The sequence below is a fragment of the Tissierella praeacuta genome (assembly GCF_040396155.1).
In the GTDB taxonomy this organism is placed as follows: Bacteria; Bacillota; Clostridia; order Tissierellales; family Tissierellaceae; genus Tissierella; species Tissierella praeacuta_A.
The window spans coordinates 1-57,671 of sequence record NZ_JBEBOY010000009.1; the positions used below are offsets into that span (position 1 = coordinate 1).

Here is a 57,671-nt window from a genome sequence, read left to right on the forward strand (position 1 = left end):
TTATTGTATCGTGTTAAACTTTTTGTGTCCATACTTATATACTAACACCAACATAATATTAGTGAGAAAAAATAACAGATAGAGTTTGATAATCTCCCCTTAAGGTAGATAAATGAAATAAAAAGGCGTTTAAACTTAAGGGGAGATTTTTATGTGAAAAAATTTAAGTATACAATATAATTTTCTAATTAGTGTTTTTTATCCTTGACAAATATGAATATTATGCTATAATATCTATAATTAAATATTTGGCGAAGATGGGAAATAGTAAATACGTAGCTTTTTTAGAGAGTCAATGGATGGTGAAAATTGATAAAGTAAAATATTGAATCCGACCCTGAGCTAATAGATTTCGAGTGAGCCTTTTGGCTAACTAGGGTGGCAACGCGGGAATACTCTCGTCCCTATTATTAGGGATTGAGAGTTTTTTTATGACCTAACACAACGAACGCCAAATTCATACGAGCAAAGCGAGTAAATGAATTTGTGCAGTGAGACTACGGAAAATGACCTAACACAACGAACGATAGGTCCTAAGGGACACCACTGAATTATACCCTACGGGGTAGATAGAGGTTGTGAGCTTTAGTAGGTCAAACGCAATTTAATGTGGAATTTATCATTGGGAGTGTCCATTGGGACCAAATCTACGTGAGCAAATAGATTTGTGTTTTGATACTGTGGAAAATTTAAGGAGGTTAAAGATATGTTAGATATTAGAAGAATTAGAGCCAATAAAGATGAAGTAATAAAAGCTTTACAGAAAAGAAAAGGAGATTATCCAATTAGTAAAGTTCTTGAATTAGATGAAAAAAGAAGAGCTATTCTTGTAGAAGTAGAAGAAATGAAAGCAAAACAAAATCTAGCATCAAAGGAAGTGCCAAAACTAAAAAAAGAAGGAAAAGACGCTTCTCATATATTTGCTGAAATGAAAGAACTATCAGAAAAGGTAAAGGGATTAGATGTTGAAGTGAAGGGAATAGATGAAGAATTAAGAAATACTTTACTTCAAATACCAAATACTCCCCATGAATCTGTACCAGAAGGAAAAGATGATGCTGATAATATAGAAATAAGAAAATTTGGAGAGCCAAAGAAATTTGAATTTAAAGCAAAGGCACATTGGGATATAGGTACAGACTTAAATATCTTAGACTTTGAAAATGCTACTAAGATTACAGGAGCCAGATTTACAGTATTTAGAGGATTAGGTGCAAGATTAGAAAGAGCTATCACTCAATTTATGCTTGATTTACACACAGGAGAGCATAATTATACAGAAATGGCAACACCATTTATGGTAAACAGAGATAGTATGATAGGAACAGGACAATTGCCAAAATTTGAAGACGATATGTTCCATTTACCTAGTAAAGACTATTTCCTTGTGCCAACTGCTGAAGTTCCACTTACAAACTTACAAAGAGATAATATATTAAATGGAAAAGATTTACCAATATATTATACGGCTTATACACCTTGTTTTAGACAGGAAGCAGGAGCAGCAGGCAGAGATACAAGAGGACTTATAAGAAATCATCAATTTGATAAAGTAGAATTAGTTAAATTTGTAGCTCCTGAGACTTCATATGATGAGTTAGAAAAATTAACTAATAATGCAGAAGAAGTGCTAAAACGATTGGGATTATCATATAGAGTAGTAGCTCTTTGTGGTGGAGATTTAGGTTTTTCATCTGCAAAAACTTATGATATTGAAGTATGGATGCCATCCTATGGCAGATATGTAGAAATTTCAAGCTGTAGTAATTTTGAAGATTTCCAAGCTAGACGTGCAAATATTAGATATAGAAAAGAGGATACAGGAAAAGTTGAATTTGCCCATACTTTAAATGGTTCAGGTTTAGCAGTAGGAAGAACTTTTGCTGCTATAATCGAAAATTATCAACAGGAAGACGGTACAGTAATCATTCCAGAAGTATTAAGACCATATATGGGTGGATTAGAGAGAATTAAAAAATAAATAGTCAATAGTGAATAGTTAATAGTGAAGAGTGAGAGAATAAAAATAATGGTCACTTTTCACTATTAGTTATTAAAACTGGGAGGTTAGGGATGAAAAATTTTAAAAGATTACCTACAGTACTATTGTTAACTATTATATTAACTTTAGCAGGTTGTAAACAGGGGACACCAATAAATGCAGATTCTATTATAATTAAAAATCTTAATGGAATTAATGAATCTAAGATAAGTGAATATAGGATTGATGTAGATTTAGATACTGAAAACATGACATATAAAGGAAAACAAACAGTATCCTATGTAAATAACACAGATATAGATTTGGATTCTATTTATTTTCATTTATATCCAAATGCTTTTAAATCCTTAGAAACAGCACCAATATTATTTGATATAAGTAATGGAATGGAAGCCTCAAGCTATGAACCTGGCTATATAGAAATTGAAAAAGTAAGCAATGAAGGAAATAACTTAAAATGGAATATAGACGAAGAGAAAGATACGATACTTAATGTTAAACTTGACAAACCATTGGAAAAGGGCAAAAATATACAGTTATATCTGGAATATACAGTAAAGTTACCTACTACTGAGGACAGATTTGGATATCATGATAAAGGTATAAATTGTGGGAACTGGTATCCTATAGTCTGTGTATATGATAAAAAAGGTTGGAATCTAGACCCGTATTATAAAGTGGGAGATCCTTTTTATAGTGATGTTTCCGATTATAAGGTTTCAATAACAACTCCTAAAGAAATTATAGTAGCTACTAGCGGAAGAATCATATCAGAAACAGAAAAGGGAAATAAAAAGACCTATAAAATTGAAGGGCAGCTAATAAGAGATTTTGCTTGGGCAGCTAGTAAGGACTTTGTAGTAAAGGAAAAAAAGGTAGAAGATACAATAATCAAAGTTTATTCTATAAAAGATGATTCTAAACTTATAGATGAAACTTTAAAAGCAGGAGAAAATTCTATTAAAACATTTAATAAGATTTTCGGTAAATATCCTTATGGTTGGTATTCCATAGTAAATACAGAGTTTCCATCTGGTATGGAATATCCTGGTATGGTCCTTATATCCAATGATTATTTTCATAAACATTTAATAGATATATTAGAGAAAGTAATAGTACATGAAACAGCCCATCAATGGTGGTATGGACTTGTAGGGAATAATCAAGTAGATGAGGCCTGGCTCGATGAGGGTTTAGCTACTTATTCAGAAGTAATATATATGAATGAAGTCCATGGAAAAGATGAGGGAGATAAATATTACAATGAAAATATAAGATTAGGGTATGAATATTCAGTCCAGTATTTAAGTGATAACGAAGTTGTCAATAAACCTTTATCAGAATTTGCAGGATGGATTGATTATGGGCCTTTGGTATATTCTAGGGCTGCAATGTTTATAGATAGGATAAAAGAAGACTTTGGTGAAGAAGTATTATATAAAATATTAAGCAGCTACTATGATAAATATAAATTTCATATAGCTACAACAGAAGATTTCATTAAGGTCTGTGAGGAGGTAACTAATACCTCATTTAGTCAATTGGCTAATGAATATTTAAATGGAAATAAATAAAGATGAAAGCAGAGAACTTTTAAGTTCTCTGCTTTTATCTATCTTCCACAGCCGAAGTCAAGACCTCCACAGAATAGAATTACTAAAATTAAAAAGAAGAATAACAAACTTGAATCGTTTCCACAACAACCCCTACGTTCACCCATTCTAATCCTCCTTATAAAAATGTATTAAATATTCCAGCAATATTTTTTGGAATATCTAATACATTATATAAATAAGACAATAAATTTGTTACAATATAATGGGAGGGATCTTGATTGGAAAAAATATTATCTGCATTACTAATGATATTAATTATTATAAACTCTTCAATATCCTATGGTGAAGATATAGTTGGAAATGGAGTTCTTAATATAAAACAGAATTTAAGATCTTATATTTTGGCAGACTTTGAAACAGGTGAAATATTAGAAGGATACAATGTAGACGAGGTAATTGAAATGGCAAGTATTTCAAAGCTAATGTCCTATTTAGTAATCATGGATGAAGTATCAAAAAGAAATATTTCTTTAAATGATATTGTAATTATAGATAATGATACTACTAGAATAAAAGGTTCTAGTTTTAATTTAGAAGTTGGAGAGAAATTCACACTAAAGGAGCTTATAGAAGCCTCTATAGTAGTATCTGGTAATGATGCTACATATGCATTAGCAAAATATATTGCAGGAACTGAAGAAGATTTTGTAAAAATGATGAATCAAAAAGCAAAGGAATTGGGATTTGAAAACGCAAGATTTTATAATTCCACAGGACTTCCAATAAAGGATAGGGATATACAAAACAAAATGAGCACTAGAGAAATATACAGATTAACTCAGCATATAATAAAGAATTATCCAGAGATTCTAGATATATCTAGAATTAGGTCAATAGAAGTAATTAGCAGAGATTATTTTCAACGAAATACAAATCCTTTGCTTAATGAAATCGAAGGAATAGATGGGTTAAAAACAGGTTTTACAAATAAAGCAGGGTATTGTTACGTATCTACTCTCAATATAAAGGGTAAGGACTCAGAAACAAAGGATTTACGACTTATAGCCATAGTAATGGGGGTTAAGTCATTGGAAAAAAGAAACATATTAAGTAAGATTTTAGTTGAATATGGAATTAATAATTATTCCAATAAAATATTTTTAAATGAAGAATTACCTTTAAAGACGTTAAAAATTCCAAATTCAGATATAGAAGAAGTAGGAGCTTTTGCTGAAAAAGGATTTTCCAAACTAATAAAAAATGATGAAGATATTGAGGTTAATCTAGATATAGATGGAGATATAAACTTGCCAATAGCCAAGGATACAAAGATAGGTAAAGCCATAGTGACAAAAGAAGGAGAAGTAATTTTTGAATCAGATATTTTAATCAAGGAAGATGTAAATAAGGCTAAATGGTATATGTTAGTCGGTAGGTTTTTTCATAAAATATTTAATATGATTGGAGGATTTTTTGTTGGAGATCCAGTATCAATTTAATCTCTGAATTACTAAAATTAGAAATCCTTATTTTAGATTGTTTATTTATAATAGGTTGAAAACTACTTTTATGAGATATATTTTAATATTTGGAACTTATAGTGTTATACCACCACTATCTTATGATAGTGGTGGTATAATTTATGGGAATTATCCCTTAGTATATTGAAGATATCAATAGAGATAGATTTATTATAAAATAGTTTAATTGTAATATTTTTATAATAAGTTATATAATGATTTTAGGTTTGAACTTGTGAATTAATTATCATAATCTATTTTATATTTAGGAAGGAGATTTAAGTGAGAAAAGAAAAAATGACACCAAGAGAAAGAATGAATGCTTTTGCCAAGGGGCAAGAAATTGACCGGGTAATCTGCGTTCCAGATATGGGAGCTACTATGGCACCTTTCATTGGTGCAAAGGTAAGTGATTATTATCATTCAGCAGAGCTTATGGCAGAATTAGAAATAGCTTTATTTAAAAGGCTTCGTCATGATAGTGTAGGCATATCTACAAGTCTTAGAGGTGTTGCTGAGGCCATGGGAGCTAAGGTGGCATATCCTGATTACAATATCTCTTATTTATTAGAACCAGCTATTAAATCTGTAGATGAAATAGAATCTCTCAAGATTGCCGATCCATTAAAGGATGGCATTCTACCGATTTTAATTAGGGCTATAAAGCTAACTAGGGATGCGCTTATAGACGAAGTAGATGTTGGTGCTTCCATGTCGGGGCCATTTAGTGTTGCAGCTTCTGTAGTTGGAACAGAGAATCTTTTAAAATGGATGATTAAATATCCTGAAAAAGTGCATATTCTAATGGATATAGTAGCAGAATCTAATAATAGATATATAGAGGAAGTGGCAAAATTAGGTGTATCCATTAGTTTTGCTGATCCAGTTTCATCTACGAGTCTTATAAGTCCAAAACAATTTAGAGAGTTTTCCTTACCAGCTCTTCAAAAAAATGTAAATAAAATAAAAGAAAAAACAGGAAGTGCCCCAGGTATACACATATGTGGGACAAGTAAGGAAATCTGGGGAGATGTGGTGAATGCTGGTATCTCTAATTTCAGCATAGATAATGTAGAAGATCTAGAAGAAGCTAAAGAAATAATGGGAGATAAAGTAATAATTACAGGGAATGTTCCTCCTGTTGACGTAGTTTATGCAGGAACTAAGGAATCTATTTTTAGATCAGTGAAAGAATGTATTAGAAAAGGTTATGACTCCCAAAAAGGTTATATTTTAAGTACAGGCTGTCAAATTCCAATGCATACTGCAATGGAAAATATTGAAATGTTTATGGAGGCAGGTAGTATCTATGGAAAATATCCAATAGATTTAGAATTACTAATGAAAGATTAACTTAAATTAAGGAGGCCATTAAATATGGAAAATCTAAATAAGAAAAGAGGGAATTGCGTAGCTTTATTACCTTTCCTTGTATTTGTATTTGTATATTTGATTTCTGGTATTATACTACAACTTAAAGGAGTTGATATGGCATTTTATCAGTTTCCAGCTCCAATTGCAGCAGGTATAGGAATAATATTTGCTTTTATCTTAACCAAAGGTTCATTAGATGAAAAATTTGATGTATTCATTAAAGGCTGTGGTGATGAAAATATAATAATTATGTGTATTATATATTTATTAGCAGGAGCTTTTTCTACGGTTTCTAGTGCTATGGGTGGTGTGGAATCTGCAGTAAATTTAGGTCTTACTTTAATACCTGCTAAGCTTATTACAGTGGGAATATTTATAATAGCTGCATTTATTTCTATTTCAACAGGAACATCAGTGGGTACTATTTTAGCTATAGGACCTATAGCTGTTCAATTAGCAGAAAAAGCAGGATTAAATTTACCTTTAGTATTAGGTGCATTAGTTGGGGGAGCTATGTTTGGAGATAATTTATCTATTATATCTGATACAACTATAGCTGCGACTAGGACTCAAGGTGTATCTATGAAAGATAAGTTTAGGGCTAATATTGGTTTTGCTTTACCAGCAGCTTTGGTTACAATTGTTCTTTTATTCATATTTGGAAAACCAGTAGCCATACCTCAAAGTGAAAAACATGTATTTAATATAATCAAAATAATACCATATGTATTTGTGTTAATAGCTGCCATAGCAGGAGTAAATGTATTTGTAGTTTTAACTGGGGGAATTATTATATCAGGAGCTATAGGCCTTAGTTATGGAAGTTTTAATGGATTGGAATTTGTTCAACAAATATATTCAGGATTTACAGGAATGATTGATATATTTTTATTATCTTTATTAACTGGCGGTTTGGCCAATATGGTAACAAACGGTGGAGGACTTGATTGGCTATTATATAGAATAAATAGAAGAGTAAAAGGCAAAAAATCTGCTGAATTAGGTATAAGTGCATTAGTATCTCTTGTAGATGCAGCTACTGCTAACAATACAGTTTCTATAATTGTAAGTGGACAATTAGCAAAGGAATTATCTAAAGATCATAATGTGGACCCAAGAAAAACTGCTTCACTTTTAGATGCTTTTTCATGTGTAATGCAAGGGTTAATACCTTATGGTGCCCAATTATTAATAGCAGGAAGTTTTACTAATGGATTAGTAAGCCCTGTTGAAATAGTGCCATATATATGGTATTGCTTCGTATTAGTTGTATTTGCTATATTATCCATATTGACTCCTTTTGGAAATGGATATTTAACAAAGAATCCTTGGGATTTTGCAAAGAATAAACCTGTAAAAGAAATGTAAAGTAAGAGATATAGACAATGAAATTAAGAAAGCTATAACCCATATAGGGTGTAGCTTTCTTGTATATATAAAATCTGATTTGACATTAGTCACAAACTGTTGTAAAATATACTGGTAAACTATGCACTCGTAGCTCAGTAGGATAGAGCGGCGCCCTCCTAAGGCGTAGGCCGGGGGTTCGATTCCTCTCGAGTGCACCAAAAGGATCATGTTGAAGAAGATATGTTACATACCTTCTTCAACATGATTTTTTATGTTATACTGAAAGAATATAATCGTATTAGAAATAGATAAACAAGGATTTGAGAGGAGAGTTAAAAATATGAAGATAAAAAATATATTTTTTGCTATTCTATTGGGGTTAGGAGCAATTGTCATTGGTGCAATTTTACTTTTACATTTTTCCTTTGCTCCAACATCAGATGCTAAGAGAAATTTAAGTTTTGCAGATGTAGAATTATTTGTAGAAATACCAGATGGCTCGCATGTAGACCCGATTATTCGCACTTATGATTTAGACAAATATCAATCCTTTACTGAAAAAGAACAAAGTAAAATAGAAGAAGAGACCATGGGAAAAATAGAGGGAGATATTCCTTGCGTCTATTTAGATGGTGATGAAGAAAGCCTGAAAATTTCTTTTATGAAAGATGGAGTAAAAACAGAACCTGATAATATTCCTGAAATTAAATTGATTGCGTATCCATCTCATTTTGAAGATAAAGATCCTGAGAGAGTGATTAATGATAAGCTTTTAAAGAATGAAAATGGAGAATATTTTTATACTCTTTATCGATATCGGACACAATATGAAAGATATTTTTTAGAAACCAATTCCCTTCAATTGAATTATGAGATAAGTGGGAAAAAATATATTTCTATTTTCTCTTTTCATACTTCAACCTCAGATGCAGATTTTTTTAAAAATGAAACATTACAAGAACCTATTCCTGCGGAAAAATAAAGCTTGATTTAGTATTTAAAAAATCAATTTTATATATTTTTTATGCAGTAAGATTCCCCTGAGTCCTGTATGAATAAGGGACTTAGGGGAATTTTTAGATTTAATCCTTTGTACTAAAGGATATTTGCTTTTAATTATCCTTCACTTTTGATTATAATTTACTCTGCAGTATGGAATTTGTTAATTTTGTTGGGCAGCTGGAACCATGGCTTGAGCGTATTCCAGACCAAGACCATATGCTCCTCCATATTCTGTAACAACAGAAGTAACTGCTTGATAAGTGTCCTTATTTGCCCAGTCACGTTGCATTTCTAGTAAAGCTGCCTGCACAGGCATCTGCAACAACATATACGTCATAGCCGTCTTCCATAGCGCTAAGTGCAAGTAGCGCAACACAGACTTCGGTCCTAAGACCTGCTAAGAGAAGCTTCTTTCTGTTGGTTTGCTCCACAGATTTTTTAAAATTCATATCTTCCCATGCATTTAGTATTGTTCAATCGATTGGAATAATGTCTGGGAAAACTGATTGTATACGGTTAATTAAAGGACTCGAAAATTTTTGAGCTTCTACAGTTGATAGTATGATTGGTATGTTTAATGCTTGAGCTGTCTTTGCAAGCTCTGCTGCTGCATTTAATACTATATTTCGTGAGGTGCTTTCTATACCAAAGAACATCTGTGGTTCATGATCAATCATGCATATCGTAACTTGTTCAGGATCTAATAGAGAATTTTGATATGCTCTCATTGCTTTACTCATTTTTAACTTTTATATTTAGTTGTTCACATAAAATCTTATGTTTATGCAAGAGTTAATTAACTTGGCATGTAACGGAAGGATAAGTATTTTCTTTAACCTAATATCAGATATCAGAAAAACTTACAGAGAGAAATCTATTAGGATTTTTTAGTATTTTATAGTAAAATGTATTTTACATGCTATAGATTTATAATCGTTGTAAATATTAATTAATAAAACTAAAATATTGATATAATTTCGATTGCATGAGTATTTGCGACTAAGGAGGATGGCAACAATGGATGTAAGATCTATTTTCTTAGAGTTACAAAGATTGTTACAGTTAGATTTTGAAGAATACGCTTCTAAGATCAAGAAATATGAGCATATGTTACAAAAAGAAGTTAAAGAGAATCCTCATAATATGAGGGCAGTTTCTTTGCTTTCAATGGTAAAATTTGAACTTAGAAAAAGTATATCAACTTCCCTCAAGTATTTGGAACACTCTTATAATAACTTTAAAGATTTACTTAAGGATATTGATTTTTGTTTGCTTGTAACTAACATGGCTTATTTTTATCTTGAAGAATGTATAAATAAAGAAAAATATGCAAAGGAACTTTTAAATGAAGCTATCAAACGCAATTCACCATTCCCTCAAACTTATTTTGCATTGGCAATGGAATATTACGAAGAAAATCAATTTGAACTGGCTTTGCCATTGTATAAAAAAGCATCTGATATGACTTCATTAGTCCCTTATCACTATAACTATGCTGTTTGTCTCAACAAATGCAATCGGGCATTTGAAAGCATAGAAATACTGAAGAAGATTTCTGAAGGATATAGAAAAAATGAATATAAGGCAAAGGCTTATTATTCTATGGGGATAATATATTCATTTTTAGGTGAAATAGAAAAGGCAAGAAAAATTGCTTTTGATTTACTTGATGTTGATTATTCTACACTTAATATTGAGCATTATATGCTTGCAGATTTAATGTTTTTAGTAGGTGAGTTTCAGCAATGTATAATTCTTTATGATAAAGAAAATTTATGGGAAACTGCTGATTGGCTTAGTCTATATTTTTATAGTCAGAAAGAGATAGACTGTAAGGAAAATGCTCTAAAAAAACTTCAGCATATTGTAAATAAAGGAAATATGGAAATTAAGGATTGTAAACTTGAAGATTTTGATGGAAATGAAAAAGATTTAAATAAGTATATTGACAATGAAAGAGAGCGGGTTGAAAGTATTAGAACTGCATATGATAATGTTTTTAATACTGATATAAAGCCTAAAATTATATCAAATATAGATTTAATTTATGTTTGTTATTATATAGATTGTCCTCGCCATATGGTAGATGATATATAAAATAAGACAATTTAATTATATCTAAAGCGAGGAAATGAAGGTGATCTTAATGGATGTTTTATATATGAGAGAAGCTTTGAAAGAAGCTAAAAATGCTTATGACATTTATGAAGTGCCAGTAGGTGCTGTTATTGTTTATAATGGTGAGATCATAGGAAGAGGATATAATAAAAGAGAAAGTTCAAGGGATCCCATAGCCCATGCTGAAATACTTGCCATAAAAGAGGCAAGTAAATATCTTGATGCTTGGAGACTGCTTGATTGTACTATGTATGTAACCTTAGAGCCTTGTGCCATGTGTGCAGGGGCAATAGTGAATTCAAGGATAGAAAGATTGGTTATCGGTACTAGAGATCCAAAGAGGGGATGCTGTGGCACCGTAGAGAATTTAACAAATCATCCTAAGTTTAACCATAGATTAGAAGTGGAATTCGGAGTATTGGAAGATGAATGTAGTAATATAATTTCAGAATTTTTTAAGGAACTTAGAGAGAATAAATAATTAATTACAATAAAGAACCCAGGCAACGCCATTTATAATTTAAACGGAATAAAAAATGTAAGGTTCTGGGTTCTCCGTAATTAATAGCTATATTGATATACTAAATTCCTCTAATTCTTTTATTCATATTAGAAATTGAAATGGATTTTTTTACCTTTAAACTATTAAGTCCTTCATTTACAACTATTGAAAAAATATGTGGAGTCATTAGAAATATTGTTGAAACTGCATCTGCGAAAACAATTATACCATATTCGTTAATATATACATTGCCAGAGGCACTTGTAGTAGGTCCTGTAGTTATGGATATGTCGTCACCGACAGTAACATAATTATGGATATTTTTAAGTATATCAGTATTACAATTCTTAGGTAATAGTTCAGGTGGACTTAAGTAAGTTATGGAGTCGTCATAAACATTATTAGGAAAATAAATAATTGTTATTTTATCAATGTTAAAAGCAGCAGGTCCACCACCTGATTGAAGAATCAAAAGTGGTATACTAGTATTGGGAGCTTTATAAAGAGAATCAATGGTTCCTGAAACTGTTGGAAGCCTGTTTGAGAAAATGCTAACAGAAGCTCCCTGATATATATTTACTATTTGTTCCAAGACATGTGCAAATTGCTCTAAAGCAAAACAATGATTATTATCAGCTATATTATTGCTTAAATAAACAATTCTCATATTAGCCTTAGATGGTATTATACTTGAGAAAAAAACAGTAGAATTTGATGTATTCACTAATGAGAAGTTAATAGGGGCATTATCAACATTCAAGACAGCTATTCCATTTATATTACCTGTTTTATTTAGTGAATTACTATAGAACTCTTGACCTTTGTCAGAAATCAATTTGAATACAACACTAGGTGAACTGAAAATAGACTGTATGGCTATATCCCAATCCACTAAATATAGACCATTTTCAAAAATGGTAACAACACCTGTTACATTATCATAACTTATATTTCCCATGGTACTAATTGTTTCATCGAATATAACATTACCATTGTTTATAATACTGTTATCATTATTTTTTTGAAGTTGCAACACTATATTATTCATGGCTACACCCTTTTTAAATAATTTTAATTACTTTTCATATAATTATATGCTTTTGATTTTAAATTATTAAATTTAATCGCTTTATAATAAAAAAATCCATTGATATTAACAATGGACTTTAAATATTTTTTGTTATTAGGTTAAAATAGATTCGTTGTAGATGTATCTATGACTTTGTTTGAAGCATTTCTATAAATATTTTGGAGCTGGCGAGAGGAATTGAACCCCCAACCTACTGATTACAAGTCAGTTGCTCTGCCGATTGAGCTACGCCAGCATGATTATTTACTTTTCTCTACGACTAATATATTTCTGGTCCTTAGCAGCCCGACTAAGTGATGTACACGAAATTGAAAACCACAATTTCGGTCCCCTACTTATGCCGATTGAGCTACGCCAGCTTATTTAGTTATCGCAGTTTCGAAACTCAAATCTACTTACTCGCTACACTCGTTAAATTAGGTCATAAAATTGGCGACCTGGAAGGGACTCGAACCCTCGACCTCCAGCGTGACAGGCTGGCATTCTAACCATCTGAACTACCAGGCCAATTAGTTTTTTGATTCTATGGTGGGCACAACAGGGCTCGAACCTGTGACCCCCTGCTTGTAAGGCAGGTGCTCTCCCAACTGAGCTATGCGCCCATATGTTTTTTTAACCAAATTAACTATGGTGACCCCACCGGGATTCGAACCCGGGTTACCGCCGTGAAAGGGCGATGTCTTAACCGCTTGACCATGGGGCCATACTTAAATCAAAAACAATCTTTTTCATTATACTATGTTTTATTAGGTTTGTCAAAGGAAAAATTCAAATATTTTAAAATATAATGGGACAATAAAAATATTAATAAAAGGGTTGGTTTGATTTGTAACTAAAACTATTCCTTTGAATAAAATAATATAAGGGGATAGGAAGTGTTATTTATGAGGAGACACTTTATTAGAAACAAAGATGCAAGAGTATTAATTAGAAGAATTTCTGGAACCATAGGCATTATTGTAATGCTTTGTATAGTCCCTTTTAAGTTCTTGATATTCGCTATAGGATTGATTTGCTTAATTTTTTCCCTAATAATATAAAGATAAAATAAAGCCTTCATGCTAAAAAGTGAAAGCTTTATTTTGTTTTTTCAGATACATTAAACTAGAACAAGATACATATAATTAAAAAGGACAAGTTATAAAACTACTAATTCAATTAAATATTAATTTACTACTGAGGAGGAGTGTTATGATATATTTTAATAGGAGTAGTGCAGAAGTCATAAAGGAGCTTAATTCAGATGAGATAAATGGTTTAAGTGATTTATCTGTCAAAGAATTACAAGAGAGATACGGTCCGAATGAATTTTCCAAGAATAAGAAAGATTTATCTTGGAATGATTTATCAGATCCTTTAATAATTATACTATTAATTGCTGCAGTTATAAGTTTTTTGATCGGAGAATATATAGATGGAATTGGAATAGTTTTAGCTATAACATTAGGTTCTGTAATTGGATATTTAACTGAAGAGAAATCTAAACAAGCCGCAGAAGCATTATCTAAAATAACAGAGAATGTCTTTGTTAAATGTATTAGAAATGGAGAAATAAATCTTGTATTAAAAAATGACTTAGTTCTTGGTGATATTGTACTCCTAGAAACAGGAAATATTGTTCCCGCTGATGGCAGAATATTAGAATCTGTAGGATTAAAAGTAAGAGAAGATATGTTAACTGGTGAATCTGATGATGTTGACAAATATGCAGATGTAATAGTTGATATGGAAAAGATTAAATCCAAAGGAAATACAATAATTCAGGAGCCAGTTCCAGCAAAACAAGTAAATATGCTGTTTAGCGGCACCCTTATTGCCAGTGGAAGAGGAAAAATGATAGTAACTGCAATAGGAGATTCAACTCAAATGGGGAAAATCGCTAAAAGTATAGATGATGTAGATAATGAAACACCACTTCAAATAAGATTAGGCGATTTAGGTAAAAGTATTGCTAAATTATCAGGCTCTATTGCTTTAATATTATTTATATTTATGATATCTAAAATGTTCATTCAAAAATCAATAATTATAAATACATCAGGAGTTATCCCGTTTTTAAATTCAATTAAGCCAATGAAAAATGCTTTTGTTGTTTGTGTTGCTCTAGTAGTTGCCGCTGTACCTGAGGGACTTCCAACAATGATTAATATGACCCTTGCCATTACGATGCAGAAGATGGCGAATATAAATGCATTAGTAACTAAAAAAGAAGCTTGTGAAACAATTGGCTCAATTTCAGTTATTTGCTCCGATAAAACTGGAACATTGACACAAAATAAAATGACAGTGGAAAAGATTTTTATTAATGGAGAGTATAAAGAAAATTATAATTCAAATGATAGCTATTTCATAGATAATTGCATAATAAATTCAACGGCCGATATAAAGTATACAAATAATGAATGGCAGTATATGGGGAGTGCAACAGAATGTGCATTATTGGTATATTTAGAGGACAAGCAGTATTTTGAATATAGAAAAGGTAAAGAGATTATCCATCAAATTCCTTTTACATCAAAGACAAAAAGAATGGATACGATTATTAAAGAAGGAGAAGATTATCTATTCTTGTCTAAGGGGGCACCTGAGATTATTTTAGATTTTTGTGAATATGAACACTTAGATGGTGAAGTTGTTAAACTTACAAATGATAGAAAGCAATATATTCTTGAGCAGATAAAAAACCTTCAAGTTCAAGCAATGAGAGTATTGGGATTTGCTTATAAAAAAACACCTAAGTTAAATATTAACACTTCTAGTTCTACTAACACAGATATTTATAAAAGAAATTTAATATTTACTGGATTTGTAGGTATTAGAGATCCCTTAAGACCAGATGTAAAAGATGCAATCTCTATAGCAGAAAAAGCTGGAGTGAAAACTAAGATGCTAACGGGAGATAATATTAATACGGCAGTGGCTATTGGATATGAACTAGGATTACTGGAAAATAGCAATAGGGCCATAGAGTCAAGCTTTATAGATGTTCTTTCAGATGAAGAATTAAAAGAGGAAATAAAGACAATCTCAATAGTAGCTAGATCAAAACCTGAAACAAAAATGAGAATAGTAGAAGCACTTCAATCTAATGGTGAAGTTGTAGCTGTAACTGGTGATGGAATTAATGATGTTCCTGCATTAGTAAAGGCAGACGTAGGCATAGCTATGGGGATTGCTGGTACGGAAGTAACTAAAAAATCTGCGAGCATAATTTTAACAGATGATAGTTTTAGTACTATAGTAAAAGGGATACAGTGGGGAAGAGGTATATATGAAAATTTTCAAAGATTTATCCAATTTCAATTAACTGTTAATATAGTGGCATTTTTAATAGCAATAATTTCTCAAATTATAGGTAAGGCGATGCCTTTTACAACAATACAGTTATTATGGATTAATATAATAATGGATGGACCGCCGGCATTATCATTAGGGTTAGAACCAGTACGAGGAAATTTATTGAATAGAGAGCCTATTAAGAAAGATAGTAACATTATTACTAAAACAATGTTAAGATCGATTATTATTAATTCAATTTTTATTACTTTAATATTATTTATACAAATGTTCTGGAATCCTTTAGGAGTGTCAACATATAACTATAATGAATTTGGTATGAATGAAATGCAAACATCTTTATTTGCTTTATTAGCTTTTAGTGCTTTATTTAATGCTCTAAATTGTAGAGAATTTGGATTAAATAGTGTAATCCCTAATTTTATAAAAAATAAAATGGCGTTGATAACATTATTTTTAACAGGATTTGCTCAAATAATATTTATGACATATTATAATTATTTCTTTAATACGGTTCCCTTAAGGCTTAATGTTTGGGTAAAGATTATAATTATGTCTTCCGCAGTTGTATGGGGGAATGAGGTTATTAAATATTTTTTGAAGATTTTACGTTCAAAAGTCGCATATTAATATGTGACTTTTTATTTTATAAATAATTATTAGTAATTTTTAAAAACCACAGCATTATTCAGAGAAAATTTTCAGAGGTCGTGTCACATATGTTTGACTTCTCTAGAATGTTAAGATTAGTTGCGAAAGTGATATTAATAGTTTGTGATAGTATGTAGTCTTTCAGTATTGAAAAGTAAAAATAATTTGCACTAAAATACCGCTTCATGATAAAATCGAGAAAAGTTTGACACAAAAGGGTTATGAAAAGAACAATGGTTGTTGAAAAAGAACCGGTAAAGGCATTGATGGAGAGCCAACGACACTACTATCTGGAACTACAGAAAAGATTAAAAGGAGTAAAGAATTCGAGACACCAGATATATTGTTTATAATTGTTCCATCATGCATGGTACAGGAATGGTAAAAAAATTTGTGGAATTTCATCCATGCAGCAATTTCTTTTACCTGTAAATACTGTTATTGGATGTATTTAACGAATTTATTGACATAACTGATATATAGATGAAAACATATATAAATTGATTGATATATAGAAATTATCTATTTGTATATGGGGGGGATAAATGATAAAATTAGCTTGGGAATTGAGGATGTATAAAAAGTGTTTTTTAATAATATAAAGTATTTATTTTACCTAGGACATTATACGTTGGTAAATCTTAAAGAAATCAGACAAGGGTCTATCTGGCAGATTTTACTGTGAATAGAAGGAATGTCAGATTTTTTTTATGTGGAATAGCCATACTGTTCTCTCAGAATGGTTGCATCGCTTATTTTGGAATCAGCATACCGTTTGATTGGAATTTGCATATATCAGCAATTTTTTACAAAAATAAATCTATAAAGTGGAAAATATAACTAAAAATATTAACTTATTATTGAGCGAAATGTAGGAATAAAAGAATGAGCAAGGAGAAGAAAAATGGATTTTGAGTTTATGAGGAGAATTTTTCCACATATTTTTCTGGCGAGCAGACAGACCATCGCAATTTCTTTGTTGTCACTTGTGTTTTCACTTCTAATTGCAGTAATAATTTCCTGTATTATATATCATAATGTTAGAATCGTGACCCCTATATTAAAGATATATGTATCTTTTTTTAGAGGCACTCCTGCGTTATTGCAACTTTATTTAATATATTTTGGATTAGGAAATACAGATATTCCTATTTTGTCTACAATGAACGCATACACTGCGGTAATCGTTGCACTTTCTCTAAACATGTCGGCTTATATGGCGGAATCTTTGAGGGGAGCTCTCTCATCAGTGGATAAAGGACAAAAGGAAGCTGGAATAACGATTGGACTTTCAAATGTTCAGATTTTTACACGTATTGTTTTCCCACAAGCATTTCGAGTAGCTGTTCCATCATTGAGTAACAGCTTTGTGGATCTGGTAAAAGGGTCTTCTATGGCTTTTACAATTGGAGTTGCGGAATTGATGGCAACTGCAAATTTAGAGGGAATTGCGTCGTTCAAATTTTTGGAAACATTTTTTATTGCAACGATGATTTATTGGATGTTGACTTTAATCATCAATTTTTTACAACGGAAATTAGAATTATATTTAGGACGTGCTTATTAATAGAGTGATAGTGAGGAACTATGAGATGCTGAAGATAGAGGAACTTTATAAAAGCTTTGGGAAGTCAGAAATTTTAAAAGGTATTAATCTAGAAGTGAAGAAAGGGGAAACGGTAGCGCTTATTGGACCGTCTGGGACAGGTAAGTCAACGCTTCTTCGATGCATTAATTATTTGGAAATTCCTCAAAAAGGAATCATAACATTAGGAGATGCATCAGTAAATGCAGAGTCTGCACACAAAAGTCAGATAAAAAAAATACGCAGTCAGTCAGCTATGGTATTTCAAAATTATAATTTGTTTAAAAATATGACAATTCTTGAAAATGTTATGGAGCCACTTGTGTATGTTCAGAAACTTTCAAAAGCACAGGCGAGAGAAGAGGCATGTGGCTATTTGGAACAGGTAGGGTTATCTGATAAGAAAGAACAATATCCATCAAGAATTTCTGGTGGTCAGCAGCAACGGGCGGCGATTGCAAGAGCCATGGCAGTGAAACCAAAGATTATGCTGTTCGATGAGCCAACATCAGCACTTGATCCAGAGCTTACAGGAGAGGTTTTGTCGGTAATTAAAAAGTTGGCACAAAATCATAGTACGATGTTAATTGTGACGCATGAGATGAATTTTGCGAGAGAAGCAGCAGACCGTATTGTGTATATGGAGGATGGTTATATTATTGAACAGGGGGTGCCTGAAGATATTTTGAATCACGCGAAAGACGAAAGAACTAGAAGATTTCTTGGACAATCATAAGGTAAGGTTATAAGTGCAGAGGGTTTAAACACTATGGGGAAAAGCTAAGCAGTTATGATAGACACTATTAAATGAAGAGGAGAAAAGAAATGAGAAACAAAAATGTAAGGAAACTGATAGGGCTATTAATGGCAACTGTGTTGGGGTTTGCAGTGCTAACCGGTTGTGGTGCTGAAAGATCAGAGAAAGATATAAAATTGGCATCTGATGACAAAAAAATAGAACAGGAAGCGGATGTTCCTACAAATGTAATTGTTGCTTCAAGCGGAACATATTATCCATTTGGATTTATGGAAGAGGGAAAACCAAAAGGATTTGAAATTGATATTTGGGATGAGATTGGAAAACGTACTGGACTTACAGTAGAGAGAAAATTTGCCGCGTATTCAGGACTTTTTGGAATGTTAGATAAAGGTGAAATTGATACAATTGCCAACCAGGTTTCCAAAACACCGGAGCGAGAAGAAAAATATATATTTTCTGCCCCATATGCGTACAGTCTACCAAAGATTGTTGTGAAAAAAGGAAATCCGGAAAATATTCATACATTAGATGATTTGATTGGAAAGAAAGTAATCGTGGCTACGGGAGCTCGCGAGGGAGATGTTATCAATGAGTTATATCCCAATGGAGAAATTACTGTAGTTCCATATGAGGGCGAAGAGTTACTAGATGTGGAAAACGGTAAAATGCCTGCGGCTATTACAACAGAATCCGCAACAGCAGTAGCAATTAAAGATCAGAATCGTGATGTGGAAATTGTTGGACCTCCGATTTATATAGAGGAAAATGCTTATGTGTTTGCAAAGACAGAGCGTGGAGAATATCTTCAGAAAAAAGTAGATGCTGCTGTTAAAGAAATGCGAGAAGATGGAACACTAAAAAGGCTCTCTGAAAAGTGGTTTGGAATTGATATTACAACACCCCCTGATGTAGAGCCTGTAGCAAAATAGTATGCAGTAACCATAAACAGGGATGTTTTGAAGCCATATGGTTTTGAAATATCCCTAATTTTTAGAGAGAGGTTTTGTAAGATGAAAAAGATAGCAATATATTGAAAAGGTGGCATTGGAAAATCCACCGTGACAAGTAATATGGCTGCAGCATTGGCAGCTACAGGATATCGGGTATTGCAGATCGGATGTGATCCTAAAGCTGATTCGACAGTAAATTTGCTAAATGGAAAGTCTAAGATTTCTGTTTTAGAATATTTCCGGAAGAAGGAGGAAGCGCTAACACTAGAAGATATTGTAGTGGAGGGATTTGCTGGTGTACCGTGTGTAGAAGCAGGAGGACCTACTCATGCTATAGGATGTGCTGGGAGAGGAATTGTTACGGCAATGAATGTTTTGGAGGAGCTGGAAATTTTTGAAAGATATCAACCCGATATAGTGTTTTATGATATTCTTGGTGATGTTGTATGCGGAAGATTTGCAGCGCCGATACGAGATGGATATGCAGATGAAGTGGTAATTGTTACATCAGGAGAAAAGATGTCTTTATTTGCGGCGAAAAATATTTATGAAGCGGTAGAAAACTTTAAAGATTTAGGGTATGCGTCTATAAAAGAGGTTATTCTGAATAGGAGAAATGTGAAAGGGGAAGAAGAAATAGTGAAAAATTTTGCTCGTGAGAGAGGAATTGAGCTTCTGGGTGATATTTCATGAGATGATAATATTCAATTCTGGGAAGAGAAAAATCAGACTGTAATTCAAGGGGATAGCGACCTCCCAATTTCTAAAAAATTTGTAGAAGTTGCACGTGCAGTAATAGGAGAAGAGAGATGAAAAGAGAGGTAAGATCATTTTCTATTGAACAGGTTGGAGAGTTTTTACAACAAGGATTTCCGAAAGATTGGAATCAACAAGGGAGCCTACGCTATATGAGTTCTGGAGGAGGAGCCGGAGATATCAGTCCCGTGAGAACACCGATGGTTGTTCCAGAATCGGCAATTTTAATGGTTTCACCGGCGGCTTGTGCAAGGCATGGTTCCATAGGGAATATTTTGAATGGTAATGGAAAGAGAATGTGGACGCTGCGTCTTGAAGAGACTGAAATCGTTTCTGGCGAGTATCTAAAACGGGTGGAAGAAGCTGCATGGGAGGTGATTAGGAAAAGTGTTCCACCAATCAAAGCACTTTTTATATGCGGTTTTACGAGAATGGAGCCGATTCTGAACAAACATTGGATTTCTGGTGAAAGTAGAACTTTGAAGAGTATTTATGGAATGATTCGCTGTTCTTCCAGCGATAAAAAAGAGCGGGCAATTAATATTATCGGCAGGGAGAAGATTCCTGCGAAAGAAAGTGATTTTTATAGAATTCTGCAATATGTTGGAATAGATCGGGTGAATCACATGAGCTTGTGTAAGACGATGGAAGATATAGACCGCATGGGAAATGCTGTTTTAAATATCGGAATCGAACCTCGAACAGAAGAGGCATGCAAATATATGGAAAAAAATCTGGGAATTCCATATGTAAGACTTAATAACACTTATGACTTAGATGAAATCAAAGAAGGATACATGAAAATAAGTGAAGCTTTGGGGCGAAAACTGGATGATAGTCTTTTTCATAGAAATGCGAAAGAAAAAATAGATAAGTTGGTAGAAAAATGGGGAAATAAGTCTATCGTTGTGGGAGAAAAATTGGATCGAAGACCATTTAAGGCTGCAAAAGATTTGGTGAAATGGGGTCTTTCTGTAAATGCTGTATTTTCACGTTTTATTGTTAAGGAAGATATGGAAACGATATTCAAAATGTTTCTCAATGGGAGGAGAAAAGAAAATGAAAGAACTATTTCATATTCTTCCGGCATTTAGTTCTGATTATGCTGGTGTATATAGCGTATTGACGCAAATGGGTGGATTGATTGTCACATATGATGTCTTGGACATATTTTAGAACTAGATGATTACAGAAACGATGAGATACTACCTGCAATTTTTTCTGTTAATCTTCGGGAAATTGATGCGGCGTTGGGAGATGATGGAAAGTTGCTATTAAAACTGGAGCGGGCAGTTATTTCACTGGAAAGTCCGTGGGTTGCATTAGTAGGAACGCCGGTACCGATGATTTTAGGGAAGGATTACAGAGCCCTTGAGAAAAGAATCGGTAAAGTGCTTGGAATACCGTGTATCTGTTTTTCGACCGATGGAATGAATTTTTATGATTATGGACAGGAATTAGCCTATGTTCGATTGCTTCAAAAATTTGCGGAAGAAGAGTATGAGACAGAAAAAAACCATGGGCAAATGTGATAGGGGCAACTCCTTTAGATATGTGGGAAGATTCTTCTATGTCAGATTTGAGAGATATATTAAGACAGTGCGGTATAGAAAAAGCAATGTGTTGGGGAGATAGTTCCGGCATTCAGAATATAAAAGAAGCCGGTCATGCTGCAGTAACGATTGTATTATCGGTTTCTGGGATTCATGCTGCCCAAATTTTGAAAGAAAGGTTTGGTATACCATATATTACAGGGTTTCCAGTAGGAAGAAAAGCGCTTGAAGAATATACGTTTAAGATAAAGTCTGTGCTTAATCCGGCAATGGAAAAAATAAACTTTTCAATAAATCAAGCAAAAAGAGAGAATACATTTGAAAGGATTTCTCATATTCCTTCCGTTGAACTCAATTTTTATTACTTTAATATTATTTATACAAATGTTCTGGAATTCTCTAGGAGTGTCAACATATAATTATAATGAATTTGGTATGAATGAAATGCAAACATCTTTATTTGCTTTATTAGCTTTTAGTGCTTTATTTAATGCTCTAAATTGTAGAGAATTTGGATTAAATAGTGTAATCCCTAATTTTATAAAAAATAAAATGGCGTTGATAACATTATTTTTAACAGGATTTGCTCAAATAGTATTTATGACATATTATAATTATTTCTTTAATACGGTTCCCTTAAGGCTTACTATTTGGGTAAAGATTATAATTATGTCTTCCGCAGTTGTATAGGGTAATGAAGTCATTAAGCATTTTTTGAAAATTTTACGTTCAAAAGTCGCATATTAATATGTGACTTTTGATTTTTATATAAATAATTATTAATGTTTCTTCAGCTGTTAATTCTAATTTTTTTATGATATAATATTTAACGTGAGTTTGATGGAGAGGTGTCCGAGAGGTTGAAGGTGGCGGTCTCGAAAACCGTTGTGCAGTGTAAGCTGCACCGTGGGTTCAAATCCCACTCTCTCCGCCAAGTTATAAGCTACATTTTTGTTGGTAATAAACCAATGGAAATGTAGTTTTTTTATATCTAAATTAGTATTTGGAGTTTGCAGTACTCATTTAGGCACTGTATTTTTGCGTTAAGGAGGCTTTGAAATGAGTAAACAAATTACTACTATTCCTGCAAGACAAGGTCAATTTGATAAAAGATTAAAGGTTGCTACTTATGCCGTATCAGTACAGAGTTTGAAGTCTACTACACTAAGGAAATCTATGATAACCCTGATTAGGATTTTGCCAGCATTTACGCTGAATAGGAATCAGGCACCAAAATAGAGAATAGAGATGAAGTTCAGAGATTAACTAAAGATTGCCGACATGGGAAAATAGATTTAGTTTTGACGAAATTTCTAACTGTTTTAGACAACTATTGTAAAACTGGAAAATGTTTGTTAAGATTATCATTAACGATGATATTCACGGTTAATATCAACAAAAATCTTTCGTTTTATAACATTATGATGCTGTAATTTTTTTGTTGATTAGGGATTTTAAAGCTTTATTTCAACACAATTCACCAGTAGTGAGCTAAAAACACAATAGTTACAGATTGCTAACTCTGAGATAATCATAATTCAGTCTTAACTCAGAAAAGAATACTTATTTGATTCTAATTTACAATGAGAAGAGGGATGAGAAACATGAGCAATTACTATAGCGAAAAATTAAATTCTCAAAAGCTATTTCATGTGTATGAAACCCAAATTCCACGTATCAAGGAGTATTTACAAGCAGAGATAAATCTTGTCAAAAAAAGTCTATCAAAGACACAAAGAGTTTTAGAACTTGGAGCCGGATATGGTCGAATTGTTAGGGAATTAGCTCCCCACTGTGGCTCTATAGTGGGGATAGATATTTCGGAGGAAAGTGTCGAGTTGGGTAGGGAGTATCTCAAAGACTATCCCAATGCAACCATGGTTGTGATGGATGTTCACAAGATGGAATTTTCCAAGCCTTTTGATAACATTCTTTGTCTGCAAAATGGATTGTCTGCCATGCATGCTGATACCACCATCATTCACAAAGTTCTTGAGACATTAGCACTAGGAGGAACGGCCTATTTTAGCAGTTATAGTGCTAAATTTTGGGATTTCCGTCTTAAATGGTTTGAGGAGCAGGTCGCTAAAGGGCTTTTGGGGGAAATTGACTATGCCAAAACCCAAAACGGCGTGATTATTTGCAAGGATGGTTTCAAGGCGACTATCTATTCACCCGAGGATTTTCAGAAAATCGGTGAGGAGTCGGGATACCCATATGAGGTGCAAGAAGTGGATGAGTCCAGCGTGTTTCTTATTATCCATAAAAACTAACCAATATTTTGACCTAATGACATAGAATATATAGATAACTTAAATGAAAAATATCTATAGGTAGTAAGCTATCTATAGATATTTTTTGTTCATAATTTATAATGATTTATGTCTAGAATCCTCTAAACATAGGGAATTTGGCTTTACTGAGAAAAAAATTTATATTTTTTCCTTATTATATATAGGTAAGGATTATTGACGCTGTATCTTAAAATGCGTTTGACTTATATATGTACCTTAGATACAATCAAATAGAAAAATAATATATTAACAGGGGGAGGAAAATGAGTAAAGATAAGAAATCTGGAATTATAAAATTTGTAGTTTTGATTGTGATTATACTATCATTTATTTTTATTAAGCCACTTAATAATGGTTTAAGAAATATGATTTCTGCATTTAAAGATGTGGAATCTGTGAAGGAATATATTAGGTCATTTGGAGCATGGGCTGTAGCTATTTCATTTATGATGATGATATTACAAGCCATTGCTGCTCCAATACCAGCATTCTTTATAACCTTTGCAAATGCAGCTATTTGGGGATGGTGGAAAGGAGCTATACTTTCCTGGTCTAGTGCTATGGCAGGTGCTGCTGTGTGCTTTGGTATTTCAAGGATTTATGGAAGAAGGGTTGCCGAGAAATTTGCCAGCAAAATGGCTTTAGATGATGTAGAAGTCTTTTTTGAGAAATACGGAAAGAATACTATACTTATAGCAAGGCTCTTACCATTTGTACCTTTTGACCCTATTAGTTATGCAGCGGGGTTAACACCTATGGGATTTTGGGGATTTTTTATAGCCACAGGAATTGGTCAGTTGCCAGCAACTATTGTTTATTCATATGCTTCAGCTAAATCATCTGATCCATCTACATTTGTAAAAGGGTTGTTATTATTATTTGGAATTAGTGCATTAGTATATACTATAAGAAAAATTTGGATTGAAAAGCAGAAAAAAGACGATAAAGCCAATTTATAAAATAAGATGACTTTTCTTTAAATTTAAGGAAGATACACAAAAATAATCTAATTTTAAAATTAGATTATTTTTGTATTAATAATAGCTATTTATTTTCTATATTTTCTTCATTACTTGTACTGTTAAGGTCTTGTTTTAGGATGTTTCTATTTGAACCATTCTCTTGTGTTATTTGCTATTCTTACAAGAGTAAGCATTACTGGAACTTCAACAAGTACACCTACTACAGTTGCTATAGCTGCCCCAGACTTCAATCCAAATAAAGAGATAGCTACTGCTACTGCTAGTTCAAAGAAATTCGATGCTCCAATCATACCCGCCGGTGCAGCTACATCATGAGGTAATTTCCATGCCTTTGCCCATAAATATGCAATGAAAAATATAAGGAATGTTTGGATGATTAGAGGTATTGCAATTAACACTATATTTATGGGATTATCAACTATTGTCTGGCCTTGAAATGAGAAAATAATTATTAAAGTTAATAAAAGCCCTATTATCGTCACATTACTAAACTTTGGAATAAAAATCTTTTCAAAGTATTCTAATCCTTTGTTTTTGGTGATAACTACCCTTGAAAACCAACCAGCAGCTAATGGTATAACTACAAATAATACAACAGATAAAAATAATGTATTCCAAGGAATAGAAATGTTACTCATACCTAATAAGAATGCAACTATAGGAACAAATCCAACTAATATTATAAGGTCGTTTGTAGCTACTTGGACAAGAGTATATGCTGGATCTCCCTTGGTCAAATGACTCCATACGAACACCATTGCAGTACAAGGTGCTGCTCCTAGAAGTACTGCCCCTGCAAGATATTCTTTTGCAAGTTCAGAGGATATAAAGTTTTTAAATACTACATTAAAGAAAAATATTGCTATTCCGTACATTGTAAATGGTTTAATTAACCAGTTTGTAACCCACGTAATTATAAGCCCTTTTGGATTTTCACCAACTCTTTTTATACTACGAAAATCAACTTTTAACATCATTGGATAAATCATTAGCCATATTAATATTGCTACTGGTATAGAAACACTTGCATATTCAAACTTACTTAAAAATTCAGGTATCTGAGGGAGATACACTCCGATGAGTACTCCTACTACCATACATATAGCAACCCATAATGTAAGGTATCTTTCAAAGAAACTAATTCCTGATTGTAGATTTTCTTTTGCCATAGATATTCTCCTTTCATATGAAATTACTAACTTGAATCAAGTAAGCTCTATTTTAAGAGCTTACTTAGATTTTCACCTTTTACTTCTTCTGGAATCCACTTAATTACTGCAAAATTTCCTTCAGATATTTCATTTACCTTATTGATCCATTGCACTTCATTACTTGCTTTTACTTTTAATATTTCATTAGTTGTATTAGTTGCATAGAAGCTTGAGTTAATTACCCACCATTTACTATAGATACCAGCTCTATTCAAGTCTTCCTGTAACCCCATAGCTTCATGAACTGGAGTAGTTTCAGCAAGTGTAACTATTATAACTTCAGTTTGATTACCATCTCTTAACTTAGGCAATAGTTTCTTAACTGATTCAGGAATATCTCCTTGTGTTCGTGCAATTTCTCTATTATAGCTTTGCGTGGACTCTAATAATAGCAAAGTATGACCTGTTGGGGCTGTATCGATGACTACTACTTCATTTTCTGAACGTTCTACTATTTCAGCAAAGGCTCTAAATACTGCAATTTCTTGAGTGCAAGGAGATCTTAAATCTTCTTCAACATAAGCAATATCATCATCAGTCATGGTTTCCCTTGCTTTACTTAGTACTTCTTCTTGATATCTTTTTAGCTCTTTCTTTTCATCTATACTACTTATAGTAATTCCGTAACTTTCATCTATAACAAAGTTTAAATGTGCTGCAGGATCAGTTGTTGTCAAATGAACCTTCTTTCCCCTCTTAGCCAATTCAACTGCAATAGTAGCAGCTATTGTAGTTTTACCAACTCCACCTTTACCCATAGTAAAGATAATCTTTTTATTTTTTCTATATAAATCTTCTATTATAATATTAAGTGAGGGGATATTATCAACGGTTAATTTATCATTATTGTATTTAATATTATCACTTTTGAAAAATGCTCTCAGATTTTCTAAACCAGTCATATTATAAGGTCTTAATGGAATTTTATAAATTTCAATATTCTTAAGTCCTTCTGGCAGTTCTTTTAATGCATTTTGTTGTTTGTCAAAAATAGCATTAGAAAGATAATCATCATGAGCTCTAAGGACTCCATTAATTACTAGGAGTTGATTATTTATGCCGATATCTTTTAACTCATTAGAGGCTCTATCAGCTTCCTTTAAAGCTGATACTTCAGGTCGAGATATTAATATAAGTGTAGTTTTTTCTTTGTCTGCTAGATTCTCTACTGCATTTCTATAGACTTCCTTTTTAGCTTCAAGCCCTGATAATTGCCCTAAGCATGATGCACCATGGGTACTTTCACTAATGAAATTAGTCCATGCTGATGGGAGTTGAAGCATCCTTAGTGTATGACCTGTTGGTGCAGTATCAAATATAATATGGTCATATTCTTCAGCTGCTTTTTCATCAGTTATAAAGCCAGAAAATTCATTGAAGGCAGCTATTTCAACTGTACATGAACCAGAAAGTTGTTCTTCCATATTTTTCAGTACAACTTCTGGTAGCTTACCTCTATATGGTGATAATACAGATTCTCTATATTCAGCAGCAGCATCCTCTGGGTCAAAATTTGCTACTACTAGATTAGGGATATCTTCTATAGATACACCTTTATTATTTAATTCCGTCTCAAATACATCTTGAAGGTTTGAAGCGGGATCAGTACTGATAAGCATAATTCTTTTACCTTCATCAGCTAAAGCAACTGCAATAGCGCAGGCAGTTGAGGTTTTTCCAACGCCACCTTTTCCAGTAAAAAATAAATATTTTGTTAAATCTATATCTTTTAAATCGAAATCTTTAAACACTATATCCCTCCTTAACTATTTAACAACATCCTTTTCCTCCACAACAATTATTGTTTTGTTTTTTAGCTTTTCTGGCTCCTATTTCAGACAGGATATATTCCTTTGGTACCTCTAACATTTTTATAAGCTCCTCATTGGTTGGATATTCCTTTGTTTTTACTACTTCCCCATCAACTATTGTAATAGGAAGAACATCTACACCTTCATCATTTAACATCTTGTTTACTATTTTATTATCTACAAATATTTGAGGATTGTTGGTTAAATTATGTCTTTCAACTAATATCCCCTTTTTTTCTAATCTGTTAATAATAGTTGCAACTCTTAAAAGTTCCTTATCAACAGATGGGCCACATACTCCTGTTGTACAGCACATAGCTGGGTCAAAGATTACCATTTTTTTCATATTTAATTCACTCCCATTATTTATTTGCAATTGCATTTACCTATATCTTTACAAATACAATCTTCTGTATCCGTTATAAGATTCATTAGAAATAAAATAATTTTGTTACATTCAATTAAATTTAAAGAATAATGACTCCATAAACCGTCTTTTCTAATATTTACTAAATTAGATTCCATTAGAACCTTCATATGATGTGAAAGTGTAGGCTGAGAAAAATCGAAATGTTCTAGTATGTCACAAGCACACATTTCACCACAAGATAATATATCAAGTATTTGAAGTCTTTTTGGATCAGATAAAGCTTTAATAATTTTTGAGTTTCCTTCATAATCAATTTTCATTTAATCACTCCTATATAGATATATGTCTATATAGCTATTATATTCATAAGTAATAACGTTGTCAATATAAGGTTTCAATATAATCATAATAATTTTTAATAGATAATAATCTATATGATAAAACAATCTATAAATATAAATAAAATCATTTTTAGTTTATAGATTTATTGACAAATAAAATAATCTGAAGTAATATAACATTATAGACATATACCCATATAGGCATATAAGTATATAATAATCTTTAAGGAGGCATATATTATGGAAAATAAAACAAAGTTATATTTACTTACAGGGTTTTTAGGGGCAGGGAAAACTACTTTCTTAACTAATGTTCTTAATGATTTAGAAGGTAAGAAAGTGGCAGTTATAATGAATGAGTTTGGTAAGGTAGGAATAGATGGAACCATAATTCAAAAAGAAGGTATGGAGCTTGTAGAAATAAATAGAGGTTCAATATTCTGCTCTTGTTTACAGCTTTCTTTTGTATCGGCATTAGTGGAAATGGCAGATAGAAATATGGAATATGTTATTGTTGAAAGTTCAGGTCTCGCTGACCCATCTAATATAGGAGAATTCTTAGAAGCTGTGAAGGTTGCAAAAGGGGATGTATATGATTATAGTGGAGCTATTTGTATAGTAGATGGTTTGAATTTCTTGGAGCAAGTAAAGGATATAGAGACTGTAGAAAGGCAGCTTAAATTTGCTCATCTAGTGATTTTATCTAAGATAGACTTAATAGATGATAATAAGCTTAATGAAGTTAAAGCAAAGATCAGAGAGATAAATGAAAGAGTAGATATTGTAGAATCTATAAATGGAAAGATAAACTATAATTTTTTAGAAAAGGATCTGTTAGAAGAAGATTGGCTTGGTGTAGAAGACACTACTAACACTCCTGAGAACAAGCCAAAGACTTTAACTTTGACCTATGAAGGAGAAGTAACAAAAGAAAAACTTACTCAGTTTTTAGATATTATAAAGAAAGATAGTTATAGAATAAAGGGATTCTTTAAATTAGAAGATGGATGGAATCAAGTAGATGTAGTAAATAAAACTATAGACTATAAGTCAACAGATAAGGGTGAAAATATATCTGAATTAGTAATCATATCTAAAATAGGACCACAGATAATTAGACCAATATTTAATACTTGGGAAGAAGTAGTAGGGGAAGAAATGAAATTAAGATAAGAAAAGGAATGATTTAATGGACCAGTTATTGAATTATTTTAAATTGCTTTCTGATGAAACAAGGCTTAGAATAATGGTACTTTTATTTCATAATGAGTTTTGTGTATGCCAGATTTGCGGCATTACTGGTATATCTCAACCTAATGTATCAAAACATCTTACTAGGCTTAGAGATATGGGATTAGTAAAAGATGAAAGAAAGGAACAGTATACTTTCTATTCTTTAAATATAGAAGATAGATTGTTTGAAGATATACTTAGGATAATAATTGATAATGTGGAGAATTATCCAATTTTAAAATCTGATATTGAAAAAAGTAAAGCAGCAGCAAAATACATTGAACTAGCAAATATGAACAGACAAAAATAAAATTGAGGTATAGATAAAGGAGAATATGAAATGATAATAAAAATCTTAGGATCTGGTTGTTCCAAATGTGATGAAATAGAAAAAAACTTGAATATAGCTATTAAAGAATTAGATATAAATGCTCAAATAGAAAAAGTAGAAGAATTAATAGAGATTGTTAAATATGGTGTTATGACTACACCCACTTTAATAATAGATGGACAAATTAAAGTGATGGGTAAAGTTCCATCAGTAAAGGAAATAAAAAAAATATTAACAAAGTAAAAGAAATAATTGAGCTATATTTAAAGAATTATTATTTTCAATAGACGATTATATAGGTTATTATTATCACAGATATGAATATGAATAAAGATTAAAAGCTGACTTTTATATTGTATAGAAGTCAGCTTTTAGTTTAGACTTTTTTAACTAAGAATCTATCATTCAATAGTAAGAATATTTTATTATATAAATAAATATCCGAATATATTAAAAGCATATCCTATTAAAAGTATTCCCAAAGTAACTAAACCAATAAATATACCTAAAAGTTTTTTCTTAACGACCTTAGAAAGCATGATTATTGAAGGGAGCGAAAGAGCTGTTACGCCCATCATAAAAGATAGAGCGGTTCCTAATCCCACTCCTTTTAATACTAATGCTTCTGCAATAGGCAATGTACCGAATATATCTGCATACATAGGTATACCTACAAAAGTTGCTATTATTACGGAATACCATTTATCTTTACCAAGTATTGTTGATATAAAGGTCTCAGGAATATAGTTGTGAATAGCAGCTCCAACTCCAACACCTATTAAAATATATAACCATACCTTTTTTATAATATCTAATACTTGTTCTTTAGCAAAATTTACTCTATCTTTAATGCTTAATTCTTGTTCTGCAATATCTAAAACTGGATTGTTAAATACAAATGATTCTACATACTTTTCTAGCTTTAATTTACTTATAATAGTTCCACTAACTACAGCAAGGATTACTCCGACTACAACATATGCTATGGCTATTTTCCAATTAAATATACTAGCCAGTAAAATAATGGATGCTAAATCCACTAGTGGCGACGATATTAAAAATGAAAATGTTGTTCCAATAGGAAGCCCTGCACTAGTAAAACCAATAAATAATGGAATAGAAGAGCATGAGCAAAATGGTGTAACTGTACCAAGTAATGCGGCTAAGATACTTCCCGTGATTCCCTTATATCTACCTAGTATCTTTCTAGTCCTTTCTGGTGGGAAGAAAGATTGAATATAAGAGATTGTGAATATTAATACTGAAAGCAATATAAATATTTTAATTACATCATAGATAAAAAAATGAATACTCCCGCCTAGTCTACTTTCAATACTTAGATTAAAGACATTCTCTACAAGAAGTCTAATTAAATTAAAAAGCCATTCCATTTTAAGTAACTGTGCATTTAACCATTTTAAAATAACCATATATATCAACTCCTCTCAATATTATTTAACTTGTTGTCAGATTTTTTCATATGCTCATCTATATCACTAAATAAGTCTTTTAACAATTTCAGTGCATCTTTATTAATAGAGTATTTCATCCATATACCATCCTTTCTTCCATTAACAAGTCCCGATTCGCATAACGTTTTCATATGATAAGAAAGGGTAGGCTGTGTAATATTAAATTCTTCTAATAAATTGCAAGCACATAACTCTCCTTGAGATAGCATATGAAAAATTTTAATCCTAGTTTCATCTCCTAATGCTTTTAAAAGCAATGCATAATCTGAGTAAGATACATTCATATCTTCACATCCTTTCTTTATAATAACATATAGATATTTATCTATATGTTATTATATTACTATATATAGATAAATGTCAATGTGTTGAGAGAATTATTTAAGAATGCTGGTTTAATGGCTATAAAATATATAGATAATATTTATATATAAATAGGAGATATAGACAAACTTAATTTTATTTAAATTATTGCGTATGTTAAAATTTAAGCGATGATTAAAAATAGATATAATATAGAAGGAGTGATTTAGTTGAAAAGATTAAAGTTTATACTGACAATTATTTTAGCTTTAACATTAATAGTTAGTGGATGCTCAAATAAAAAAGATATAAAGGATGAAGGAAATCAGCAACAAACTCCAGTTGAAGAACAAGAAGAACCAGTAAATGAAGAAACGGAAGAAGCTGTTGAATTTGTAGATAATAGTTATGTAGTAAATGCTGATTGGTTAAAAGAAAATATGGGAAAAGAAAATTTCCTAATATTAGATGCTAGGGGAGCAGACACGCATAAAAAAGGACATATACCAGGAGCCATAGCTGTTATGTGGCAGGAGTTTGCAAATATGGAAGGTACACCTGGTAAAGACTCTAACTGGGGAACAGTTCTTGAGCCAAAGGATTTATCTGAAAAACTATCTAAATATGGAATAACTAAAGACAAAGAAATAGTAGTATATACAACTTCACCAGATGGATGGGGAGAAGATGGAAGGATATTATGGATGCTAAGAATGGCAGGATTTAATAATACGAAGATCTTAGATGGAGGATTTGATTTCTGGAAATCAAAGGGCTATGAAGTATCTAAGGATGATGTGGTACCAACTCCTGCAACTGTTACAATAGAATCACTAGATAATAAAACAAATATAGATACTGAAGAATTAGCAAGTAATTTAGATAAATTTGTAATAATTGACGTTAGAGGGAAAGATGAATATAATGGAGCTACTAACTTTGGTGAACCTAAAGGGGGACATTTACCAGGAGCTATTAATATACCTTTTAATGAATTTTTAAACAAAGATGGAACTTTGAAAACAGCAAAGGAAATAAAAGATATACTTGATGCTAATGGAATTAATAAAGATGATGAAATAGTAACATATTGTACTGCAGGTATTCGTTCTGCTCATATGCAAATAGTGTTAACTATGATGGGTTATGATAGAGCAAGGAACTATGATGCTAGTTTTTATAGTTGGTCAGGAAGTTCTGATTTAGAAGTAGTGAAATAAAAAATAAAGTCTATGGATTATAAATAATTTCTGGAGAATAAATATATCTTTTTAGGAAGGTCGTTGATATTTTGAAGAATATGAAAAAGTCCACATGGCTGAAATTAAGTGTGGTATTGGGATTAATAGGGATATATTTTTTTGTTGCTCCAGTTAGGAATACTATAAAGAAGGTTATATTCATATTTAGCATGTTAGATGTAAATACAATAAAGGGATATATACTTTCCTTTGGAATATGGGCACCGATTATATCATTTTTACTTATGGTATTTCAATCAGTAGCTGCACCATTACCAGCTTTTTTAATTACCTTTGCCAACGCAGGATTATTTGGATGGGTTAAGGGAGCGATTCTTTCTTGGATATCCTCCATGGCAGGTGCTATATTATGTTTTTATATAGCTAGAATATATGGAAGAAATACAGTTGAAAAATTAACATCTAAATTTGCTTTAGAAGAAATAGACAGTTTTTTTGATAAATATGGTAATTATGCAATATTAATAGCTAGGCTTTTACCATTTATATCTTTTGATATAGTCAGCTATGCTGCAGGACTGACTTCAATGAGTTTATGGTCATTTTTTTGGGCAACAGGAATTGGGCAGCTTCCTGCAACGGTTATTTATTCCTATGCAGGTGAGAAATTAACAGGTGGTGTAAGGACATTTGTTACTGGTCTATTCATATTATTTGCAGCTGGTGCATTAGGATTTCTAATCAAGAGAATATGGGATGAGAAAAATAAAAGAGACAATTAATTAGAAAGAATGAGAGGGTTGATTCCTATGGAACAAGCCTTTCATTCTTAAATAAAAAAGGGTGTAATAAATGAAAATAGCAGGTAAAACTATTAAAATAATAAATGAAGAAGAAGGAAAATGTATTGGATGCAAGCTTTGTATGGAAGGCTGCCCAATGTTAGATAAGTTCTGCGATTCTCCAAAGAAATTGTTAAATGAACTTAAAGATAGTGGAAATTTTGATCATATTTTGCCATATTCATGTATGCTATGTGGATATTGTACAAAAGTATGTCCAAAGGAAGTAGATTTGAAGAATTTATTTCTAGAACTAAGAAGGGATGTAGTAAAAAATAATAATGGTAAATTGCCTAAAGAACTTAATCTGGGAGGAGTGGAACTACATCAGAAACTTAGTTTTTCTAATCTATTTACATCTGATATCCAAAATCTACAATCAGACACTATATTCTTTCCTGGATGTGGACTTCTTTCTTATAGTCCAAAGATAGTAGAAAATACATATAATTATCTTAGAACGAAAATAGATGGAATCGGAATATATACTAAATGTTGTGGAAAACCAACAGCTTTTATGGGAAAAGATGATAAATTTAAAGAGTATTATTCTATTCTTGAAAGAGAATTTAAAGATAAAAATATAAAAAGAATAATAACAGGATGTCAAAATTGCTATATGACCATAGGAAATAATAGTAAGGAAATAGAAGTAGTTACTTTATGGGAAGCATTAGATAATGTGGGAATTCCAGATAGCAGAAAAGGTATTGGAAAATGTTTAGATCAAAAATTTACTATACACGATCCTTGTCCTACTAGGGACGTAGATACAATACATAATTCAGTTAGAAATATAATCAATGAATTAGGATTTAAAATAGAAGAAATGAAACATAATAAGGGGAAAACTCTTTGCTGTGGTTCTGGGGGCATGGTAGCGGTTACTCAAAATCAACTAGCTAATGATCATACTATGAGAAGGGCTCAAGAAGCAGAAACAGAATGTATAATTACCTACTGTCAAGAATGTGTAGAATCTATGCGTAGAGGTGGTAAGAAGTCTTATCATATACTTGATTTATTATTTAATGAAAGTTTTCAAGATATGGAACAGAAGAATCAAGAGTTAATGACAAAATGGTTTAATAGATATAGAGGAAAGAATATAGGGAAGTGAAATAGTGAAGGATAAACGAGATTTATTAAAGTGGATATTGACAGCTGGATTGATAATAGCTATAGCTTTGTTAATCAATAAATTTAATGTTTTTAAAGGCTATGGTCCAAAAGAGATTAAGGAATTTATTCAGAGTAAGGGGATTATGGCACCAGTTATTTATTTAGCATTATTATCATCATTACCTTTATTATTATTTCCAGACTCAGTATTGGTAATTGCAGGTGGTATGATATTTGGATTATTTTGGGGAACTGTACTTACTACAATAGGCTCAATAATTGGAGCTGCGATATCATTCTATATATCTAGGAAACTAGGGCAGCAAGTAGTAAAGAAGATTATAAAGAAGGACTTAGTTTTATTTGATAAAAAGAACAGTGGATTTTTTTTAATTTTAATGTTAAGATTGATTCCTCTATTCCCATTTAAGATAGTTAGTTATAGTGCAGGATTATCAGATGTAAAATTCAAAGATTTTGCTTTAGCTACAACCATTGGTTCATTGCCAGGTATCATAGTATATACAAATCTTGGAGATAAGACTACAGTATTTGGCAGTAAAGATTTTTACATTTCAATAGGGTTACTAATAGGATTATTTGTAATATCTTTTATAATGAAAAAAATATTTCAAGAAAAAGGAGATAAGGTAAATGAATAAGAGAAGATTATTATTACTTATATTATCAGGACTTTTAATATTTAATTTAGTTGGATGTAGTACAAAGCCAATTGACAAAGATGAAGTTATACAAGGACAAGTTAACGAGGGACAAGTTAGTGAAGAGAACATATTAGATAAAGACTTTGAAGCGATGCTTGAAGCAGCAAGGGGAACTACTGTTACCTTCTATGGTTGGGGTGGTAGTCAACAAACTAACTCATGGATAGATGGTTATTTATCAGAAAACGTTAAAAAGGATTATGATATTACTGTAAAAAGAGTTGGAATGAATATAGATGAAATACTAAACAGCCTTTTAAATGAAAAACAATTAAATGTGGAAAAAGGAAATATAGATGTGGTATGGATTAACGGAGAAAACTTCTTTACTGCTAAGGAGAATAATCTATTATTTGGACCATTCACTGACAAGTTACCAAATTTCAATCAATATGTAGATAAGGATTCACCAGATGTAAAATATGATTTTGGTTATCCAGTTGAAGGATATGAGGCACCTTATGGAAAAGCTCAAATGGTAATGGTATATGATAGTGAAAAGATAGATAAGACTCCAGTTGATCATAAAGAATTATTAGAATGGGCAAAGAAAAACCCAGGTAAATTTACTTATCCAGCATTACCAGACTTTACAGGTTCTGCTTTTGTTAGAAATATAATATGTGATATAGTGGGATATGAACAATTTATGGACATGGAGGCAGATGAAGATACTGTAAGGAAAGCTATAGAACCGGCTATTGAATATCTAAAGGAGTTAAAGCCTTATTTATGGAAGGAAGGAAAGACTTACCCAGGAGATGCTCCGCTTCTTGATAATATGTATGCAGATGGAGAAGTTTGGATGACTATGACTTATAATCCAAATTCAGCATCAGGAAAGGTTGCAACAGGAGAATATAAGGAATCTACTAGAACATTTATATTTGATAGGGGAACCATTGGAAATACTCATTTCCTAGCTATACCATTTAATGCTCAAAATAAAGAAGGGGCTATGGCTTTAATTAATTATATATTAAATGTAGAATCTCAAGCTACAAAGTATGAGCCAGCTACATGGGGAGATCTACCAGTATTAGATAATGATAAATTAAGCCAAGAAGAAAAGAATAGATTAGATTCTATAGAATTAGGAGATGCAACTTTACCTCAAGATATATTATTAGAACATAGAATTCCAGAAATGCCAGCAGATTTAGTTCCAATAATTGAAAAAATTTGGATGGAAGAGATACCGGGTGAAGGTGAGTAATTTGAAAGAAAAGATAAAACCATATTTATTGCTATGTCCCATACTTTTTGTCTTAATTACTATTTTTATTTTGGGAATAATAATGGGACTTATACAAAGCTTAGGGTATTTTAAGGCAGTTGGTTTAACTAAATTTACATTAAGTTATTATAAAGATGTGTTAACTAGTAAGGGATTTTTATCTTCTTTAGGGTTTAGTCTCTATACTTCTCTGACTTCATCTATTGTAGCAATAATATTAGGAGTTTTACTTTCCTATGCAATTCTTCAAGTTAAAGGGAGAAAAGAGATACTAGAATCTCTATATAGGGTGCCTGTAATAGTACCCCATATAGTTTCTGTACTTCTTATCTATAATATTTTATCCCAAACAGGGATAATTCCACGAATTTTATATGGAACTGGCTTGCTTACTGAAAGCAGCCAGTTTCCGTCTATTCTATATGAGAAGAATGGAATAGGTATAATAATAACCTATCTATGGAAGGAAATACCTTTTGTTGCCCTTACAACTTATACAATATTAGGAAAGGTCAGTAATAAATTATCTGATGCAGCAGCGAATCTAGGAGCAAATAAAAGACAGGTATTCTTTTATGTACTTTTACCACTTATTATGCCCTCAGTTTTTTCATCCTTTATTATTATCTTTGCATTTTCCTTTGGGGCATATGAGGTACCATTATTATTAGGACCAACACAACCTAAGGCACTGCCTGTACAAGCCTTTATTGAATATAACAATCCAGTACTTACAAATAGGCCATATGCTATGGTATATAATATGTTGATAACTTTAATATCTTTTCTTCTTACATGGCTTTATTATAAGGCCTTTGAAAAAATACATAGATACGATAGGTGATGAGATGAAGGATAAAACTAAATTAAGATATAAAATAATAATAGGATTATTTCTAAGCTTTTTATTATTGCCTTTGGCGATTATATTCATATGGAGCTTTGCAAAAAATTGGCCATGGCCTAAGATATTTCCAGAAAACTTTGGTTTAAGAGGATGGCTATATTTTTTAAATCCTTCATCTAATAGTATATTGGTTTTATTATTTAGTATGTTCCTGTCTTTCGTAGTTACTGTGATTACTTTGATAATAACTATACCAGCGGCAAAAGCATTGGCTCTTTATAAATTTAAAGGGAAAAAATTAGTAGAGCTGCTAATCTTTGCACCAATTATAGTACCTACTGTAACAGTAGCTATGGGTATACATCTTCAATTTATTAAAATGGGACTGGCTAATACATTTCTGGGAGTAGTCATGATACATTTAATACCATGTATTCCCTATAGTACTAGAATACTTAAGTCTGTTTTTGAAATTATAGGAGAAGATATGGAGCTTCAGGCCAAGGTCTTAGGTGCCAATGCTTTTCAAGTATTCTATCATATAACATTTCCAATGCTCCTTCCCGGAATAATATCAGCAGGAAGTATGGTTTTCATAGTATCCTTTAGTCAATATTTCCTTACATTTTTAATAGGAGGGGGAAGGATAATAACTTTTTCAATGTTGATGTTTCCCTATATTCAAAGTGGAGATAGGATGATGGGATCTGTTTACAGTATAGTATTTATATTCACTACCTTAATATTTCTAATTATGGTGGAAAAGATTACAAATAAGTTTTATAAGGACAGGTTGAAGGAGTATAGATATGTCTAGAATTATATTAAAAAATATAGAAAAATCCTTTAATAAAATAAAGGTATTAAATAATATTAATTTTGAAGTAGAAGAAGGAAAAGTAGTTTCACTCCTAGGACCTTCTGGATGTGGTAAAACCACTACTCTAAAAATAATTGCAGGATTAATTAAGCCTGATAATGGAGAAATATTTCTTGGAGATAAGGCTATAACAGATGTTTCTGTGGAAAAGAGAGGCACTGTAATAGTCTTTCAGGATTATCTATTATTTCCTCATTTAAATATAGAAGAAAATATTGGTTTTGGTCTTAAAATGGCAAGGATACCGAAGAAAAACATAGATATGCAAGTGGAAAGTATGCTGGAATTAGTACAATTAAGGGGATATAATAAAAAATATCCAAGTGAACTTTCTGGAGGACAGCAACAGAGAGTGGCATTGGCAAGAGCCATAGCTATAGAACCAAAAGTACTTTTATTAGATGAACCTTTTTCTAATTTAGATACAAAATTAAGATTAGATATGAGAGAGTTTACACTGGAGATACAAAGAAAGCTAAATATAACAACGATTTTAGTTACCCATGATAAAGAAGAAGCCTTGATGTCATCGGATAAAATAGCTATTATGCTAAATGGAGAAATCAAACAATTTGGCACTCCAAGAGAACTATATGAAAGTCCAAATTCCATGGAAGTAGCAGATTTTTTAGGTGATAAAAACTATATTTCCTGCGATGTAATAGATGGTATATTTACTTCTGCTCTACTTAGTTTTCCCATTGAAAATGAAGATATAAAAAATGCAAGGGCTATGATTAAACCAGAGGATATTAAAATCTGTGAGGAAGAAATAACTGAACTAAAGGGGACAGTATTGTCCAGCAAATATGCAGGGGAAAGAGTTTATTATACAATATTAGTAAAAGGAATAGAATTAAAGGTAATATCTCAAGCCTCTAGGATATATGAAGCAGGACATAAGATATCAATAGGTATAAGCCTTGAAGGCATAAAGATATTTAAAGGGAAGTGAAGCTATGATATCCATAATAGTGCCTGTATTAAATGAAGAAAAGACTATAAAGGAAAGTTTGGAGAATTTAGTTAAAATAGATGGAGATAAAGAGATAATAGTAGTAGATGGAGGTAGCACTGATAAAACTGTGGATATTGCAAACAAATATGCCATAGTTATTAACAGTCCAAAAGGTCGATCAAGACAGATGAATGTAGGTGCAGGGACTGCTAAAGGCGAAATATTATGGTTTATCCATTCTGATTCTAAATTAGATAAAGATAGTATAGAGGAAATAGAAAGAACCATAGAAAATGGATATATCGGAGGATGTTTTAATTTATATTTTTGTGACTTACACACTAGATTTATGAGATATGTAGCCGGCTCTTCCAATAGAAGGGCCAAGTATTTGAAATTAATATTTGGTGACCAAGGGATATTTATGAGAAAAGATATATTTGAGAAGCTAGGTGGATATAAGGATATGGAGCTTATGGAGGATTGGGAGCTTTCTCGTAGAATTCATAAACTTGGTAAGATGAAAGTTTTAGATAAAAAAATAGGAACTTCAGCCAGAAGATTTAAAAAAGGCGGACAACTAAGGACATTATTAATGATGCATAAAATAAAGATATTATATATATTAGGAACTCCAACGGAGAAATTAGCTAAAATATACAAGCAGGTGAGATGATGAATGCACTAATACTTATGACTAGAATTCCCATAGCAGGACAGACTAAAACAAGATTAATGGATATTATGTCAGGTGACGAATGTGTCAATTTACATATGGCCTTTTTAAAGGATTTATTTAATACATTTAAATCATTACAAAAAGATATGGATATATATCTTACATATACTCCTGAAAATTCATTAAGTATTATAGAAGATATAATTCCTAAATACATTAAGGCTTTTCCTCAAAGGGGAGAGGATTTAGGGAATAAAATGTATAATGCAATAAATTATACATTATCATTGGGATATGAAAATGTAATATTAATAGGTTCGGATATACCTCATATTAGATATGGAGATATAATAGATGCCTTTCATATACTTGATAAAAATGATATAGTATTAGGACCATCCTATGATGGGGGCTATTATTTAGTTGGTATGAAAAAACCTAATGAATCTCTATTTAATATAGGGAAAAAGTGGGGAGGAAAATCTGTACTTGAATCTACTATAGATATGGCAAATAATCAAAGCCTATCAGTTGGACTTGCTGCTAAATATATGGATATTGATACTAAGGAAGATTTCTTCACATTTATAAGAAACTATGAGAATCAAGGGATAGTTTTAAATACAATGGAATTTATTAAGGATTGGAGGGAAAAGTTTGTTAAAGGACAAATTGATGGAACAAATAAAACAATATATTAATATTAATAGGAAGACAATTCTAAAGGAACTTAATTTAACTGGGGATTTTCAGGTAAAATTCTTAGCTCAAGGTGAATATAATATTAACTTTGCCATAGAATCTTTTCCCAATAAATATGTGTTTAGAGTTAATACTGGAAGTCAATTGGAAATTGATAATCAAATAAGATATGAGTTTAATGCATTAAAATATTTAGAAAGCTCCTCAGTAACTCCAAAAGTATATTTTGTAGATAGTTCTCTAATGTATTTTGATTATGGTATACTCATTATGGAGTTTTTAGAAGGGATACCTCTTGACTATAGAAAGGATTTAAATAAGGCAGCAAAGATATTTTCTAAGATTCATTCCTTAGATATTAAAAAAGATAATCGTTTTTTAATTGAAGAAAATATATTTAGTGCTCGGATAGACGAAGGGGAAAGACTTCTTGCTAATATATGGGATAGTCCCATAGTAGATAAAAAGGTTAAGTCTTTTTTTTATAAGTTTTTGGATTGGGCAAAGGTCAATAAATATAAAGAAAAATATTTTATAGATAATCCTTGGCATGTAATAAACAATACAGAAGTCAATTCACATAATTTTATAATAGGAGAAGAAAACTCCTATTTAATAGATTGGGAGAAACCAGTAATTAGTGATCCTGCTCAAGATTTAACTCAATTTCTTGCGCCTACTACTACATTATGGAAAACGGATTATATATTAGGTAGTGATGAAAAAGAAGAATTTTTTAGAAACTATACTAATGGATTAAAAGGTGAAGATAGAAATATAAGAGATAGGGTTAATCTTTATACACCATATTTATATTTAAGAGCTTTAGGATGGTGTGCTTATGCCTATGTAGAATATCATGATCCTAAGAAGGAAATAAAAAACATGGATACATTTAAGAAGATAAAGGAGTATTTAGATATGGATTTTATGGAAGGGTTATTGAAACCATATAATATAACTAGAGTAAATAATTCATAAGAATAGAACTATTATAAAGGATTAAGAGTAGTGCTATCCATCATCAGCAGGAGAGTAGTTTTAGATAGTAAGCCTTAGGAGAAAGTTGTAATAGCTACCTCTAGAATGGAAGATATTTATGTCTATTACTTTGGAAATGAGAATTTATTATAAACATTAGAGAATATTTTAATATACTTTACATTATTAAGAAAAACAATAGTAATTGAATTGCTATTGTTTTTCTTAATAATACTTCAATATATTATATTCATAGCTTATTATATGTATATTGTTGACAATATTAGACAATTTTAGATTAAGGATGAAAGGATGGTGATTATGAACAAATGGAAAAATAAATTTCCACTTATTATAAGAATATTAATTATTGTTTTATTTCTTTCTCTCTGGGAGATAGCAGCTAGATTTAAATTTTATAATGCATTTTTTACAAGCTATCCCAGTGAGATTATTTTAGATTTAAAACAATTTTTTTTAAGTGGAGATTTAGTAAAACACACAGCTATAACCTTGAGAGAGGCACTTGCTGGGCTGTTCTATGGTACAATTATAGGAATTTTTGTTGGACTATTATTTGGACAAATACAGTCATTAGGTAAGATTTTTTTACCAATAGTTACTGCCATTCATGGTGTACCTCAACTTACATTAGCACCAGTATATATATATTGTGGTTTGGATTAGGTTTAACATCAAAGATATTTCTTGCAGCATTAATGGTATTTTTCAATGTTTTTTTCTCTACTTATGCAGGTATTCAAAATGTAGAACCTAAGCTCATTGAATCCGCAAACTTATTAGGTGCAGGAACAATACAAACATTATATCATGTTGTGCTGCCGTCTAGTATGCCTTGGATAATAGCAGGTATTCGTAATGGTGTAGGAGCTTCTTTAATTGGTGCAATTATTGGAGAGTTCATGGGGGCTTCGGCTGGATTTGGATGGATGATTGCTTATGCATCGTCATACTTTAAAATAGCTCGTGTTATGTCTTGTATTTTTATTTTATTAATGGTAGGTATTATTCTCAATTTAATTCTTGATAAAGTTGAGTTGTATTTATTACGTTGGAGAGCGGTGACAAAATTGTCATTGCAGCATGAAAAAAACATATAGAATTTATTAAATGAGGAGGCAAAAATGAAAAAGTCAATACTTATAGTACTTATGATTTGTTTAGTTACAGGAATAATTACTGGATGTACATCAAAGGAAGTTTCTAAGGATTCAGACCTTACGAAAGTTGTAATATCTGAAATGAGAGGGGAATCTTGGATTCCTGTATATGCAGCTGAAATGTTAGGATATTTTAAGGATGAAGGATTGGATACTGAATGGGTTGTATTTAAAGATGGTCCAATAGCGTTTCAAGGTATGCATGCAGGAGATTCACAACTTTGCATGTTATCAACTGAGCCAGTACTTCGCGCTTTTGAAGAAGGATTAGAGTCTAAAATTATTCTCTCAACAGTTAAGAATAAACAGTATATATTTGCTGGAAATTCTGAGATAACAAGTGTTGAGCAATTAAAAGGAAAGGCAATTTTTGCTGGGATGCCAGGATCTGCTCCTTATTCATTCGTTCTTTCTGCACTAGAAGAAGCTGGACTTTCTGAAAATGATGTAGAATGGATTAATATGGAGTACGGAGCCGCTTTAGTTGCTCTTGAAAAAGGAAGTATAGCAGCATCATTTTTTGATGGAATTCATATTAATGAACTTAAAAATATAAATGCTAATATTTTAATTAATACATCAGATCCTGTACAACATGAGGCACTTTATGGCTCTAAATATTATGAATCACAAATGGTTACAGTCACTAAAGAATTTGCAGAAAAAAATCCTGAAACAATTCAAAAATTTGTAAATGCCGTTATGAAAGCTATGGATTGGCAAGCAGAACATACTGATGAGGAACTTGCGAAATTAGTTTCTCCTATGTTTGAGGATAGAGATTTAGTGGAAATTGTTGGGATATTAAGAGGCTCACTTTCTAATGATGGTTTCTTTTCTGAAGAAGGATATAATGCGATTGAAAGTTTTTGCTTAGATCAAGGAATTATTAAAGATCCTATTGGATATGAAAATGTTATTGATATGTCTTATGTAAATAATGCAAGAAAAGCATTGGAGAAATAAGACTTAAGTAAATTAAGGAGATAAATATGGCATATATTGTTTTTGAAAATATAGAAAAATACTATGGTGAAAATCATGTCCTTAAAAATACTAATCTTTCAATTCAGAAGGGAGAATTTGTTACATTACTAGGTTCATCAGGTTGTGGGAAAAGTACGCTTCTTAGATGTCTTGCAGGATTAGAAGGGGTAACAAGTGGAAAGATATTTCTAGATGGGGAAGATATCACCTTTAGAAACCCTAAGGAGAGAAATATTGGAATGATATTTCAACAATATAGTCTTTTTCCTAATATGAATGTATATAATAATATTTCATTTGGTCTTAGGATGAAGAAGGTTAAAAAAGATACAATTGATGACCTAGTGGGAAATGCATTAAAAATGGTTGATCTTAAAGGATATGAAAAGAGATATCCATATCAGCTTTCAGGTGGCGAGCAGCAGAGAGTAGCACTGGCAAGATGTATTGTTACTAAACCTAAGGTGTTATTATTAGATGAACCTTTGAGTGCAATAGATGCAAAGCTTCGTAAATCCTTACAATCTAGAATAAAGGAAATACACAAGGAGCTTAATATGACATCAATCTTTGTTACCCACGATCAAGATGAAGCAATGACTATGTCAGATACAATTCATATAATGAGAGATGGAATCATAGAGCAATCAGGAAATCCTCTTGAAATATATAGTAATCCAAAAAGTATTTTTACGGCAAGTTTTGTTGGCAATTATAATATATTGGAAAAAGATCAATTCTCAAAGTTAGTAAACCAAGAATACTCAGTTTATCCAAGAGTCGTAATTAGACCAGAGACCATTGAAGTATCTTCTGTAGACTTAGAAGAATCTAAAGATTCATATGTTATTTCGGGTAATATCATTGATATACTCCCTCAAGGTAATATTATAAGGTATACAGTTGATATTAATTCTATTTCTTTAAAAGTGGACGTGCTATTTAATGATTTGGGACTTTATACCTTTGGACAGAAAGTATATTTAAAATTAAAGAAAAAACATTGTATTGGTCTATAACTATTGAATAGTTAGTTAAGGAGGATATCGATTTGAAAAGAAATAAAAAAATAGTATTAGTTAGTCATTGTATTATTAATTCTAATTCTAAAGTAGAAGGCCTCAGCCAGTATTCAGGAATTTTTAAGGAGTTTATAGATATTATTACTGAGAAAGGTATTGGTATGATTCAACTTCCATGTCCGGAAATGATTGTATATGGAATAAGAAGATGGGGTCATGTAAAGGAGCAATTTGATACCTTGTTTTATAGAGAGCAATGCAGAGAAATGCTTAAACCGATAATCCAGCAGACTAAAAGCTATATAGATGCAGGATATGAAATTATAGGAATTGTAGGAATAGATGGAAGTCCAAGCTGTGGAGTTGACTACACCTGTTCTGGAGATTTTAGAGGAGAAATTTCAAATAATGATGAATTAGAAAATATCCTTGGAACCTTAAAGGAAGTAAAGGGTTCAGGCGTTTTTATAGAAGAATTAAAAGGTTATTTAGATGAATTAGGAATAGAGCTACCTTTTACAGCTATTAATGAAAATGATGTATATAGTTCCATGGATAAAATAATAGAATTTATATAAAAAGAGAAAGAGTTTCTTATAACTTTAAATCTTTGATAGTGTTCTTGTTGTCTTGAAATAAAATGGAGGCAAAGCCTTTAGTCAACTACTGACCTAAAAGCTTTGCCTCAAAAGTTTATCTCAATTATCTTTATATTTTCTTTAATCTATTTTTATTATAGAGTAATTTTTATTATAACCCTAACCTTCTATAGAAGCTTTTCTTATAAGCAGTTATTTATTAATTTCTTCAATAGGAAAAGTTACTTCCCAATTACCTTGTGTAAATAGTCCACTTATAACAAAATTACCATATAAAGAGTATTGTCCAATTTCAGATTGAGGAATATCAAAGATATATTCATCATAATCTATTCTATTTTCATTGGCTATATTTTCTCTAAATCCGATATTATAGTCACATTGAACATTATCTCCATTTTTATCTTTTAGATAAATGAACCCATGATTATCTTTAGTTTCATTATTTTTTGTTGCTGTTTGGACATGAAGCATACCATCTATATATCCTATGGCTGTAACTTCTATGTTATCAATAGAGAAATTAATGGAGTTTGCAGCAGAAAGGACTTCTACTTCATAATTATAATCCATAGTCATAAAATCAGGCATGTATTTATCATAATTGATACCACCACCGCTTACTATTTTTACAAGTTGTGTATTAACATGATTATCTAAAAGAGATAAATCTATATCAATGGAAGTATTATCATAGTGACTTTTACCGCTTAAAAACTCTTTTACTGAAAAAGTAAGCTTTTTACCTGTAATTTTTTCGTTATCAAATTCCGAAATTGTAATTAAAAATGTGGCTGTCTTTGTTTTAGAGTCATACCCAACACGTGTGCAACCAGCTGCGCTGGAAAATGGACGGTTAATAGAATAACTATCAAATAAATCTGTTGTTTCATCGATACGATTTCCTGTAAGATCTTGCATAGTAATATAAATTTCAGCTACATTATCATGAATATATGCAGCTTCTACCTGCATTTTTATTCCATTATCCTCATATGATTTTTGAATAGGTTTAAAAAATTGGGCAGTACTTGGTGAAATTTGATACATGATTTCGTAAATAGCCGGTACTGTAGATGATAATACTGGAATTGCTGTAAATACGCAAATAATCAATAAAGCAGTTATGGCAATTGTCTTGGAAAATATGAACTTCATTTTATGATTGTTTCCTTCATAGATAACATTATTTATAAGTTGGGACGAGGGTTTTATTTGCTCATTCATATGATGATACTTTTCTTTAAACATCATAATCCTCCTTTAATATTTCCTTTAGTTTACGTCTACCACGGGTTAATTGAGTTCTAACTGTAGATGGTTTTTGCTTTAATATATGACTGATTTCTTCTATACTTAAATCTTCGTAGTAAAATAAATGAATAACAGTTCTATATTTAATTGGTAACTTTTTTAGCTCATAATGTAAGTTGTTATCCTCTTCAGTTTCAAAAGCAATTTCATCAGTTAAAGGTTGAGTCTTCTTTATCCAAGATGATGCCCACAGTTTTTTTGCACAATTAATAGTAACTCTTATAAGCCATGCTTTTCGGTGTTCTTCCGTTTCAAACTTTGGTTTATTTTTTATGTATCGTAAAAATACTTCCTGAAAGATATCATCAGCATCACTTTTGTTTCGGGTATGTGAAAATGCTAATCTGTAAACCATATTCGAATAGGTTTTTACAATATTATCTATGCTTTCATCTATGCATAGTGGTTTTATAGACAATTCCTAACCTCCTTTCACTATGAATACCCTCTAGGTATACAAAAAGCTACAATAAATATAAAATTACTATAGAAACTGATTAGAATTCATACAGAAGTAGGATTTCTGTAATATAATAGATTTAATTTACAATACACTAAGGAGTTAAATAATAGACTTTAAATTCGTATTATAGATGGTATATTTTAATGATATATTCATATTTTTAAATTTTGCAGAGGAAAACAAAATCCTAAAAAGAAAATTTCTCGGGAAATAATAGATATCGTAGAAAAGAATATAAAATAGGTAAAAAGATAAATAGACAGTTTCTTAGGCCAAGAAAAAGTTGACGTAGGAGAACTGTCTCTGTATACATGATTACTTATTTTTGTATTGTCTAAAATGTTTTTTCAAGCATTCATAACTTTCATCACTTATATCATGTTCAATTTTACATGCATCTGTCAATGCTGTTTCTTCATTTACTCCTATGGACATCAGAAATTTTGCAAGGAATTTATGTCTATCATACATCTGTGTTGCAATTTCAAGACCAGCATCTAATAATGTAATATATCCATTAGAATCCATTTGGATATATCCATTTTCTCGAAGCCTTTTCATAGCCACACTTACGCTAGGTTTAGAGTATCCCATTTCATTCACTATATCAATAGAACGTACTTGTCCGATACGTTCTTTGAGCATTAAAATCGTTTCCAAATAATCTTCTGCTGACTCTTGTATTTTCATTTTTTATCACCTCTGGAAATTGTTATATATCTATGTTATTATATACTAATTATTTTTTCAAGGATAGTATTCTATTGATTGACAATAATATCTCATAATGTTAAACTAATATTCAAATAAGTTAGCTCATACTAACCTGTTTAATAGAAACAAAATTAGTAGTGGTGAATATAATCCTTAATGGAAAGAATAAAGAAATTTAATAGATTGATTTTATTATATAAAATAATAGTGTAAGAAGGTTGAAAGATGAGTATTTTATCAAAAGATAAAGGTATATATGGTTCTGAAGTAGAGATGATTAAAGAGTCCAAAGACTGTGTTGTCTATAAGATGAAAAGTCATGATGGCGAAGGTGTAATGACTAGTTATCAGGTGTTTCCAGGTATTGAGTTGATTTATAATGATTTTCATATGGGGAACTGTTTTCACAATAAACGATCTCATGCTAATATTATGGAAATTAATCATTGTCGTCAAGGGCGATTTGAATGTGAATTCTTAGATGGAGAGTATGTATACCTAGAGGAGGGAGACCTTGCAGTAAACATGCTAAGTAATAGAACTACAAAGTCATGCTTTCCTCTAGAACATTATCATGGCGTATCTATAGTAATATGTCTTGATGAAGCTCGAAGTTCGATTTCTTGTGCGCTAGATAATATATCTATTAATTTAGATTCTTTGCGAGATAAATTATGTCATAAAGACAGATGCTTTATTATGCGTGCTAAAGATTCAATAGAACATATCTTTTTTGAATTATATACAGTGCCAGATGAAGTAAAGCATGGGTATTTTAAATTGAAGGTATTGGAGCTTTTATTGTTTCTTAGTATTGTAGATATTGAAGAGGAAAGAGAGGAAAGAAAATATTTCCATAAAAGTCAAGTAGACATTATAAAGGCAATTAAGGAATATATGACACAGAACTTAGAGGAGCACAATACTATTGAAGAATTATCCACTCGTTTTAAAATACCTATAACAGCAATGAAACTTTGTTTTAAAGCTGTTTATGGAACATCTATTTATGCTTATATGCGTTCATATAGAATGCAGGTTGCCGCTGTAATGCTTCAACAAGGAAATGACAGTGTAGCTGTTATTGCTGGAAAAGTAGGATATAGCAATTCTAGTAAGTTTGCCTCTGCGTTTAAAGATATTATGGGGATGACCCCATTGGAATATAGGAAAACAAATCGTTTAAACGGAGCATTATCTGGCAATAAATGAATTTTCTACTGTGGATGATAAAGAAAGGGTTACGGAAATTTTTGATTATCTAATTAATTATAGCAATGATGAGGTGTCAAACATTCCTCTTACTTATGTCAAGGATATGATTGTTTTTAATACTGATACTATTGAGGATTATAATTTCACTGGTACTCTAAAGTTTTTTGATATAAGATAAGTAAAGGCAAAATAAATTTTCGTCTAATTGGAGTTAAATCGACTTTATGGAGTGGAACAAATAAATAAAAGTGATTATAATAGAGGTTGGTTAGCTTAAGCTAACCAACCTCTATTATAGAAAGGAGTATTGCTATGAATCAAGAAGTTAAGAAAAAGCAAGGGCTTTCCCGTCTGCTTGAAATAGCTGGTGAGAAGAAGATATTGCTAATAATATCAGGAATTTTATCAGCATTTAGTGCAACTTGTATGTTAGTACCATTTGTATCTGTTTATCAGATTCTAGGAGAATTACTGAAAAGCGGAGGCAATATTTCTCTAGTGAATAGCTCCATGATGATTAAATGGGGATGGATTGCCTTTGGTAGTTTAATTGCAAGTCTTATTCTCTTATATGCTGCAATTATTTGTTCCCATGTGGCTGCTTTTCGTATCTTATATGGTATGCGTATGGGATTGGCAAGGCATATTGGTAAACTTCCCCTTGGATATTTAAATAGTACTGCAACAGGCGCTATAAAGAAGAATTTAGAACAGGATGTTGAGCGAATCGAGTTGTTTGTAGCTCATACAATCCCAGATCTTGTGAATGTAGCTGCAACGGTTATTGTTATGTTTGCCATATTTTTTAGCCTTAATGGATGGATGACAATTGTTTGTATAATTGGATTTATTCTTAGTATGGTTATGCAAGCTTCAATGATGTTCGGTAGAAAAGCTCAGAATACAATGAAGGCTTATTTCGATGCACAGGAGCGTATCCACTCTTCAGCCATACAATATGTACGAGGAATACCAGTAGTTAAAATATTTGGGCAAACTGTTTTTTCTTTTAAAAAATTTCATAATGATTTAATTGCTTATAGGGATTGGGCAGTTGCTTATTGTGATAAATTTGAAAATGGAATGGCTGTTTTCACTGTAGTACTTAATTCATTTTTGACTTTTATTTTACCTGTTGGTTTGTTAATTATGAGTGGTGATCCTAATAATATGTCATTTGCTCTTGTATATTTATTCTTTATTATAATGATCCCAGGTGTATCTTCGCCACTGTATAAATTAACTTTGCTTGCATCAGGTACAAGGGAGATTTTTGAAGGTGTTTCCCGTATTGATGATATATATGCCGAGGAACCAATCAAAGAAACTTTAGAGCCAAAGCATCCTCATGGTCATGATATTACCTTTGAAAATGTATCTTTTGCTTACGAGAACAAAGCAGAGGCTACGAGAGTTGAAGCTTTGGCTGATATTAATTTTACCGCTAAGGCAGGAGAGATTACTGCTTTAGTAGGACCATCGGGTTCAGGTAAATCTACTGTGGCTAACTTGATTCCACGTTTTTGGGATATTCAAACTGGAGAGATAAAAATTGGTGGAGTAAATATAAAGGATATTCCCACAGAAGAACTTATGAATACAGTATCCTTCGTATTTCAAGATACATTTCTTTTTTATGATACTTTGTTTGAAAATATTAGAGTAGGAAGACCAGATGCTGCTGACGAAGAGGTATATGCTGCAGCAAGGGCGGCACAATGTCATGAGTTTATTGAAGAACTGCCAGATGGTTATAATACACTTATTGGTGAAGGTGGAGTATTTCTTTCAGGAGGAGAAGAACAACGGGTTTCTGTTGCTCGTGCTATTTTAAAAAATGCACCTATTCTTGTCCTTGATGAAGCAACGGCCTTTGCTGACCCTGAAAATGAGTATAAAATGCAGATTGCATTAAAAGAACTAATTAAAGATAAAACCGTTATAGTTATTGCTCATAGACTGTCTTCTATAAAAACTGCTAATCAAATCATTGTACTAAAAGATGGAAGAATTGAACAAGCAGGTACTCACAATAGTCTAGTAGCTAAGGAAGGTCTGTATCAGCGAATGTGGGAAGCTTATACTAGTGCTTATGATTGGACGTTGAAGAGTGGAGGTGCAAAGGCATGAAAATTTTTCAAAATATTACAGTAGGACAACCAAAAAAGCTGATAAAGCCCATTGGATTTACTATTTTAGCTAATTTGGTCAATGTAGTTCCATTTATGTTTTCCATTGAAGTGATAAAAATCATATTTAATGCTTTTGATGGTTCGGGTACAGAGCTTGACACGACTAGACTTTGGAAGATTATTGGTGTGCTATTTGCTTATATGATAGTAATGTTTATTGCTGAAAAACCTGCATATCGACATAGTTATCGTGATGCTTATGAGCTTTCAGCAGATGGAAGAGCCAATTTGGCAGAACATCTTCGTAAACTTCCATTAGGATATATTACAAGTAGGGATCCAGGAGATTTGGCTAATATGATAATGGGTGATTTTACCTTAATTGAAACTGGGGTATCACATATTGTTCCACAATTATTTGGTGCATTAGTTATGCCTTTTATGGCATTTGCTTCTCTTTTATGGATTGATTGGCGTATGTCTGTTGCCATGTTTATAGCACTGCCTATTACCATACTTTTATTGTGGACTTGTTCTAAGGCTCAAAAACGTATGGCAGATAGACAAATGAAATCTAAGCTGGATGCAGGTAATAGATTGCAGGAATATTTACTAGGTATACGTGTTATGAAGGCATATAATCTTGTAGGTGAAAAATTTGCTCGTCTTGAGAACTCATTTAGAAGGTTAATGAAAGAATGTATTCGTTTTGAAGCATTATCAGGACCCATTATTCTTACTTCGATTACTTTTATTCGAGCAGGTCTGACTTTAATGATTTTGACAGGGACTTATTTGTTAATAGGAGGATCTTTAGATGTATTGACATTCGTAATGTTCTTAGTCATAGGCTCTAGGGTATATGATCCTCTTACATCTGCTTTAATGAAATATGCAGAGCTTCGTTACGATGAAAGGGCAGGAGAACGTATTTTAAATTTAATGAATGAAGAAGAAATGGCTGGAGATAAAGAGCCTAATGGCAGTACTGATATTGTATTTGAAAATGTTTCCTTTGGATATGGAGATAAAACTGTTTTGCATAATGTTTCTTTAGAAATGAAGCAAGGAACATTGACAGCCCTTGTAGGACCATCTGGAAGCGGTAAAAGTACAGTATTGAAACTTTGTGCAAGATTCTATGATCCTATTTCTGGTAAGATTACATTTGGGGGAATAGATGAATCAACTCTTGACCCTGAGAAATTAATGAGAAAAATCTCCATGGTATTTCAAGATGTATATTTATTTCAAGATACCATAGGAAATAATATTCGATTTGGAAAAGAAAATGCTACAGATGAAGAAATGATTGAAGCGGCTAAAAAGGCTTGCTGTTATGACTTTATTATGAAGCTTCCTAAGGGATTTGATACTATGGTTGGAGAAGGGGGATGTACTCTTTCAGGAGGGGAAAAACAAAGGATTTCCATTGCACGTGCCATGTTAAAGGATGCTCCTGTTGTTTTACTTGATGAAGCAACGGCTTCCCTTGATCCTGAAAATGAGGTAGAAGTACAAAAGGCTATTAATGAACTAATAGCAGGGAGAACAGTCATAGTAATTGCTCATCGTCTAAAAACCATTAAGGATGCAGATAATATAGTTGTTATGGAAGATGGAAGAGTAGCAGAACAAGGTACACATGATGAACTTATAACTAAAAACGGTCTTTATAACAAACTATGGACTATTCAAACCGAATCAAGTGGATGGGAGTTATAAAAATAACAAAGGGATTTTTCCCTTTGTTATTTTACTTTTTTTATATTTTTCCAAGCCTCAAAAATTAATTCATTAAATAAGCCTACATCGTTTATAACAGTAGGTATATTTATTTTACTTCCATTTTTGTTGTTTTCATCTATTTTCAAAAATCCAGTTTTTAAATCCTCTGAAGTTGATACTATGTATTTAAAATTATCATTGAATAACTCAGGATTTGTTATATATACAGCAGATACTATATCCCAATCAAAGAAGCCTTCAGTATTAAATAATTCCCTAAAATGCTCAAACCAAGCATATGAATTCTCCTTAATATATAAATACGAAGGTATTTCTTTATTATCCATTAACCTTTTGTATTCTTCTTTTTTAAATTCTGCCTGAAGGCAAATATGACCTGTCATGGTTGTTACTTTTGCACCAGAATGAAGAACATTGTGACTTGCTTCATTATCAACAGAAAAGTTTAGCTCATTTAGATTCTTTCCGTTGATTATAAGTGGCTTAGTCAACCCTCCCATTAATACAATTTCCTTAACCTTTTTATAGAAATCATTGTCAATGAGATATGCACCATATAGATTTGATAAGGAGCCAGTAGCTAATATAGTAATTTCATTAGGGTATTTATTAACCACATCTAAGAGAAACTTAGATGCCTCACTTCTTCTATTGGAATTTTTAGGAGATCCCTTTTTCAAAGGAATATTTTTTATATTTAAATCTCTAAAAAGTTTAGATGTAGCCATAAATACATCTTCTATATTGCTATTACCAAAGGTAGTAGTTACTCCAATTAAATCTATTACTTTACTGCCTAATAAATACATTAAAGTTAATCCATCGTCTACATCTTTATTAGGTAATCCCATGGTATTATCGCAATCAAATATTACTTTAAGCAAGCTATCATCTCCTATCGGTATTATTTAAATTATATACTAACATAATTAGTGGTTTTATGCTAATATATAATTTAAAGAAAAGAATAAATATTGCCAATATAGTTATCCCCCTAGTAATTTTACAAAAGAGGAGAGATTTAATTGATAATTGAACATTTTTTGGAGTCGATAATTCCATATATTACAGGTTCATTAGAGTCTATTGGGGTTTTTATCATCACAATAGCTGCTTTAAGAGGAATATTTCAATTTATTAAAAATGGATTTGACTTTAGAGATGATGATGTGGCAATTGATTTTGCTAAGGCAATGGCACTTAGTTTAGAGTTTAAATTAGCGGCAGAAATTATAAAAACAGTAGTAATAAGAACAATAGATGAATTTATAATACTTGCAGCAGTAGCAATACTTAGAGTGGTACTAACATTTGTACTACATTGGGAATTAAAAAGTGGAGCAAAGACTATAGAACATTCAGCGAGATAATTATTAATAGCTAGGGGGATTTTATAGTTAGACTATATAAGTATATCTAATTATAAAAAGAATATAGATATAATAGATTGATATATTTTTAAATTGGATTAAATAATTGAATTGTTAAAATACTTACATGAAATTAAAAAATTTAATACAATTAAAAATATATTTGATATAATGTATTTGTACTATATTTGATAGGAGGGATTCCATGAAAAAGCTTTTAACAGGTAATGAAGCTATTGCAAGAGGAGCTTATGAAGCAGGATGTCTAGTAGCATCAGCATATCCAGGTACACCAAGTACTGAAATTCTAGAAAATATTTCTACTTATGAAGAAATATATTCAGAATGGTCCACCAATGAAAAGGTTGCCTTAGAAGTTGGATCAGGGGCATCTATAGCAGGAGCTAGGGCTTTAGTTGCAATGAAACATGTAGGGTTAAACGTAGCTGCAGACCCATTATTTACTATTGCATATGAAGGAGTCAATGGAGGACTTATAGTAATCACAGCCGATGAACCAGGTATGCATAGTTCTCAAAATGAGCAGGACAATAGACTTTTTGCACCTCATGCAAAAGTAGCTATGGTAGAACCATCAGATAGTCAGGAATGTAAGGACTTTGTAAAACATGCTTTTGAAATATCCGAAACCTATGATACTCCAGTATTATTTAAAGTGACTACTAGAGTCTGTCATAGTAAAGGTGTAGTTGAATTAGGAGAGAGAGTAGAAGTAGGAATCAAAGAGTATGAAAAGAACCCTAGGAAATACATAATGGTACCAGCAAATTCTAAAGCTAAACATATAGAAATAGAAGAAACCAGAATTCCTAGACTTAGGGAATACTCAAATAATAGCCCGTTAAATAGAATTGAATGGAATGATAGAAAAATAGGAATTATAACATCAGGTGCATCTTATCTTCATGCAAAGGAAGTATTTGGAGATACAGTTTCTTATCTAAAGGTAGGATTTAGTTGGCCACTGCCAGATAAATTATTTAGAGAATTTGCAGAAGGCGTGGACAAACTATATGTAATAGAAGAAAATGAACCTTATATGGAACAATTTATTAAAGCAATGGAAATAGAATGTATTGGTAAAGAAATATTCTCCGTATGCGGAGAAATAAATCCACAGATTATAAGAGAAGCAATTTTAGGCGAAAAAATAGAAGACGGACATAAATTAGATTTAGAAGTGCCTTCAAGACCACCAGCATTATGTGCAGGATGTCCACATAGAGGAATATTCTATGCATTATCTAAATATAAAAATAAGGTAGTAGTTACCTCTGACATAGGATGTTATACATTAGGTTCTGCACCTCCATTAGGTGTAGGAGATACAGTAGTATGTATGGGTGCTGGAATTACTGCAGGTATTGGTTTTGATAAAGTTAACCAAATGGCAGACAGAGGAAAGAAAGTATTTGGATTTGTAGGAGATTCAACATTCTTCCATTCTGGTATGACTGGATTAGTTAATGCAGTATATAACAAGAGCAATATGGTAGTTGTAATCCTTGATAATAGAATTACAGCCATGACAGGACATCAGGAAAACCCAGGTACAGGAAAGAATATATCTGGTGTAGAAGCACCAATGATTGATATAGAAGGATTAGTCAAGGCTATAGGAGTAAAAGAAGACAATATAAGAGTTATAGATCCATATAATATGGATGCAAATACAAATGCCATAAAGGATGCATTAGAAGCTGTTGAACCATTTGTAATTATTACAAAACAACCTTGTGCTCTTATTAAAGATGTACAAAAGAGAAGAGCGAATTTATATAGTCAAGTAAATCAAGAAAAATGTAGAAAATGCAAGACTTGCTTAAGAATAGGCTGTCCAGCCATATCTATGAAGGATAATGTAGTTAGTATGGATACTGCAATGTGTAATGGCTGTACTGTATGCTTACAAGTATGTCCATTTAATGCTATAGAATCTTTTGGGGAAGAGGTGATTTAATTGACAAAGTCTTTACTTTTAGTAGGTGTAGGAGGACAGGGTACGATTTTAGTATCTAAAATATTGTCAGAAGGACTCTTGGAAGAGGGTTACGATGTAAAAATGTCAGAAATCCATGGTATGTCTCAAAGGGGAGGAAGCGTTACTACTCAGATTAGATTTGGTGATAAGGTATATTCACCAACTATAAACCTAGGAGAGGCAGATGTTTTAGTATCCTTTGAGAAATTAGAAGCTGCAAGATATATACCTCAATTGAAGAAGGACGGAAGATTAATAGTAAACGAAGAAGAGATGTGGCCCTTGCCAGTATTGGCGGGATTTGAAAAATATCCTGAAGGAATAATGGAAGAA

General features: G+C 31.7%; 59 protein-coding genes and 6 tRNA genes (1 of these 65 running past the window's edge). 47 read left to right on the forward strand and 18 right to left on the reverse strand.

All coding sequences use genetic code 11. The annotated features are described in order from the left end of the window. The first annotated feature begins 706 nt into the window (after positions 1-706). The 7 genes from serS to ABWP20_RS06260 all read left to right on the forward strand — a co-directional run bounded on the left by serS (position 707) and on the right by ABWP20_RS06260 (position 8,784). Positions 707-1,981: a serine--tRNA ligase gene (serS, locus tag ABWP20_RS06230; RefSeq protein WP_353094810.1), complete on the forward strand. Its 1,275-nt coding sequence runs from the start codon at positions 707-709 to the stop codon at positions 1,979-1,981. A 92-nt stretch (positions 1,982-2,073) separates the two neighbouring features. Further along, positions 2,074-3,576: a M1 family metallopeptidase gene (locus ABWP20_RS06235; RefSeq protein WP_353094812.1), complete on the forward strand. Its 1,503-nt coding sequence runs from the start codon at positions 2,074-2,076 to the stop codon at positions 3,574-3,576. A 260-nt stretch (positions 3,577-3,836) separates the two neighbouring features. Next, the gene (locus ABWP20_RS06240) at positions 3,837-5,057 is read left to right on the forward strand and encodes a D-alanyl-D-alanine carboxypeptidase family protein (protein WP_353094814.1); all 1,221 of its coding nucleotides are present in this window, start codon (positions 3,837-3,839) and stop codon (positions 5,055-5,057) included. A gap of 303 nt (positions 5,058-5,360) precedes the next feature. After that, the gene (locus tag ABWP20_RS06245) at positions 5,361-6,431 is read left to right on the forward strand and encodes a uroporphyrinogen decarboxylase family protein (RefSeq protein WP_353094816.1); all 1,071 of its coding nucleotides are present in this window, start codon (positions 5,361-5,363) and stop codon (positions 6,429-6,431) included. A gap of 24 nt (positions 6,432-6,455) precedes the next feature. Next, entirely contained in the window at positions 6,456-7,820 is a 1,365-nt protein-coding gene (locus ABWP20_RS06250) for a Na+/H+ antiporter NhaC family protein (protein WP_353094818.1), read from the forward strand. Positions 7,821-7,943: 123 nt separating this feature from the next. After that, a tRNA-Arg gene (locus tag ABWP20_RS06255) sits at positions 7,944-8,020 on the forward strand. 122 nt (positions 8,021-8,142) lie between these two features. Further along, complete coding sequence (locus ABWP20_RS06260; protein ID WP_353094820.1) at positions 8,143-8,784, forward strand: hypothetical protein; 642 nt, start codon at positions 8,143-8,145, stop codon at positions 8,782-8,784. A gap of 180 nt (positions 8,785-8,964) precedes the next feature. Here ABWP20_RS06260 and ABWP20_RS06265 read toward each other — a convergent pair whose 3' ends face one another. From ABWP20_RS06265 to ABWP20_RS06275, 3 genes are read right to left on the reverse strand one after another with little or no spacing between them, the layout of a single operon-like run. After that, positions 8,965-9,141, reverse strand: coding sequence for a hypothetical protein (locus ABWP20_RS06265; protein WP_353094822.1), 177 nt, complete (start codon positions 9,139-9,141; stop codon positions 8,965-8,967). Then, the gene (locus ABWP20_RS06270; RefSeq protein WP_353094824.1) at positions 9,083-9,253 is read right to left on the reverse strand and encodes an isochorismatase family protein; all 171 of its coding nucleotides are present in this window, start codon (positions 9,251-9,253) and stop codon (positions 9,083-9,085) included. The genes ABWP20_RS06265 and ABWP20_RS06270 overlap by 59 nt, the downstream gene beginning before the upstream one ends. A gap of 24 nt (positions 9,254-9,277) precedes the next feature. Further along, entirely contained in the window at positions 9,278-9,532 is a 255-nt protein-coding gene (locus ABWP20_RS06275; RefSeq protein WP_353094826.1) for a cysteine hydrolase family protein, read from the reverse strand. Between the two features lie 289 nt (positions 9,533-9,821). On the opposite strand from ABWP20_RS06275, the gene ABWP20_RS06280 reads away from it, so the two are divergent. Together ABWP20_RS06280 and tadA are read left to right on the forward strand one after the other, a co-directional pair. Then, a complete protein-coding gene (locus tag ABWP20_RS06280; RefSeq protein ID WP_353094827.1) occupies positions 9,822-10,901 on the forward strand; it encodes a tetratricopeptide repeat protein in 1,080 nt (359 codons plus the stop codon). A gap of 49 nt (positions 10,902-10,950) precedes the next feature. Further along, positions 10,951-11,403, forward strand: a complete 453-nt coding sequence (gene tadA, locus ABWP20_RS06285; protein WP_353094829.1) for a tRNA adenosine(34) deaminase TadA — start codon at positions 10,951-10,953, stop codon at positions 11,401-11,403. A 100-nt stretch (positions 11,404-11,503) separates the two neighbouring features. Here the strand turns inward: tadA and ABWP20_RS06290 are convergent, their stop codons facing one another. The 5 genes from ABWP20_RS06290 to ABWP20_RS06310 all read right to left on the reverse strand — a co-directional run bounded on the left by ABWP20_RS06290 (position 11,504) and on the right by ABWP20_RS06310 (position 13,217). Further along, entirely contained in the window at positions 11,504-12,472 is a 969-nt protein-coding gene (locus ABWP20_RS06290; RefSeq protein ID WP_353094831.1) for a hypothetical protein, read from the reverse strand. Between the two features lie 201 nt (positions 12,473-12,673). Next, a tRNA-Thr gene (locus ABWP20_RS06295) sits at positions 12,674-12,749 on the reverse strand. Positions 12,750-12,944: 195 nt separating this feature from the next. After that, positions 12,945-13,021 (reverse strand) — tRNA-Asp (locus tag ABWP20_RS06300). A gap of 19 nt (positions 13,022-13,040) precedes the next feature. Beyond that, positions 13,041-13,116 (reverse strand) — tRNA-Val (locus tag ABWP20_RS06305). 26 nt (positions 13,117-13,142) lie between these two features. Then, positions 13,143-13,217: transfer RNA gene (locus ABWP20_RS06310), tRNA-Glu, on the reverse strand. Positions 13,218-13,705: 488 nt separating this feature from the next. On the opposite strand from ABWP20_RS06310, the gene ABWP20_RS06315 reads away from it, so the two are divergent. The 13 genes from ABWP20_RS06315 to ABWP20_RS06375 all read left to right on the forward strand — a co-directional run bounded on the left by ABWP20_RS06315 (position 13,706) and on the right by ABWP20_RS06375 (position 25,319). Continuing rightward, positions 13,706-16,441: a calcium-translocating P-type ATPase, PMCA-type gene (locus ABWP20_RS06315; RefSeq protein WP_353094832.1), complete on the forward strand. Its 2,736-nt coding sequence runs from the start codon at positions 13,706-13,708 to the stop codon at positions 16,439-16,441. Positions 16,442-17,366: 925 nt separating this feature from the next. Continuing rightward, the gene (locus tag ABWP20_RS06320) at positions 17,367-18,029 is read left to right on the forward strand and encodes an amino acid ABC transporter permease (protein WP_353094834.1); all 663 of its coding nucleotides are present in this window, start codon (positions 17,367-17,369) and stop codon (positions 18,027-18,029) included. Between the two features lie 25 nt (positions 18,030-18,054). Next, the gene (locus ABWP20_RS06325) at positions 18,055-18,783 is read left to right on the forward strand and encodes an amino acid ABC transporter ATP-binding protein (RefSeq protein ID WP_353094836.1); all 729 of its coding nucleotides are present in this window, start codon (positions 18,055-18,057) and stop codon (positions 18,781-18,783) included. Between the two features lie 152 nt (positions 18,784-18,935). After that, on the forward strand, positions 18,936-19,736 hold the full coding sequence (locus ABWP20_RS06330) for a transporter substrate-binding domain-containing protein (protein ID WP_353094838.1): 801 nt from the start codon (positions 18,936-18,938) through the stop codon (positions 19,734-19,736). 114 nt (positions 19,737-19,850) lie between these two features. Beyond that, positions 19,851-20,450 carry a nucleotide-binding protein gene (locus tag ABWP20_RS06335; protein ID WP_353095027.1) on the forward strand — a complete coding sequence of 200 codons (600 nt, stop codon included), beginning with the start codon at positions 19,851-19,853 and terminating at the stop codon, positions 20,448-20,450. Positions 20,451-20,566: 116 nt separating this feature from the next. After that, positions 20,567-21,607, forward strand: a complete 1,041-nt coding sequence (locus ABWP20_RS06340; RefSeq protein ID WP_353094840.1) for a nitrogenase component 1 — start codon at positions 20,567-20,569, stop codon at positions 21,605-21,607. 174 nt (positions 21,608-21,781) lie between these two features. Continuing rightward, positions 21,782-22,045, forward strand: a complete 264-nt coding sequence (locus ABWP20_RS06345) for a hypothetical protein (RefSeq protein ID WP_353094842.1) — start codon at positions 21,782-21,784, stop codon at positions 22,043-22,045. A 38-nt stretch (positions 22,046-22,083) separates the two neighbouring features. Further along, positions 22,084-22,485: a nitrogenase component 1 gene (locus tag ABWP20_RS06350; RefSeq protein WP_353094844.1), complete on the forward strand. Its 402-nt coding sequence runs from the start codon at positions 22,084-22,086 to the stop codon at positions 22,483-22,485. Further along, positions 22,412-22,756, forward strand: a complete 345-nt coding sequence (locus ABWP20_RS06355; RefSeq protein ID WP_353094846.1) for a cation transporting ATPase C-terminal domain-containing protein — start codon at positions 22,412-22,414, stop codon at positions 22,754-22,756. Before ABWP20_RS06350 ends, ABWP20_RS06355 begins: the two co-directional genes overlap by 74 nt. A gap of 152 nt (positions 22,757-22,908) precedes the next feature. Then, positions 22,909-23,000 (forward strand) — tRNA-Ser (locus ABWP20_RS06360). 125 nt (positions 23,001-23,125) lie between these two features. After that, positions 23,126-23,305: a hypothetical protein gene (locus tag ABWP20_RS06365; RefSeq protein ID WP_353094848.1), complete on the forward strand. Its 180-nt coding sequence runs from the start codon at positions 23,126-23,128 to the stop codon at positions 23,303-23,305. A gap of 365 nt (positions 23,306-23,670) precedes the next feature. Continuing rightward, entirely contained in the window at positions 23,671-24,339 is a 669-nt protein-coding gene (locus tag ABWP20_RS06370) for a class I SAM-dependent methyltransferase (protein WP_353094850.1), read from the forward strand. A 284-nt stretch (positions 24,340-24,623) separates the two neighbouring features. Further along, positions 24,624-25,319, forward strand: a complete 696-nt coding sequence (locus ABWP20_RS06375) for a TVP38/TMEM64 family protein (protein ID WP_353094852.1) — start codon at positions 24,624-24,626, stop codon at positions 25,317-25,319. Positions 25,320-25,465: 146 nt separating this feature from the next. On the opposite strand, the gene arsB is transcribed toward ABWP20_RS06375, so the two are convergent. Genes arsB through ABWP20_RS06395 form a run of 4 tightly spaced genes read right to left on the reverse strand, consistent with a single transcriptional unit; the run spans position 25,466 to position 29,055 of the window. Beyond that, positions 25,466-26,512 carry an ACR3 family arsenite efflux transporter gene (gene arsB, locus ABWP20_RS06380; protein WP_353094854.1) on the reverse strand — a complete coding sequence of 349 codons (1,047 nt, stop codon included), beginning with the start codon at positions 26,510-26,512 and terminating at the stop codon, positions 25,466-25,468. A gap of 47 nt (positions 26,513-26,559) precedes the next feature. Continuing rightward, a complete protein-coding gene (gene arsA, locus ABWP20_RS06385) occupies positions 26,560-28,305 on the reverse strand; it encodes an arsenical pump-driving ATPase (protein ID WP_353094856.1) in 1,746 nt (581 codons plus the stop codon). A gap of 19 nt (positions 28,306-28,324) precedes the next feature. After that, a complete protein-coding gene (gene arsD / locus ABWP20_RS06390) occupies positions 28,325-28,711 on the reverse strand; it encodes an arsenite efflux transporter metallochaperone ArsD (RefSeq protein WP_353094858.1) in 387 nt (128 codons plus the stop codon). A 20-nt stretch (positions 28,712-28,731) separates the two neighbouring features. Further along, positions 28,732-29,055 carry an ArsR/SmtB family transcription factor gene (locus ABWP20_RS06395; protein ID WP_503012515.1) on the reverse strand — a complete coding sequence of 108 codons (324 nt, stop codon included), beginning with the start codon at positions 29,053-29,055 and terminating at the stop codon, positions 28,732-28,734. 261 nt (positions 29,056-29,316) lie between these two features. Here ABWP20_RS06395 and ABWP20_RS06400 point away from each other — a divergent pair, with 261 nt between their 5' ends. From ABWP20_RS06400 to ABWP20_RS06410, 3 genes are read left to right on the forward strand one after another with little or no spacing between them, the layout of a single operon-like run. Then, the gene (locus tag ABWP20_RS06400; protein WP_353094860.1) at positions 29,317-30,249 is read left to right on the forward strand and encodes a CobW family GTP-binding protein; all 933 of its coding nucleotides are present in this window, start codon (positions 29,317-29,319) and stop codon (positions 30,247-30,249) included. 16 nt (positions 30,250-30,265) lie between these two features. Further along, positions 30,266-30,619 carry an ArsR/SmtB family transcription factor gene (locus tag ABWP20_RS06405; protein WP_353094862.1) on the forward strand — a complete coding sequence of 118 codons (354 nt, stop codon included), beginning with the start codon at positions 30,266-30,268 and terminating at the stop codon, positions 30,617-30,619. A 30-nt stretch (positions 30,620-30,649) separates the two neighbouring features. Next, positions 30,650-30,883 carry a thioredoxin family protein gene (locus tag ABWP20_RS06410; protein ID WP_353094864.1) on the forward strand — a complete coding sequence of 78 codons (234 nt, stop codon included), beginning with the start codon at positions 30,650-30,652 and terminating at the stop codon, positions 30,881-30,883. A gap of 182 nt (positions 30,884-31,065) precedes the next feature. Here ABWP20_RS06410 and ABWP20_RS06415 read toward each other — a convergent pair whose 3' ends face one another. Beyond that, on the reverse strand, positions 31,066-32,070 hold the full coding sequence (locus ABWP20_RS06415; RefSeq protein WP_353094866.1) for a permease: 1,005 nt from the start codon (positions 32,068-32,070) through the stop codon (positions 31,066-31,068). A gap of 5 nt (positions 32,071-32,075) precedes the next feature. Further along, the gene (locus ABWP20_RS06420) at positions 32,076-32,396 is read right to left on the reverse strand and encodes an ArsR/SmtB family transcription factor (protein WP_353094868.1); all 321 of its coding nucleotides are present in this window, start codon (positions 32,394-32,396) and stop codon (positions 32,076-32,078) included. A 249-nt stretch (positions 32,397-32,645) separates the two neighbouring features. Between ABWP20_RS06420 and ABWP20_RS06425 the strand changes: the two genes are divergently transcribed. The 16 genes from ABWP20_RS06425 to ABWP20_RS06500 all read left to right on the forward strand — a co-directional run bounded on the left by ABWP20_RS06425 (position 32,646) and on the right by ABWP20_RS06500 (position 46,358). Then, a complete protein-coding gene (locus tag ABWP20_RS06425; protein ID WP_353094870.1) occupies positions 32,646-33,635 on the forward strand; it encodes a sulfurtransferase in 990 nt (329 codons plus the stop codon). Positions 33,636-33,715: 80 nt separating this feature from the next. Then, the gene (locus tag ABWP20_RS06430; RefSeq protein ID WP_353095031.1) at positions 33,716-34,399 is read left to right on the forward strand and encodes a TVP38/TMEM64 family protein; all 684 of its coding nucleotides are present in this window, start codon (positions 33,716-33,718) and stop codon (positions 34,397-34,399) included. A gap of 70 nt (positions 34,400-34,469) precedes the next feature. Further along, the gene (locus ABWP20_RS06435; RefSeq protein WP_353094872.1) at positions 34,470-35,579 is read left to right on the forward strand and encodes a (Fe-S)-binding protein; all 1,110 of its coding nucleotides are present in this window, start codon (positions 34,470-34,472) and stop codon (positions 35,577-35,579) included. Positions 35,580-35,583: 4 nt separating this feature from the next. Continuing rightward, the gene (locus ABWP20_RS06440; RefSeq protein ID WP_353094874.1) at positions 35,584-36,243 is read left to right on the forward strand and encodes a TVP38/TMEM64 family protein; all 660 of its coding nucleotides are present in this window, start codon (positions 35,584-35,586) and stop codon (positions 36,241-36,243) included. Next, complete coding sequence (locus ABWP20_RS06445; RefSeq protein ID WP_353094876.1) at positions 36,236-37,522, forward strand: ABC transporter substrate-binding protein; 1,287 nt, start codon at positions 36,236-36,238, stop codon at positions 37,520-37,522. Before ABWP20_RS06440 ends, ABWP20_RS06445 begins: the two co-directional genes overlap by 8 nt. A 1-nt stretch (position 37,523) precedes the next feature. Then, positions 37,524-38,387 carry an ABC transporter permease gene (locus ABWP20_RS06450; protein WP_353094878.1) on the forward strand — a complete coding sequence of 288 codons (864 nt, stop codon included), beginning with the start codon at positions 37,524-37,526 and terminating at the stop codon, positions 38,385-38,387. Positions 38,388-38,391: 4 nt separating this feature from the next. Beyond that, entirely contained in the window at positions 38,392-39,207 is an 816-nt protein-coding gene (locus ABWP20_RS06455) for an ABC transporter permease (protein WP_353094880.1), read from the forward strand. After that, positions 39,200-40,225 carry an ABC transporter ATP-binding protein gene (locus ABWP20_RS06460; RefSeq protein WP_353094882.1) on the forward strand — a complete coding sequence of 342 codons (1,026 nt, stop codon included), beginning with the start codon at positions 39,200-39,202 and terminating at the stop codon, positions 40,223-40,225. The genes ABWP20_RS06455 and ABWP20_RS06460 overlap by 8 nt, the downstream gene beginning before the upstream one ends. Before the next feature lie 4 nt (positions 40,226-40,229). After that, positions 40,230-40,904: a TIGR04283 family arsenosugar biosynthesis glycosyltransferase gene (locus ABWP20_RS06465; protein ID WP_353094884.1), complete on the forward strand. Its 675-nt coding sequence runs from the start codon at positions 40,230-40,232 to the stop codon at positions 40,902-40,904. Next, the gene (locus tag ABWP20_RS06470; protein ID WP_353094886.1) at positions 40,904-41,608 is read left to right on the forward strand and encodes a TIGR04282 family arsenosugar biosynthesis glycosyltransferase; all 705 of its coding nucleotides are present in this window, start codon (positions 40,904-40,906) and stop codon (positions 41,606-41,608) included. Before ABWP20_RS06465 ends, ABWP20_RS06470 begins: the two co-directional genes overlap by 1 nt. Then, positions 41,565-42,590: a phosphotransferase gene (locus ABWP20_RS06475; protein ID WP_353094888.1), complete on the forward strand. Its 1,026-nt coding sequence runs from the start codon at positions 41,565-41,567 to the stop codon at positions 42,588-42,590. Before ABWP20_RS06470 ends, ABWP20_RS06475 begins: the two co-directional genes overlap by 44 nt. 321 nt (positions 42,591-42,911) lie before the next feature. Then, positions 42,912-43,277, forward strand: a complete 366-nt coding sequence (locus tag ABWP20_RS06480) for an ABC transporter permease (RefSeq protein WP_353094890.1) — start codon at positions 42,912-42,914, stop codon at positions 43,275-43,277. Continuing rightward, on the forward strand, positions 43,262-43,711 hold the full coding sequence (locus ABWP20_RS06485; protein ID WP_353094892.1) for an ABC transporter permease: 450 nt from the start codon (positions 43,262-43,264) through the stop codon (positions 43,709-43,711). Before ABWP20_RS06480 ends, ABWP20_RS06485 begins: the two co-directional genes overlap by 16 nt. Positions 43,712-43,735: 24 nt before the next feature. Further along, on the forward strand, positions 43,736-44,737 hold the full coding sequence (locus ABWP20_RS06490) for an ABC transporter substrate-binding protein (RefSeq protein ID WP_353094894.1): 1,002 nt from the start codon (positions 43,736-43,738) through the stop codon (positions 44,735-44,737). Between the two features lie 26 nt (positions 44,738-44,763). Beyond that, a complete protein-coding gene (locus ABWP20_RS06495) occupies positions 44,764-45,777 on the forward strand; it encodes an ABC transporter ATP-binding protein (RefSeq protein ID WP_353094896.1) in 1,014 nt (337 codons plus the stop codon). A gap of 32 nt (positions 45,778-45,809) precedes the next feature. Then, positions 45,810-46,358, forward strand: a complete 549-nt coding sequence (locus ABWP20_RS06500) for a CD3072 family TudS-related putative desulfidase (protein ID WP_353094898.1) — start codon at positions 45,810-45,812, stop codon at positions 46,356-46,358. A gap of 213 nt (positions 46,359-46,571) precedes the next feature. On the opposite strand, the gene ABWP20_RS06505 is transcribed toward ABWP20_RS06500, so the two are convergent. From ABWP20_RS06505 to ABWP20_RS06515, 3 genes are all read right to left on the reverse strand, one after another. Continuing rightward, positions 46,572-47,630 (reverse strand): DUF4179 domain-containing protein, encoded by a 1,059-nt coding sequence (locus ABWP20_RS06505; protein ID WP_353094900.1) that lies wholly within the window; start codon positions 47,628-47,630, stop codon positions 46,572-46,574. Then, on the reverse strand, positions 47,623-48,111 hold the full coding sequence (locus ABWP20_RS06510) for an RNA polymerase sigma factor (RefSeq protein WP_353094902.1): 489 nt from the start codon (positions 48,109-48,111) through the stop codon (positions 47,623-47,625). Before ABWP20_RS06510 ends, ABWP20_RS06505 begins: the two co-directional genes overlap by 8 nt. Before the next feature lie 360 nt (positions 48,112-48,471). Then, entirely contained in the window at positions 48,472-48,846 is a 375-nt protein-coding gene (locus ABWP20_RS06515) for a metal-dependent transcriptional regulator (RefSeq protein ID WP_353094904.1), read from the reverse strand. A 249-nt stretch (positions 48,847-49,095) separates the two neighbouring features. On the opposite strand from ABWP20_RS06515, the gene ABWP20_RS06520 reads away from it, so the two are divergent. The 3 genes from ABWP20_RS06520 (at position 49,096) to ABWP20_RS06530 (ending at position 53,942) form a co-directional block, all read left to right on the forward strand. Then, entirely contained in the window at positions 49,096-50,082 is a 987-nt protein-coding gene (locus tag ABWP20_RS06520) for a helix-turn-helix domain-containing protein (protein WP_353094906.1), read from the forward strand. A 315-nt stretch (positions 50,083-50,397) separates the two neighbouring features. Beyond that, entirely contained in the window at positions 50,398-52,215 is a 1,818-nt protein-coding gene (locus ABWP20_RS06525) for an ABC transporter ATP-binding protein (RefSeq protein ID WP_353094908.1), read from the forward strand. Further along, a complete protein-coding gene (locus ABWP20_RS06530) occupies positions 52,212-53,942 on the forward strand; it encodes an ABC transporter ATP-binding protein (RefSeq protein ID WP_353094910.1) in 1,731 nt (576 codons plus the stop codon). The genes ABWP20_RS06525 and ABWP20_RS06530 overlap by 4 nt, the downstream gene beginning before the upstream one ends. A gap of 26 nt (positions 53,943-53,968) precedes the next feature. On the opposite strand, the gene ABWP20_RS06535 is transcribed toward ABWP20_RS06530, so the two are convergent. Continuing rightward, the gene (locus tag ABWP20_RS06535; RefSeq protein ID WP_353094912.1) at positions 53,969-54,850 is read right to left on the reverse strand and encodes a nucleoside hydrolase; all 882 of its coding nucleotides are present in this window, start codon (positions 54,848-54,850) and stop codon (positions 53,969-53,971) included. Between the two features lie 141 nt (positions 54,851-54,991). On the opposite strand from ABWP20_RS06535, the gene ABWP20_RS06540 reads away from it, so the two are divergent. The 3 genes from ABWP20_RS06540 to ABWP20_RS06550 form a co-directional block, all read left to right on the forward strand. Continuing rightward, positions 54,992-55,336 carry a DUF1622 domain-containing protein gene (locus ABWP20_RS06540; protein WP_353094914.1) on the forward strand — a complete coding sequence of 115 codons (345 nt, stop codon included), beginning with the start codon at positions 54,992-54,994 and terminating at the stop codon, positions 55,334-55,336. Positions 55,337-55,541: 205 nt separating this feature from the next. Beyond that, the gene (gene iorA, locus ABWP20_RS06545; RefSeq protein ID WP_353094916.1) at positions 55,542-57,317 is read left to right on the forward strand and encodes an indolepyruvate ferredoxin oxidoreductase subunit alpha; all 1,776 of its coding nucleotides are present in this window, start codon (positions 55,542-55,544) and stop codon (positions 57,315-57,317) included. Beyond that, positions 57,318-57,671, forward strand: the 5' portion of a protein-coding gene (locus ABWP20_RS06550) for an indolepyruvate oxidoreductase subunit beta (protein WP_353094917.1). Its footprint extends 216 nt past the window's final position; only the first 354 of its 570 coding nucleotides appear in the window; the start codon lies at positions 57,318-57,320; the stop codon falls past the right edge of the window. It begins immediately after the preceding gene.

What these genes read in the sequence shown, in the direction of transcription:
- ABWP20_RS06370 (WP_353094850.1), top strand. Translation starts at nt 23,671, where the DNA reads ATGAGCAATTACTATAGCGAAAAATTAAATTCTCAAAAGCTATTTCAT.
- ABWP20_RS06445 (WP_353094876.1), top strand. Translation starts at nt 36,236, where the DNA reads ATGAATAAGAGAAGATTATTATTACTTATATTATCAGGACTTTTAATA.
- ABWP20_RS06350 (WP_353094844.1), top strand. Translation starts at nt 22,084, where the DNA reads ATGTCAGATTTGAGAGATATATTAAGACAGTGCGGTATAGAAAAAGCA.
- ABWP20_RS06325 (WP_353094836.1), top strand. Translation starts at nt 18,055, where the DNA reads ATGCTGAAGATAGAGGAACTTTATAAAAGCTTTGGGAAGTCAGAAATT.
- ABWP20_RS06270 (WP_353094824.1), bottom strand. Translation starts at nt 9,253, where the DNA reads ATGAATTTTAAAAAATCTGTGGAGCAAACCAACAGAAAGAAGCTTCTC.
- ABWP20_RS06320 (WP_353094834.1), top strand. Translation starts at nt 17,367, where the DNA reads ATGGATTTTGAGTTTATGAGGAGAATTTTTCCACATATTTTTCTGGCG.
- ABWP20_RS06480 (WP_353094890.1), top strand. Translation starts at nt 42,912, where the DNA reads ATGAACAAATGGAAAAATAAATTTCCACTTATTATAAGAATATTAATT.
- ABWP20_RS06410 (WP_353094864.1), top strand. Translation starts at nt 30,650, where the DNA reads ATGATAATAAAAATCTTAGGATCTGGTTGTTCCAAATGTGATGAAATA.
- ABWP20_RS06530 (WP_353094910.1), top strand. Translation starts at nt 52,212, where the DNA reads ATGAAAATTTTTCAAAATATTACAGTAGGACAACCAAAAAAGCTGATA.
- ABWP20_RS06290 (WP_353094831.1), bottom strand. Translation starts at nt 12,472, where the DNA reads ATGAATAATATAGTGTTGCAACTTCAAAAAAATAATGATAACAGTATT.
- ABWP20_RS06235 (WP_353094812.1), top strand. Translation starts at nt 2,074, where the DNA reads ATGAAAAATTTTAAAAGATTACCTACAGTACTATTGTTAACTATTATA.
- ABWP20_RS06400 (WP_353094860.1), top strand. Translation starts at nt 29,317, where the DNA reads ATGGAAAATAAAACAAAGTTATATTTACTTACAGGGTTTTTAGGGGCA.
- ABWP20_RS06275 (WP_353094826.1), bottom strand. Translation starts at nt 9,532, where the DNA reads ATGAGAGCATATCAAAATTCTCTATTAGATCCTGAACAAGTTACGATA.
- serS (WP_353094810.1), top strand. Translation starts at nt 707, where the DNA reads ATGTTAGATATTAGAAGAATTAGAGCCAATAAAGATGAAGTAATAAAA.
- ABWP20_RS06265 (WP_353094822.1), bottom strand. Translation starts at nt 9,141, where the DNA reads ATGACGTATATGTTGTTGCAGATGCCTGTGCAGGCAGCTTTACTAGAA.
- ABWP20_RS06405 (WP_353094862.1), top strand. Translation starts at nt 30,266, where the DNA reads ATGGACCAGTTATTGAATTATTTTAAATTGCTTTCTGATGAAACAAGG.
- ABWP20_RS06455 (WP_353094880.1), top strand. Translation starts at nt 38,392, where the DNA reads ATGAAGGATAAAACTAAATTAAGATATAAAATAATAATAGGATTATTT.
- ABWP20_RS06465 (WP_353094884.1), top strand. Translation starts at nt 40,230, where the DNA reads ATGATATCCATAATAGTGCCTGTATTAAATGAAGAAAAGACTATAAAG.
- tadA (WP_353094829.1), top strand. Translation starts at nt 10,951, where the DNA reads ATGGATGTTTTATATATGAGAGAAGCTTTGAAAGAAGCTAAAAATGCT.
- ABWP20_RS06340 (WP_353094840.1), top strand. Translation starts at nt 20,567, where the DNA reads ATGAAAAGAGAGGTAAGATCATTTTCTATTGAACAGGTTGGAGAGTTT.
- ABWP20_RS06415 (WP_353094866.1), bottom strand. Translation starts at nt 32,070, where the DNA reads ATGGTTATTTTAAAATGGTTAAATGCACAGTTACTTAAAATGGAATGG.
- ABWP20_RS06525 (WP_353094908.1), top strand. Translation starts at nt 50,398, where the DNA reads ATGAATCAAGAAGTTAAGAAAAAGCAAGGGCTTTCCCGTCTGCTTGAA.
- ABWP20_RS06515 (WP_353094904.1), bottom strand. Translation starts at nt 48,846, where the DNA reads ATGAAAATACAAGAGTCAGCAGAAGATTATTTGGAAACGATTTTAATG.
- ABWP20_RS06490 (WP_353094894.1), top strand. Translation starts at nt 43,736, where the DNA reads ATGAAAAAGTCAATACTTATAGTACTTATGATTTGTTTAGTTACAGGA.
- ABWP20_RS06420 (WP_353094868.1), bottom strand. Translation starts at nt 32,396, where the DNA reads ATGAATGTATCTTACTCAGATTATGCATTGCTTTTAAAAGCATTAGGA.
- ABWP20_RS06435 (WP_353094872.1), top strand. Translation starts at nt 34,470, where the DNA reads ATGAAAATAGCAGGTAAAACTATTAAAATAATAAATGAAGAAGAAGGA.
- ABWP20_RS06495 (WP_353094896.1), top strand. Translation starts at nt 44,764, where the DNA reads ATGGCATATATTGTTTTTGAAAATATAGAAAAATACTATGGTGAAAAT.
- ABWP20_RS06460 (WP_353094882.1), top strand. Translation starts at nt 39,200, where the DNA reads ATGTCTAGAATTATATTAAAAAATATAGAAAAATCCTTTAATAAAATA.
- ABWP20_RS06250 (WP_353094818.1), top strand. Translation starts at nt 6,456, where the DNA reads ATGGAAAATCTAAATAAGAAAAGAGGGAATTGCGTAGCTTTATTACCT.
- arsD (WP_353094858.1), bottom strand. Translation starts at nt 28,711, where the DNA reads ATGAAAAAAATGGTAATCTTTGACCCAGCTATGTGCTGTACAACAGGA.
- ABWP20_RS06470 (WP_353094886.1), top strand. Translation starts at nt 40,904, where the DNA reads ATGAATGCACTAATACTTATGACTAGAATTCCCATAGCAGGACAGACT.
- ABWP20_RS06315 (WP_353094832.1), top strand. Translation starts at nt 13,706, where the DNA reads ATGATATATTTTAATAGGAGTAGTGCAGAAGTCATAAAGGAGCTTAAT.
- ABWP20_RS06395 (WP_503012515.1), bottom strand. Translation starts at nt 29,055, where the DNA reads ATGAAAATTGATTATGAAGGAAACTCAAAAATTATTAAAGCTTTATCT.
- ABWP20_RS06430 (WP_353095031.1), top strand. Translation starts at nt 33,716, where the DNA reads ATGAAAAAGTCCACATGGCTGAAATTAAGTGTGGTATTGGGATTAATA.
- ABWP20_RS06520 (WP_353094906.1), top strand. Translation starts at nt 49,096, where the DNA reads ATGAGTATTTTATCAAAAGATAAAGGTATATATGGTTCTGAAGTAGAG.
- ABWP20_RS06260 (WP_353094820.1), top strand. Translation starts at nt 8,143, where the DNA reads ATGAAGATAAAAAATATATTTTTTGCTATTCTATTGGGGTTAGGAGCA.
- ABWP20_RS06280 (WP_353094827.1), top strand. Translation starts at nt 9,822, where the DNA reads ATGGATGTAAGATCTATTTTCTTAGAGTTACAAAGATTGTTACAGTTA.
- ABWP20_RS06365 (WP_353094848.1), top strand. Translation starts at nt 23,126, where the DNA reads ATGAGTAAACAAATTACTACTATTCCTGCAAGACAAGGTCAATTTGAT.
- ABWP20_RS06505 (WP_353094900.1), bottom strand. Translation starts at nt 47,630, where the DNA reads ATGTTTAAAGAAAAGTATCATCATATGAATGAGCAAATAAAACCCTCG.
- iorA (WP_353094916.1), top strand. Translation starts at nt 55,542, where the DNA reads ATGAAAAAGCTTTTAACAGGTAATGAAGCTATTGCAAGAGGAGCTTAT.
- ABWP20_RS06375 (WP_353094852.1), top strand. Translation starts at nt 24,624, where the DNA reads ATGAGTAAAGATAAGAAATCTGGAATTATAAAATTTGTAGTTTTGATT.
- arsB (WP_353094854.1), bottom strand. Translation starts at nt 26,512, where the DNA reads ATGGCAAAAGAAAATCTACAATCAGGAATTAGTTTCTTTGAAAGATAC.